Source organism: Vibrio sp. Isolate34, from assembly GCF_022397915.1.
Classification (GTDB): domain Bacteria; phylum Pseudomonadota; class Gammaproteobacteria; order Enterobacterales; family Vibrionaceae; genus Vibrio.
In genome coordinates this window covers 1-57671 of record NZ_JAKEUO010000024.1, presented here as the reverse complement: position 1 = coordinate 57671, position 57671 = coordinate 1, and the positions used below count along the sequence as shown (strand labels likewise).

The following is a 57671-nucleotide window of genomic DNA, read 5'->3' as shown; positions in this document are numbered from 1 at the left end:
CAAGCTTTCAAAAATTGGCTGCCAGCTCCAATCACGGGTATATTCACGGCGGAACCACTCCGCACCATACAGCACAAACGCACCACACCACTCGTTCGAAAATGTATTTTTAACCGCAAAGTGAGTGCTGCTTTTTAGCAGCGCCTTAAGCGATAAATACTCTTGCCCTGTCATGTGGTATTGGTACAAACCATCACTTGAGTTTAACTTGGCTAAACTGTTGATTCTCTGGGATTTAAAATCAGTGAGCCAACGGCCAATCGATGGCGCTCTTTTTAAAGAGAGCGTGCCTTTATTTGATGAAGGGCTTGATGAATGGCTTGATGAAAAACGGGCGTGGTCGGGTGCTGTCATAGTGCTACCTATAGAAACAAAGTTCATGCTAAAGGTACGCTACCTATAATCGGTCGTATTAATAACAATTCTTTGTATAAAAAATACCAAGTTAGTCCAAAATCCTACCTGATTTCGGCCTAACTAAACGGTTAGTAAGCTTACAAAAGCAGAGGTTGTTTGATTTGCATATAGAGAGTGTGACACTAGTATTGAAACAACTTAACGTCACTTCCCTATTTTTTGTTGAATCCTGTATTGAACTGAGTTGCAAAGTCCAAACATTCATTGCTGATATTTTGTTGATTGCGTGCCGATTGCTCCCAGCTTTCCACCTTGGCAGAGAAAAATTCAGAGTAGAGGAAGCGGCCATATTCTTGTTCGCCATGATCCAATAGCCCCTCGATCATAAACTCAGTCACGTATAGGCCTCTTTCTTCGCAAACGGAGGTTAAACCAATAAGAGCGGCCATAGCATTAATAGCGGAATTGTCTGCCCCAGTAATGCGCGACTCTGTTGGGTCTTCTGCAAAAACTAACGTGCTGAACAGAGCGATTAGGGCGGTGAGTAATACTTTTTTCATTCATTATTTCCGAATTCAATAAACGACAGAATTAAGTATAAATAATCGGTATCTAAGTTTTGGAATAATCGTTATTACAACCATATGCAGCATGGCTAAGGCAGTGAACCTGCCTTAGCCATTTTTCTAGCGGCTTAAGTAACGAAAAGTGACGTGACTAGGCTTTCTCTTCGGCCTTTTCAGCTTTCCTTCTTGCCGCGTCAGCTTTTTTAGCCGCCTTGGCTAAGGCTTCAGCCTCGGTACGAGCTACGGCGATGCGCTCTAACAGTTTGTCGGCGGGTTCGTCGGTTGGGTCTTGCGCCACCAGCTCACCACGGAAGGCTTTTGCCAAAATGCTTTGGGTTAAGTTATCTACCCTCGCCTGCGCTTTTTTCACTTGCGCTTCAATGGTGTCAGCGAACGCGAAATATTGGTCGACTAGGCGAACGATTTCTTTTTGTTCAGTAACATCAGGGACCGGAATTGGATACTCACGAATAACCTTCATGTTGACTCTTGGAGCTGTGCTGCCGATAGTTAACTCTCTAACTATTCGAAGAATATGGTCTGAGTTAAGAACGATTGTTAAAAATTTAGATGCAACTTTTTCGTTAGTTCTAATCACAACCATTCTTTGTCCAAGACAGAGTTCAACACCTTTAGGGATTTGGCATGCGATACCCACGGTGCCTTCCCTGCTATATAAAATATCTTCAGATTCAGGCTTCAAACGAGAAGTTCGTTGTGCAAACACCTCATCATTTACATAACCTTGTTCTGAAAGATCTAAGTAAAACGGGTTAAATGCCGTTGTGCGAACACAATAACGCCCTTCATCAGACCATTTAGGCGTTGAATGGGGGCAATCTACCACATGGCTTGTTACCTCATTTAAGTTAAGCGTTACCCATGGCTTCAGACTTTGCCCCCCACGCCACTCTTCCGTCAACTTACCCGACACCGCAGAAGCGAGTACCGATTGGCGGAAGCGTTTTAGCAAATCTGGGATGCCATCTAGGCGGGCTTTGATGGTGTCGACCTGTGCCAATACCTCATTGAGCTTTTCAACAATGCGTTTTTGTTCGGCTAGTGGGGCAAGTGGCATTTTTAATGTCTTGAGCTTAGTACCATTGACGTTTGGTTGCCCTATACCAGCTTTTTGTTCAGATATCTGTTGCCAGTACGAAGGTGTATGCAGAAACTTAGCCAAATATTTTGGCAAAGTGCCTTTGGTTAGTCTCAATCTAATTAAGTAAGATGCATAAACAGAATCTTCTACGGCGTGTTCTATTAGAAAAGATTTACCTACAGTAGCTCCCGTCCTAGCAACAACAATATCGTTATCTTTGAGACGAGATGACTCATATTTAGATTCATACTTACAGTACGGAACTGATGACCAGTCCACTCTGTTATCTTGAATGTCCGTAATTCTTAGTAGCTGTAAATCGCCCTCGAACGGATCTGATTTAGCAGTTACCCCATAGCTGACATCGGAGGTAATGTCATCAATAGAAACTTCAGCCCAACCTTTCGGTAACTCACCCATTACTCTGCCTCCGGCTTTTCTGCCAAGCCAAAGGCTTCTTCAAGTAATTGCTTTTGCCCTTCGGCTTCATCATTCGCGCCAAGTGCTTGCATCAGTTGGTAAATTTCAGACATAGCTTCGGTCAGCTCAGCCATAGCTTCACCAGCTAATACTTCTGGCTCTGGCAGGTTTTCTGCGCCAGTCGCTTCTAGGTCTTTTAACCAAGAGATATCTAGACTGTCGCCTTTTTGGTCACGAATGTAGTCACGACTGAATTTGCGGAAACGTGCGCTATCTACCTTGTGCGCTTGCTCGCTGACGTTCTCAACACTACCTTCACCTTCTGGGTAAATAGCACCCAACGTCTCGTAAACGCCCTCTTCACGAGTTGATTGACCATTTTTGTCTGTACCATAAGCATTGATAAAGGCTTCAAAGTGCTTTTCAGTCAGTGGACGGCGTTTACCAAAGGTGTTCATGTTGGTACGCATATCGAATACCCATGTCTCTTTGGTGCAGCCTTTGTCTTGGTTCTTGTTCTCTGGCGTGCCTTTTTGGAAGAAGAGGACATTAGTCTTGACGCCCTGTGCGTAGAAGATACCTGTTGGCAAACGCAAGATGGTGTGCAGGTTACACTTATCCATGAGATCTTGACGTATGCGTGTGCCTGCGCCTGACTCAAACAACACGTTATCAGGAATAACGACTGCGGCACGGCCACCTGGTTTTAAGTTGGTGTAAATATGCTGCATAAAAGCGAGCTGTTTATTTTGCGTCATATGAGTAAATTCACGGCTCACGCCTGCGCCTTTGGCACTGCCAAACGGAGGGTTGGTTAGAATAACATCCGCCGATGCTAAAGTTTCACCATCACCACTTAGGGTGTTACCTAGCATGATTGGCCCTTCGCTGTTTTCTGGCCCTTCAATGTCGTGCAATAAGCAGTTCATTAGTGCCAAACGGCGCGTACCAGAAACTAGCTCTATACCTTGGAACGCTTGGCGCTGTTGGAACTCGATTTGTGGTTGAGATAAATCGTCGAGATCATCTGTCTCTGCTTTAATAAAACGGTCAGCGGAGATCAAGAAACCCGCCGTACCTGACGCTGGATCTTGGATGACTTCGCCAAAAGTGGGTTGCAGTAGCGCGGTCATGGTGTCGATGAGCGGGCGTGGCGTAAAGTACTGGCCTGCGCCTGATTTAGTTTCACCCGCGTTCTTTTCTAACAAGCCTTCGTACATGTCACCAAAATCTTCACGGCTAGAGCCATACCAATCGAGCTTATCCATGCCTGCTATTAGTTCTTGCAGATGCTTTGGTTTGTCAATATTGGTATTCACGTTGGCGAAAATAGCGCGAACGATTGAGTGCTCATCTTCACCCAATTCCACCAACATGCGGCGATAAAATTGTAACTGATCTAAACCATTTTTGGCTTTCAGATCTTGCCAGCGAATGCCTTCTGGTAGTAACTCTTTTTTGTCGTCCAGTTCGTCACACATTTTAATGAATAACAGCGATGCCAGCTCGGTGACGTAGTCTTGATAGGTGATGCCATCATCACGCAGTACGTTACACAGATTCCACAGCTTGCCGACGATTTCATTGGTATTCATATTCTTGTTCCTAATGAATGGCTGCTGACTAATGAACAATAGACTTATTGAGTAATAAACTCATTGGGTCATGAACACTCAGTGCCAGTTGAAAAAATAGGATTGGCACATGGCCAATCCTTTAGTTAATGGTTTTATTATTCAAGCCTTCCGCTTGCTGTATACCAGCGATGCTTGGTTATTAATGGTCGCTATTCTACGCGGATTCACCCCATGTCGCATCCACCAGATCTTTCATAATGATGTCTAATTGACCATCTAGATCTTTGTCTGCTCGGCTTTTGCCACCTTTGGTTCGCAACGTACCCACTTTAAAAGAATCGTCGTTGAGAACTAAGTCTTCACGCATTTGATTCACTATACGCTTTAACCACTTTTGTTGGGGTTTCGTAAGCTTATAACGCGTTGTGATGGTGTCTTGTGCATGGATTAAGCGCTCTTCAAACGGGACTAACGGGCTACCAATAGCGGCTTGGCGAATTAGGCCGATAATACGCGCAGCCACATCTTCTTGTTTGGCGGCTTTACGTGCCTGTAGCAAGGTTTGCTCGTTAAACTGTTTCGTTTCCATTTTGCTTAGCAGTGAAACCAAATCCGCCTTCGTCAAATCGCGTGGGCGATTCACTACGGTGTCTAATGCGGTGACTTTATTTTGGTTTTCTTGTACAAAACGCTCAAACGCCGCTAAATACTCTTCTGGTTTTTCATAGCCACCCCAGTTTTGTGTGACCGTCACTTCACCCACATCCCCTGAGTAGATGAGCGGTGCTCTTTCACCAAAATTGATCGCTTGGCGCATGGCTGGCTCACGATTGAGTATCCACGGGTTGCTTTTTATTGCTTCTGCGGCCGCTTTTGGCCCAAGCTGATGCAGGTGCTTAGGCAGTTGCTTAGCGCTTTCTAACTCAGGGAAGTTGTCGCAGACCAGTATATCTAACTGGTTTAGCTCGGCGGCAACGCCCTCTTTTTCAAGTTTAAGCTTATCAGCCTTTTTCAGTGTTCGGCCCAATTTTACAGTGAACGCATCTAACGACTGCTGAGCAAAGCTGTTGCCGTCGCTTTGTGTATAATCGTTTGCATCTGGGCAAGCCATCTCTTCCACCAACTGCTCTAAGCTCAAGTTGGGCTTATTTACGACGGGCTTCATTAAGTTTTCAGCCCCAAGACGCTCAATGGTTTCAGTAAGATTCACCGCATCAAATATTCTGAACGTCTGCTTGTTTATTTCATCACAGGTACGCGTCGCGCGGCCTTTCATCTGCTCGTAAAGGATTCGGCTTTTCACTTGGCGCAAAAACACTAGGTTACTGATTGGACGTACATCAATACCTGTGGTTAACAAATCGACGGTAACCACAATATTGGGTAATCGTTCTTTACGATAACGAGTAATCAGTGATTCAATCTGCTTGCTATCGCCACTGGCTGATTTACCTGTGATTTTGATAATGGCATCATCAACCTCGTCACCCAATTTGTCTCGGTAGGTCTCACGTAGCATGTTTACCACTTCGTCAGCGTGAATGTCGTTAACACAAAAGACCAGTGTTTTGGCAGGCTGTGTTGGATCGATATATTCTGGTAGTGCGTTACACACTGCTCGATTAAATTCTGGAACCAGCACTTTTCGGTTAAAGCCTGATATATCAATATTAAGCTCTTCTGGGAGCACACCTTCAATGATCTCGCCATCCACTAGCTGATCTACGGTTGCCCCTTTATCAAACTGAACACCCTGCTGGGTCAGTTCTGTGTCGATAATGATTGGCGGCTCTTGATCCACTAGGCGTCCATCTAATACCGCTTGATTGAAGCGATATTCGTAAATAGGTTTACCAAAGATTTTCATGGTGTTGGTGGCAGGCGTTGCAGTTAAGCCGATCTTCAATGCGTCAAAGTAGTCGATCACTTGGCGGTATTTCGATTGGTATTCTGCTTGATCTCTAAACAGCATTTCACCTTCGGTTTGTTCGGTGTCTTCGTTGTAGCCTCGGTGTGCTTCATCAACAATAATACAATCGTACATGCCTGGAGTGAGCGGGTTGTTCTCACTTTGTAGCATTAGTGACAACGATTGTACGGTCGCTATTTGGATCCACGGCTTATCGCCTGCTTGGTCGGTTTTTTCACCTAACTCATAGAGGTTATAGTGATCGGCCAATGGCATTTGGCGAATACGATACTCTTTAAACGAGTTCACTGCTTGCGTGCCCAATGAACGTCTATCAACTAAGAACAAGGCGTTGCGGCATAAACCGGAGGTGAGCAAGCGGTACATGGTTGCCCCTGCGACACGGGTTTTACCTGTACCTGTTGCCATGGCGACGAGTAAGTTCTCTTGCCCTGCTTCGATGGCATCTTCAATGGCATCAACGGCAAGCTCTGACGGTTTGAATAGGTCGAGCTCTTTTTTGTCGTGAGTTTCCAGCCAATCCAACGATTTCTTGCGGTTTTTACATAGCTTAGCTTGTATGTCTTGCGGTGAATGGAAGGCACTTAATACGTGTTGTTTCGTACCATCTGCATTCGCACACCAAATCCCGCTTTGGCTTTTCACCTGTTGTAAGTATTCGCGGCCATTTGCTGCATAAAGAAACGCAATTGGCTTGAGTTTTTCGTCATCACGCAAAGTGCTGTTGGCAGCCGTCGTATATTTCGCTGCTTCCTCTGCGACGTTTTGTTCATAGTTTTGCTTTGACGGTAAACTTAGTGTTTTGCGTTTACTAGTTTGAGGGGGTTCATTAGCAACAGTCAACGTGAGGTCGTGATCTATCGCGTATTGTACATAATCAAACTGGTCTGCGTAGGTTTTCGCCTGTGGTAAGGCATCCTGCACGCTAAGCGCTTTCTTTTTCGCTTCAACAATCGCAACCGGCTGTAAGCCAATAAATAAAACGTAGTCAGCGCGTTGTTTGGTGTCGTTGAACACCCACTCTGCAATCGCTCGGTTCTTACCAGCTTCTGGGCGAGCGCCTTTTCGGTAGTCCAATAACTCACTGTCTGCTTCCCAGCCAGCTTGGTGTAATTGACCATCAATAATGAAGCGAGTTTCGGCTTCAGTAAGTTCAAATTTGTTCTTTTTAAGCCCTGACTCAAACTCAACAACTTGCGCTTTTTGTTGGTCTTGGCTGAGTGCTTCAAATTGCAGTTTCTGTTCTAGAAGCTTTGCTTCTAATGCGGCAATACGATCTTGGGCTTGTTGCTCCGTTTCGGTTTTTTGACTCTCTAAAATGGAGATATAGCCCTTTAGATCAACAATCTTGTCTTGTTTATGAGCTATCGCTTCTTCAGTATTCGCACTTTTCTCTTGGAAAGCCTTGAGCTGCTGCTTCAGCGTTACTAGCTCATTTAAAGCTGCATTGTCTTGCTGGGGCTGAGGTTGAATGAACGCTGGTGTTGCTTCATTGAAGTTGCCGCTTTTGAGTTTGTAGTACCAAAATGCGATATGGTGAGAGAGCGCTAGAATACGCACGGCATCATTTGGGTTGGCGTAGTTCTGATGTACAGCCTTATTACCGACAATTCGAAGCTGTTGAAATGGTTCAATAATGCTAGGAAGCTTATTAGTTTCTCTTAGCGCTTTAATAAGATCAATTTGCTGCTCTGGCAAAGCTATGTTCATACCGACCGCAATACTTCGAGCACACATTTCACCAAACATGCGGGTTTTGACCATAGTAATGTTTGGATCATTGTGAAGGTTTTGCTCTGCAGATAGCAGCGCATTAAACATGTCTGGGCTGATTGTACGGAGAAACTCAAAATTCGATGTTGTCATTGATGGCTCACTTGTCACATTACTGAACATTTCTTTGCTCTAATTTATTGACTAATAATACAATTATTTTTTTCTAACGTAATCCGATAACGCTGGTTATGAGCTTCTGATAACGACTTTATTTCGAGTTTATTTGCTATATCACTCGGTAAAGCGTTTTTAAGCTTACGATTTATCGTTGAGCATATCGGTTGTAAGAACTCGCGAGCCATGCCGACTAGCGAGCTAAAGTCTCCGTCTTTGAAATCTTCAGGCGTTGTTTTGAAAGTGTCAAAAACGCGTGGGTCTTTAGCTATCTCAAGATAGGTATTTAAAAACTCTTTGCTGTAGGTTCCATCTGAATCAAAATCTCTATCGACTAAAACTCCTGAACCTTCTTTTTCCAGTAACCATAGATAAAAGGCACACTCTTTTGCCGTGAGTTTAATGTCTACGCCAACAACAGAGATCAACTTAGCTTTCTTTCGAATGGTAACGCTTAAGTCTTCGTTATGGCTGGCATTGAGCATTCCAACGGTTTGGCTAAAAGAAAACTTTTCCATGGAAGAAATTAAGCTAGGGTCAACAGAGCTTCGCATACGTACAAATGGAATTTCAGCAAGTGTTATATTGGCTTTACTTACATCTACCTCACCCTGCCCATTCTTTCCTGTTACCCATTTAGGCTGCTTGGTTGGATACCAAAAATCACGTACGAATTCGTATTCATCGTCAACAAAAACGTGGCTTAAGGTGTCTTGCTCACGACCAAACAGCGACATGGCGTAGCCAAAGTAAAATGCCATGGTTTTACGTCCACCAGCGAGTGACGCATGAATGGCGACATTGTCATCTTGAGTCAGCTCATACACTTTGTGAGTGATGAAATCGGCCATGTAGGTTTGATCATCGATGGATTTGGCATCATCAATGCTGTTTCCGTTATCATCTTCAATGAGCCAGATATGGCTTTCATCAAACTTAACTGGTGGCATGTTGTATTCATCTAGTAGCGTTTGAAAGTGCCCATCTCGAAATAAGCCATTTTCTAATACGGGCTTACTACTACGTGTTGTGATTACGTAGATTTCATCTGGAAATGGTCGGCCACTTTGGTGAATAGCAAACAGCGTTTCTGTAAGAACTTGAGGGCTTGTGCCCGTTGTAGCGAGTAGGATGTTTTTCATTGGTAAGTACTATCTCAGCTTTACTTTATAACGAGTCAATATCAGTTCTAATTCTTTTAACTGCGTATCACTCGCGCTATCGATGTAGTTTGGTCCAAAAATAAATAGTGGTTCTTTCCATCTAGATTTTTCTTCGAAAAACATTTTGCCTGCTTGTAGTTCTACAAAAATCATTGTGCCATTTGATTCCGGTCTGTTTTCCTTTAAAGTTCTGTCCAACTCTACCCAACCTCTTTGCATATGGAAGCCAATCCATATTTTCTCAGAAGCATTGATTTTCTTTAAACTATCTTTTAATATTGGACGCATTTCAGCGTACTCAGAAATTCCAAACTTTTGAATAAAGTCTTCAGCAGACTTATGCCCTTTTTGAGCACTCTTAAGTATATTTCTTTCACCTTCTTTGCGCTCAGAGTTTGTTCCTTTAACCAGTGCAACCCCATAACGATACATAGCTTCCGTATTACCTTGCTTAGAAGCGACACTAAGTAATTCTTTGTATGATTCATCATCACCCAGTTGGTTTTGTACCTGGGCTTTTGCTAACGTTTGGGTACTCTCCTTTGAGGCAGGTGTAGTAGAGTACTTCGTAGTTTGGAACTCAAACGACCAGAATTTCTCTAGCCATTCCTCAAGCATTCTAGCTCGATCATTTAAGGCTAGCGTGTCCGGCTTGGGCAAACCTGTTTTCGTAGAGTACTGACCAAATTTCCTACTCATCCCTTTAAACGCACTCGTGTTTTCATTTGGCAGGACCTTAAACTTGGTACGTAGAAGTTTTTCACAGAAATACTGCCAAGCTAAGACATGGTCATGCACTTCAACCTGCGCAAGCTCTCTAATTTCTGCGATAGAATTGAAACTTCCGCTAAACAGTCGCTCTGCATTCCATTTGTTATTTTTGTAGAACCTCGTTTCGCCCAATTCACCTCTAAGCACTTCAACTACAATGAGCTTTCCAAGTGCGAAGATAAACACTTCAACATTCTGTGGGTCATTGCTTTTGTAAACATCAACCTGATTAGTAAGACGAGCACCTACTCCAGTTAATACATCATTACTCTCTTGAGGCAGTAAAACCCGAATACGATCGAATTGCTTGCTATAGTTAGACCAAAAATCAGTACGACCGCGCATCTGTTTTATCTGTTGCTCGGTAATATTTAACTGAGCCGAACACTCATCGCCACATAGCTGAGTCACTAAAGACTTTAGTTCATAGTAATCAGAAAGCTTAAAGAGTGTTTTCAGTCTATCTATGGAAGGCTGATCGAAGTAATACCAGAAAGAATGCTCGCTATTAGGTAGGCAGTGTTCTTCTATGAGTGACTTTACAATTCCCTTGCCTAGATTAGCGCTGTATTTAGCTAGTATTTGTTGGCAATACTCAATTCGCTGCTGAGTTGTTTTTAGTGAATAAAAACAACTTTCCAACCAGATTTGATCATCACTTGTGAGAATAGCAGGCGCACAATCAATTAAATACTTCCCTAAATTATCAACGTAATAATTTGCATTGGGCATCATCAGCTTTTTAACCCGAAGAACCGGAGACTGCTTGCTCACATAGCACTGCTTTGCAAGACCTAACCAGTTGGATTCTTTGATGGCTGTTATCCAGCCGATTTTTTGTTGGGTAACGACGTTTAGTCCAGGAACGCTACTAACTATATCCATTGAATCCAATAAAGGTTTCACCATCGTTGTTGGCTGCCCCTCAACGGCTAAACCTGCTTTAAAAAATGCTATATTACCTAATACACCATTGGTACAGATCGCTAGCCAAATTGCCCGGCTAGCGTCAAGTTCTTGGTCTTTGTCTAACCCTTGCCAATGATGATCATTTTCTATGATATCAAGCCACTCTAGTACCGATATTTCACTAGCTTTATCTTGGTCTACGAGCGCAACTAATTGTGCCATGGTTCTTGGTGGAAATTGAGGCAACGGCATATCAGCAATCGCCATTTCGTAGTACTCATCAAATGAGAGAACTTCAACGCTATTATTATTCGGTACGCGCGGTAAGTCGAAGGCAAATAAGTTACTGGCTGACACGTTTCACCTCTGAAAAGTAACCAAGGAACTCATCGTCTCTAAATTGGAATCGAAACTTCACTTTACGATCACTTGGTTCAGCTTTAGATTGATTCGCTTCAATAGGCCCACGGCCTGAAATAGCCACCTTTTCAAAAAATCCTGATTTGTTTTTGAATTCCATACTGCTAATGTACGTCGACACGCTATTCGCTCGAAGTACACTTAAAGACATATTTCTCTCAAATAGTCCTTCCGAGCTTGAGTGCCCTTCGATGACTATTCGCGATATTTCATCAGCAGTAGCTTCCGTTTGAAAAATCACATTAGTATAGATAGGTACAAACTCATTTAAAAACTGCTTACCCGAAGACTTTAATCGATAGTCATTCACATCAAACAAGATCGAATCCATGATTGATATGTCTCCCGTACTTGGGTCAGCATTAACTTCTATTCCCGCACTTTCTAATGCATCGTTAATATCTTTAATGATCACTATTCTAGTGTTCTGGCTCTCTTCATGAACCTCTGAAATTTGTACCAACGCACTGATTAACAACAATGCGAAAATCATCAAAAGTACAGACATTAGGTCACCAACAGAGAGCCAGACCCCAGACTCATCTGTTTCGCTGTTCGCCTGATTGCTACGCAATATAGACATTAAGCATTCACCTCATCTGCCTCAAACTCTTTACGTTGAACTTGAGAGTTAATTAGGTACCCTGCTGCTTGTGATAATTTGTTATGAATCTTACTTGCTGATTCATCGAAGTCTTTAAAGAACACTTCAAAGCTATCATTAGCTCGAGAGAAGTAGCTATCCATTGCTTTTGGCATATCATTAGCGACATTGCTAAATGCCTTAGAGGCGTTGACATATTCACGTTTTAACTTGGCAATTTCCGCACTCATGGTATAAGCGGCGTCTTGAAGCTCCGCCATTTTCGAGGTTGAATTAAGACCAACCGCTTCCGCTACTTTTTCGATTGTGTCAGCAGACTTTTGTAAGTGCTCATGTTGGGCTGTTAGCTCAGCAAGAAGGTTATGACGCGTTTTATATTCTTGCTCGAATACAGTACGGAAGTTATCGACCACGCTGTTTAAGCCATCTCGTTGTTTGCCTAAATTAGATTCTAACAAAGCATTTTGCTGTTCGAAGTAGGCATTCAAATTATCTTGATATTGCTGGCGGAACGCTTCCAACTCAGTTTGTACAGTGGTGGACATTGATTTTACTTTCGTATCAATATCGCCAAGCCCTGCTTCTAATTCTTGTTTCGCGGAAGTCATTAATGTTGTTGCCGCTTGTCCAACACTGTTAAGTACTTCTGTCTGACCATCGAACGCTTCTTTAGATCCATTGATCAAATGATCTATACGTTGCTCAACGCCATCGAATAGTGCTTTTTCTTTCTCTTGTCGTTCATCAAGCGCAGTCTCGATAGAAGACTTAATTCCTTCAAATGAGGTTGCTGCTTTTTGCGCACTCAACTCAAAAGCTTCTTTTTGCTGTGTTAAACCTGCATTTGCACCATCAAGCATGCTTTTCACTTCATCGGCAATCGTTGACATTGCACCTTGTGTATCATCTTTAAAGCTTGCAAGAATTTCTTTGAGTGACACAGCGAATGCCTGCAATTTAACCATTGTTTCTTCTTGGAAAGCGTTGATGGTTTTTACTGTCTCTGCAGTACTAGTAATCACTTTTCCAACGTTTTTATTTAACTCTTCCGAAACTTGATTACTTGCTGTCACAGCCTCGGACGTTTTCTCTAGCTCGACGACAACCGGTGTGATTAGTTCGGTCTTCATTTCAGAGATTATTTCTTGAAGTAGCTCTTTTTGGTTTTGTTCTTTTATATCTTTAAGCGAAGTTAGTTCATCTCTAACCTGGGTAAGTACGGGCGCTAGCTCTTTTTCAATAGAGTGGGTTACCGCCCCAGAAACTGCATCAGCGATATCCTTTGAGTTAAAGCCATTTGCTAACGACTCAAACTTTGACATCATCGTAGCCATGTTACTACCTAGCTGTTCCATTGCTAGAGCAGAGCGATGCTGTGCTTCAATTACGCCTTGCTGACCATCATTAGATAGGTTTTTTAGGTAATCAATCGCACTTACCTCAACGTAGTTGTGGGCTAAGTGTTGTGCGAAATACTCTTGGGTCGTGTTTAATGTATGAGACGAAATTTTCATCCAAATCATAAACATTGCTGAGCATAGTAGACCAACCAAAGAAGTATAGAACGCTGTATTCATGCCCTCGAGCAGCTGCATCGCTGTTGACAATAGCTCTTTTGAGCCGCCCCCCATCGAAAATTCGCTTAACCCTAGGGTAATACCGATAAACGTTCCTGTAATACCTATGCTCGTTAAGATTGCAGGGATCAACTTGTACTTACTTTGGTCTACATGAGGTAGCATCGCATTTAGTGAGGATTTGGAAACCAAGAGGTCACCTTTCATCTCAACGGAAATGGTTTCGCTGTGTTTTTCATTAATAAGTAGATGGGTCATTAACCAATCTTGTTGAGATTGAGTCAACTCGTCAATTTTAAAAAGGCCTCCTTGCTGTTTATCAGCAGTTTTAGATAGCTCATTAAGGAAAAACTTATTACTCCTTTGATCAAGAATGCTTCTATAGAAAGAGAACGCAAAAATTATCAAAATAGCAGAGACGATCATCTCTGTGCTAATGAACGCGATCGAGGATGTAATTATTGACAGTATTGGTGACATAGTGATCTCAACGAGCTAGTAATTGGGTAATTTCTTCTGGGGTAAAAATCTGTTCCGCGATAAATCCGGGAAGGTGCTCAGCATCGCTGCGAACGACACCATTGACCACGATTGGATCAACTAATCTGACGCTATACATCAACCCATCGTGACTATCATTGTCGCTAGCCACTTTCAGAGAAGTTTCACTCGGAAACTCTCGAAGCAACGTGGCTTGCAATGATGATTTAGTCCACCTGAACGATTTGGTTGCACAAAAAGATTGACCAAACTCCTCACGTGACAACTTCCATGCGTGGTTAACCGTGATTATTCTCTCTAATAATTTGTCTATGCGTACGTTCATCACCACCCCTTCCTAAGATGATTAGCATTAGTTTTGTATCCTTCAAGAAAGTCATTAACGCTCACGATATCCCATCCACACTCGTTCGCTTCTTCAATATCTAAATTGGATATTGCAACGCCAAATTTCACATCTGGCCACGCTAATTCAACCTTGGATATAAGATCATCAAATTCATCTCTTACGTAATATGCAACTTCGGGAAGCTTGAAGTTCTGCCTTTTACATGCATGCAATACACCATGAACACCAGGGTCAGCGAAGCCAAATAGTTCAGACCACCCATCAACATTTTCTAGTAAGCCTTGCTCTTTTCGAAGTTGGTTGATTAATTGACGTTCAGAGTGCCTTAATGCCATGTGCGAATGAAATGGCTGCTTACTATGACAATCGATACAAAGTGCTTTCAGGTTGTTAATGCTGTTGTCTGGTTTAACACCATTGATGTGATGTACGTGAAGCAACGCTCTGTTTGAGCGCATATTGACTTTACACTCTTCACATTGAAAGTCTTGCTCTACTCGGTAATGAGAAGAAACTTTCGCCCAGTCTTCGGTATAATCTGTTTCTGCATTATCAGACTTCCTCGATGGCATATGAGGAAAGAATGAGCTGTACGTTTGAAAAAACTCAGCCATATTAAAGTTTGATAAAATTTCGCCTCGGTTACCTCCAGTTGTCCAACTTTTATAATTTAGCTGGGTAAGGCAGTTTTGGCAGACTTTAAGCTTAGCCTTCCCTTCAACTGAACTCCCTAAATAACCTTTACTACCTGAGATTGTAAACTCGCCGGAAATGTCATTGGTTGCTACATACCTTTCAAATCTACCTTCTGCTCTCATTTTTTTGAGGGTACTACAGTCCGATACATGATAACGATTACCTGTTCCTGGTGTGTTTATCACTGACTGCGCATTACCACCATGATCCTTGATATATAAAAGAACCTGGCGACCCTTGTAGCTTAGTAAGCCTGAATCGACGTCTACGTCTTTTAATTCAACGTCTTTCCCTTCTGCAAGCTCTAGATCAATTTTATCAATCGAAGTCTCTTGAAATTCAAGGAGAAAGTCCCCTTTTTCATCAGGCTCCATTTGATCCACAGCTTTAATTAGGCTGCCAAAATTAACGGTTAATTTCATTCGGCACCTAAAATCTTAAGAATCTGTTCTTCTGCGTTTGTTACAATACGAAACGAGACTCGTCTAGAGCGCTGCTCGTCCTCTCTTCCTTTGCTTGTAAGGATTAGTTTTGAGGATGAATACCCTACTGCCGCAACGTTACTTTTCACCCAATCGTAATGCTGATTTTTAACGGCGTCTAATGCCATTGTATAGCTTAATACGGCCCTTGTTCTCGATTGAGATAAGCGCATATTATTGAAGTATGCTTCGTTATCGCTTGAATCATGATTCCAGCGACTTGATGTATGACCTTCAATCTTAATCTCTTGAATAATTGGCTTAAAGTTATCTAATGTATCAAGATAACGTGGAAAGAAGTCATCCAGTATCATTTGAAACTGACTCGTTAAGTTCGCACGGCCATTAGCGAATAAAACCTCAGGAGCTGTAAAGTTGACACTGAGTGTATCCCTATCAATCTCAGCTCCCCAAGTATCTAAATCTTTCGCAAACTCTTCAAGCAAAGCAATATAAATTGCTTGCTGGGTCTGCTGATAAGTTTCAGCTACTTCTTTAATTTTATCCCTTTCCTGCATTGCATCACGCATCAAGGCAACAGAAATAAAAAGGAAGACCATCATTAACCCAGCCATTAAGTCGGATACAGAGAGCCAGTGCTCTCCGCCATCACTTTTAGAGCTGCTTTTTCCTATTACTCTTTCCATTATTAGCTAGCCATTTTTGTGTTCACAACATTCGACATTTCATGCACAAGCTGACGGTAGTCTCGAGTAAACTGTTGAGTCACAGTAGCTAACGCTTCACCCATTTCACTCATTGTGCGGTTTATTTCTTGCTGCATTTGTAAGTCCAGAACTTCGACCTGTTTCTCAACAGCGCTTCCTGTACGCCCTACAGATTCGGTAATTTGATCTTCTAAACTATCAAAGGTTCGACGAACCGCTTGTGCCTGGACTTGGAAGACGTCTTCTAGAGTCGTCTCTAAACGGTCCTGAAGCTTGGTGAATGCCGCAGTTGTTTCAGATTGAATGTCACGAGTGCTGGATAGTAACTCTTGGTTTGCTTCTTTCAGTACCTTACCCGTCTCTCGCGAATCTTCTTTAATGTCCGCAACTAGAACGCGCAATTGGCCATTTAACTCTGTGATTGAATCTTCTAAGTGTTGGCGAATCTGTTCGGTAGTGTCGGTTAGATGACTAGTTACATTACTTAGACCACCCGTTGCTGTTCCTACTTGCTCTTGGATATCGGAAGAAGCTTCAACCAGTTTACCTCCAATATCATGTGCACTTTGAGTCAGTTGAGTAGAGATTTCCTGCGCACCAGACTCAAGGTTAGATCGCATCGCTGTCATACTGTCATCGGTTGTTTTTACAAACTGTTCTGATGCAGTCGCTAAAGCAGTAGAGATTTCAACGGTTTTGCTATCCAAGTTAGCCGTTAAATTATCAGCACCTTCACTGAAACGTTGATTCAAATTATCAACACCTGTTTCTATATTAGTGCGCATATTTTCAACACTATCTGTTGCTGTAGTGCTAAAGCTATCAATTATGCCCTGTGATTCTTTGAGCATTTTTTCATAATGATCGGATGCGGCTTTAACAGATGTATCAATTGTTGACATTGTAGAGTCAAGCTGTTGTTTGATTTCTGGCATTGCCTCTACAGCTTTGTCTTTAAGCTCAGAGAAGCCTTTCATCCGCTCTTCTAACTCTGTTACTTGACCATGACCAAGCTCCATTACTTCATGCAGCTTTTCCATAGTTGCTGGTATAGTTTCTGCACGTTCATTAATGCTAGCAACAGACTTCTCAGTAGAGCTAATCGCATCTACACCTAACTGATATTTTGTCGACATATCTTCTAGTTGTAATCGGTAATTCTCTTGCCATTCCACTAGCTTCTTAACTGATTCGTCAAGGCGCTTAAAGTTTTCACCGAATTGTTCAGTGAGCTTGTCATTAAACTCTACAATCACTTCTTTTAAAGCGTTGATCACTTGTTCAGTAGCAGACTTTGATAACAATTCTCCAAACTCATTCATCTTGTTCCATAGTTGATTAGCAAACTGTTCATCATTTACTTCTTTTTGCTTTAATTGCGCCATAACATTTCTATTTCCATCATTAATATCAGTTCGCAAATTTTTGATTTGAGAAGTTAACGACGAATCTTCTGTACCTTGAATTGAGCTAACCAGCAGCTTTGTTGATTCAAGTTGTGCATTCATCACATTGTAGATTTCACTTGGCCCAACATCTTCGATTACTTCGTCGTCAGTACGTGTTAAAAGACCATTTATCCCTTTAAACAAGATGGATAGAAACATACCAACTAAACTTGTTAAAAAAGCCGTCTTAAGACCAGCTAGCAACAAAGTTATTGAGTCATCAATATTCGCGGGATCAAACTCCATTAAGCCAACGACGATACCAGTAAACGTTCCTAGAATACCTAACGATGTCAATAAATTAGGACAGCTAGCTACAAACCCAGAATAGGCCGATTTATAACTAAAAAATAACCCCAAGCCGAATACTGCCATGATGATTAGTATGAATAGATCCGATATTGCGGGTGCGGTGTAAGCGGCGATCATAGAAGCGATGAAATCTGACATTATTTATTTTTACCAATGTTTGTAGTTAGTTAATGGGGTTCCGTTTCCCGCGTTTATACCCAGTTCTTCACAGCAGTACTTATAGTGCTTTGGAGCTATTCCGTTCACTGTAGCTCCATTCGCATGGGTGTTTTTCGATCTAAGTAAGTGAAAGTCGTTCCATTTATTTTTCTGTTCTATGTACTGGTTCACCTCATGTAACTGAGATGCTCCAATACGATGGAAAATATTTATATAATTACTTAATTGCTCTTCTTCACTGTCTGAATCTCTAGCTGCGCTAGTACTAATAATATGATTTTCGACACTCCCCTTACTTTGTAGGGAAGGTACATGGACATTTTCTTGACTTACATTGCGTCCTAAATACATCTCAAGAAAATTACAATCTATCGAAATATTTTTGGTCAGATACCCAGACAATGAAGTCGACAATATGGTTTTTACATGATTTGAGTACTCTATATCTATGTAAAAACCACCAAGGGGTCTCGAGATAACGTTGATTATCTTCCCTTTGCCCCATTGACGATGGAAAATTGATATCGAATGTTCAGGCCGAAATATGTCTGCTAAATTGAACATCGGATCTGACAGCAAAGCCATTAATTGCGTATCAACATTTTCCACGCCATCAATCTCCTAGCAACTCAGGCACATCTGTAATACCAGAATCACCGATTGTATTAACGCCATCTATTCTAGTGCCGTCACAATCTATAAAGATCTGCCCATTTCTTCGTATTTGAGTACACTCGTCAGGAATGATTTCAACTTCTTTCTCAACAATAGTTTCAACTTCGACTTCTTTTTCAATGATTTTTTCTACTTCAACTTCCGTTAATACTTCTTTAATTAACGGCTCTTCAGTAGCCCAGCGATAAGCTCGATATACCCCAATAGCTAAAAGTGCCGCAATAAGTAATAGGACAAATGCTTTCAGTAGTTGGTTTAGCCAAAATGCCGCTCGCTTTTGTTTTGTACGCCAACGGCGCTCTTTAGCTTTCGAGTTCAGCCTTTCTTCGGCTCTTTCTAAATCACGCAGTTTTGAATCAGCTTCATACTGCATTGCTTTAAGTTTCTCTTGCTCAATCGTTATACGCTGCTGAGCATGAAGCGCTGATATTGCTTCAGTATGTTCATCACTTAGCGTTGCAGTACTTTGGTCTGTTTTTGTATCTGCGATATCGCTAACTAATTTTTCACTTTCCAATAACTGCTTTAAACGCTCAGTTTCCTGTTCAATTTCTTCAAGTTCCGTCTCGTGTTGTTTACGCTGCTGAACTCGTTTCCATTTCAGTCTGTTCCACTCTTGAAGTTTCGTCAGATCCAGGCTTTGCATTTAGTAATTCCTCTAGCTCGTTTGCTGTAATATCTTCTGGGATAGGGACAATTCGTTCGTGAATAATGATCTGAGGCTCTTTAACTATCATCGGCTCACTAACTTTATGAATCTTGTCGATATACACAGGTACTTCTATCTCTACAGGAACTTCTACGAATTTCTCGACAATTTTTTCGACTTCTTTCTCTACTTCAACTATTTTCTCGACTTCTTTTACTACTTCAACTTCTACATTTATTATTTTTTCCACTTCAATTATTTTGTCTACTTCAACTTCAACAGGAACTTCTACAATTCGTTCTACTTCTTTTTCAACTTCGACTGGAACTTCAACAATTTTATCGACTTCAACAGTCTTCGTTCTACGATGTGCCCAGACTCTAAAATATTTAATCATGCGATTATAAAACGCTAGTCGATAGTCCTTTTGCTTTGCCTTTTTGTTCTTCTTCGTTTTTCTAATTTCTTTATGCTCTTCGGTATTAAGGCTTACCAGCAAATTCAGAATAAAATACACAGGGTAAATAATCATAGAAATAAACGATACAAATACACCAAACGGGTTACTAGGAGTTAAGCCAAACCAAGATGACACTTGTAATACAATACTCTCATACACTTCTTTCTTTTGGTTAAACGATGTTTCAGTACCAGCATAGCTATTTCGTGACTCTACAATTTCAAGCTCCATTCCTGATACTCTACTATCAATATCAATGAGTTCACTTTCGAGCCTACGTATCCGCTCACTGTTACCTTCTTTATCTTTTTGGTGAACCGCCATATTGTGTGAAAGCGTATCGATTTGCTGTTGATAGTTTTCTACCGAAACTCGACAATCTTCAACAGCGTTACAATCAAGTTGGGTTAAACGTCTGTCACTTGATTTAGTACTTAGCTCAGATATTTTTTGATTACTTTCTGATAGGGATATATCAATACGTTGATTTGAAGATCTTAAGTTTGAGAGCTCTCTAGATATATTTTCTCGTCGTATTTCTAAGCTATTTATTAGCTCATTACGGTTATCATTGATGACAATTTCACTCTCTACAGTGCTAATTTCACTTGTCGCTAGAGAATTAAGGTAACTGTTAATCCCTGAATAACATAAAAACCAAAATGCTGGCACCAAAATGAATATCATCATTTTTAGTAAACGGCTTGTTGTATACCAGTTTTTGATTACCTGAGAGGTCCAAACCAATACCGCAGCTTCAGTAAAAAACAGGAGTGCAGAGAAAGGGTTTATCGAGAAATCATCATTTGGAAACAAAATATCGTAACCAAGTATATTAAACCATACGATTAGAGCACCTAATATGAACAGCATTATTTGGATCAACATGTCGTCATTATGCCTATTTGCTTTTTCAATCATTTATAAATATCTACCATTAAGTAATCATTAGCATCTTCCGTAGTTAAGATTAACATGTCATCCCGACCGTAATTTTTCATAAACTTATTAAATAGTGTAGGGTCGCCATCGATCTCTATCCAAAATGGTATATATCTTTCATACATGGCTGAAATAATTTCAGGCGTGTCTTCTATTTGGGGAAGATAAGGTCGATGAAAGCCTACCTCAGCACCAGACTGCATTCTTTTAGTCGTGCCTGACGCAAAAATGAACCCACACGCAGAATAACAACGCATGTGCTTGTCACTATCTGAGCTCCAATTATTTTCTTGCATATAACGACCTACAAGCATTGCCTCATGCATCAGACCACCAGGGCTATGGATCATAATTCGATCTAGCTCAATATTGCGGAGTTTATAGTGGTCAACATAGCGTATAAACTTTTGAAAGGTGCCTTCTGCTATTTTACCTTCGCCGTATAAGTAGTAACCCTTCGAATCTTCACCGAGCAAAAACATAATACCCATACTTGCTGATAGTGGATGCTCTAAATGCTCAGGGGCTTGGATACTTGGCAACGTTTTGGGTAATTTAGCCTTTTCAACTTCTTTGAAGGGAGGGTGAAAGCCAGGTTCATTTATCTCTTCACCCTCCAAGGGGTTCTCTTCAGTAACAGTACTACTTGCGATATTTGTTTTCTTTTCATTCCCCTTCTCGCTTTCTGGCCCTAAAGGTGAATTAGATACATTACTTGTCTCAGGTTGTTTTTCAGTTGTTGAGCTTTGTTCATCTCCAAGGCTACGCTCATTTGGGCTCTCGTGCTCCAAAATCAGAGTATCAGTATCTGGTGTTTTATTTTGCACGTCTTGATTAGAAGCGATCTTACTTCGTTCCTGCACCTCGTCGCGACTTTCATTACCTGAGGATGCTAGGCCACTGTTAGTTGTAGTGAGCTCAGATGACTGAGTTACATGAGAATCTGACGTACAGCCAAACAACAGGCTTAAAGGCAATAGGCTAAACGTAATCGCGCGGTGAATTGACATTATATTATGCTTCAGTACTTTTAGTGTCATCTGTTGTATTCAAGGAGTCAGCTAATAAACGGTTAACTAACCAGTTGATACTTCTATCTTGCTCTTCTGCTAACTTTTGTATCTCTGCATATACTTCTTCATCAAAACGGATTGTTATACGTGGTTTACTCATTATGACCTTTCACTATTGTGGTGCGAACCGGTGCAGTATAGTGTTAACTTATTTCTATTTCTGGAATTTCACTTATTCCAAAGTTTGTTAAAACGTACTTAGATTTTGCCAAGACTTTGACGCTCAACAAGTGTATTCCCATGACCTAGAAAATGTTAATATCGTCACATTAATTGCTGATGTGGCTATGGGTGACTTGGATTGTGCCTTTGGTACCCCAAAATCGAATTTCATCACTTGGTACCCCACCTGATACCCCACCAGCCTAACCATAAAAACAAAAGGTAATAAATACATATGGTTGCAAGTAAAATTCAATGGTTTCCGGGTCACATGCATAAAGCCCGCAAAGAAATCGAAGAAGTTATCCCACAGGTTGATGTGATCATCGAAGTACTGGACGCTCGTATTCCGTTCAGTAGTGAAAACCCAATGATCTCTTCACTGCGCGGCGATAAGCCTTGTGTAAAAGTGTTGAACAAACGTGACCTTGCGGATCCTGAACTGACTCAGCGTTGGATTGAGCACTTCGAGAAAGAGCAAGGCGTTAAAGCGATTGCAATTACTACCAGCGTTAAAGAAGAAGTTAACCACGTCATGGAGTTGGTTCGCAAACTTGCACCGCACCGTGAACAGATGGGTAAAAACATTCGCACTATGATCATGGGTATTCCTAACGTAGGTAAATCAACCATCATCAACTGCTTAGCTGGACGTACAATCGCGGTAACAGGTAACCAACCTGCGGTAACTCGTCGCCAGCAACGTATCAACCTGCAGAACGGCGTGATCCTTTCAGATACTCCAGGAATCCTATGGCCTAAAGTGGAAAATCCACACAGTGGCTTCCGCCTAGCAGCAACGGGCGCTGTGAAAGACACGGCGATGGAATATGATGAAGTGGCATTCTACACAGTTGAGTACCTAGCAAAGCAATACCCTCACCTATTGCAAGAACGTTACCAAATCGAAGAGTTGCCAGAATCAGACATCGAGTTGATGGAAGCGATTGGCCGCAAGCGTGGTGCACTTCGTGCAGGTGGTCATATCGACCTTCACAAATGTTCTGAGATTCTACTTCACGAACTGCGTAACGGTACTTTAGGTAAAATTACTCTAGAGCTACCTGAAATGATCACTAAAGAATTGGTTGAAGTTGAAGAAGCGGCAGCACTAAAAGCTGAACAGCAAGCGAAGAAGAAAGAAGAGCGTCGTAAACGTTACTTGAAGAACAAGCGTTAATCGCGATTAGCTTTCTAAGTGTTTTTTATTAACCACTCTCGCACCTGCTACTAAGATATTCGCGTTCTATATACTTTAGAACGTGAATATTGTCCCCATGGTTTGTTGATCTAGCTAACATACTGACAAATCTATAGAAACTGCCGTTTACAATCACAAACACTGTGACATACTACGCAAATTATTGTGTATCAATTACGGCTAGCTTTTCAATGCGCTCCTATTCTGGGTTCAAAAATCAGAGATTTAAAACCTATTTCGATAATGAAATCTATTTGCCGTACATAAATTTCATCTACATCCCGATCTCAATATTCTGCGCTTTTATTGTCACCGACTACATCCATTTTGGTACAGAGTGCCTCGGCCCCGTCATTTCACGATTCATACTCTTTATATTAATGATGGTTGTCGCCAGATATTGCATTAAAAACAAAACCAACGTTTTAGAACTCGTCGAGAGCATATTCCTTGTTATTAGCTCACTGTTTTTGATCTATGTTGGTCGACTGGCTGTTGAGCTGAACAATTTCGATTACCAAGGTGGCATCATTCTCGTCATGATCTACATCGGCACCTTTTCAAGATTGTCTGCCAAGTACAGCATCACAACGCTTTCTTTTATCTTTTCCTCCTATCTTATTGGCCTCGCTCCATTGCTCTATGAAGCAGAACCTAAACATGAGATAGAGACCATTTCAGTCTACCTTTCTGCCTACATCCTAATCTCGGCTGCTTGTATTAGGCGTGACTTAGAAGTGCATAAGCGTTTCGCGCAATCAGAACAACTGCGCAAACAAGCGATACAGCTGCGTAAACAGTCTAATATGTTCGAAGCCCTTTCCTATCAAGATGCACTTACGGGTTGCTACAACCGCCTGTACCTTCATCAAGTGATAGAACCGAGTATCAATCGTCAGCTATCGATTACATCAATCATGATCGATATCGACCATTTCAAATCGATTAATGACACCTACGGGCACCAAATGGGCGATATGGTAATCAAAGAATTGGCGGAAGAGATTCAAAAGAGATTGCCAAACGGTAGCAACTGTTTTCGATATGGCGGTGAAGAGTTTCTCGTAATGGTGCAAGGCGAAACGGAAGCGTCAATAAAATCATTGGTTGACTCCCTTCTAGCGTCCCCATCTCGTCTGAGGTTAGAAGTCACCATTTCGATCGGAGTAAAGTATGCGCCGCTCGCTATTGGCTCTGTCGAGCAGCTCATCGACGATGCTGACCAAGCGCTCTACATATCGAAGAAAAACGGCAGGAACCAAGTTACTTGGTGTGATTAGCCGTTTTTATCAAGCTCTACTATTCCCTCTCATAATGATTACAGCGATTAAAAAGCCCCGAGCAATTAAATGCTCGGGGCTTTGACTTTTCGGTTTCAGTTTTAACGTGTCTTCAGTAAAAATCTGCATTAAAACAAAAAACTTATATTCAAAATAACTCTTATTCAGCCAACTCTTCGTCAGCAAGAAAATATTAAGAATACGCTGCGCTGGCTGTCTTCTGTTCCAGTTCGACCGGAGAACCCCACGAGATGACTTTTTCGTTCACTTGGCTGCCACACGGTGCGTTCCAAACCTGTTCCAGCTCTTCTTTACCACCAATCGCTTCATAGAATGCAATGGCTTGATGGTTTTCAGACATCACCTCTAGGTAAAGCCCTGAGTCAGAATAGTATTGCTGTAACCATTTCGACAGTTCAGACAATAAGCGCTTACCTACGCCGCGACCGCGATAATTATTATCTACATGTAATGCATCGATGAACGTGCCACGCTCAAAGTTGTGATTACCAAACGCACAGACAAAACCAACCAGTAAACCGCCTTCCTCAAGCAGTAAAACATGTTGGTTGAAAGGAGGATTTATCAAACGAGTCTGCCAAATAACAGATCTGTCCTCCAAAACATCATGTTCTAGGTAATCATCAGCAAGAATGCCACGGTAATATAGCTTCCAGCTATCCGCATGTAATTGGGCAATCCGCTCATAATCTTTATATTCAGCTACCTTAATTTCCATTTATTAGCCCTTAGTACTTCCATTTATGACTTGCTACTACATTTCACACTACCTTTATACAATATTTAAGCAAAACATACTAATACACGTTTACACTTTCAATATTGACTTACACGTGTACGCTGATATTCTAGCGCACAGATGTAAGCCCAATGGAAATTTGCTAATGAATAGTGCTGACAAACCATCAACAAAAAAGCCGCCGTTAATCTGGCTTAATATTTTTGTATTCTCTTTTAGTATGCTGCTTGCTGTTGTTGCGGCTCCCGTTTATGGCTACTTTTTTGGCTATGGAATGGAGCACTGGATATGGCTAGCGATCTGTTTTACGTTTTGTAATCTGTCGATCACGACGGGCTATCACCGTTTATGGTCTCACAAGGCATTTGAAGCACATTCAAGCCTAAGATTCCTATTTGCTTTGGGTGGTGCCTTTGCCCTGCAGAACAGCGCTCTCCATTGGTCTTCCGATCACCGAGTGCATCATAAGCATGTCGATAACAATGACAAAGACCCGTACTCTGCGAAACGCGGCTTTTGGTACTCGCACATTGGTTGGATGATTCGTAACTACAGCACTTCAATGTATGAAAACTATGAAAACTGTCGTGACCTGAAGAAAGACAAGATCGTAATGTGGCAGCACAAGCACTACGTTCTTCTAGCGTTGATCATGAACTTCGGTGTTCCTATCGCATTAGGCGTGATTTACGGTGACGTGATTGGCATGTTGTTAATCGTAGGTGCGGTTCGTTTGGTCCTTAACCACCACACAACATTCTTCATTAATTCTCTTGCTCACATCTGGGGTAGCCAACCTTTTACTGACAAAAACACAGCGCGTGATAACGGTGTGCTAGCAGTACTCACTTTCGGCGAAGGCTACCACAACTTCCACCACATCTTTGAGAATGACTACCGCAATGGCATTTACTGGTGGCAATACGATCCAACCAAATGGTTGATTAAGAGTGCTTCATTGATGGGCTTAGCAAGCAAACTAAAGAAAACACCTCAAGCCCGCATTGAAAAAGCTGAAGCGACCATGCTACTTAAGCGCACACAGCAAAAGATCATGCACCGTGCCGACAAGCAACAAATCGCAGACAAGCTTCAACAAGAGTTTGATGCTCTAGTGTCAAACATGAATGAGTACTACGAAGTTAAAAAGCAGTTACTTGAAAGCAAGCGTGAAGACGTGGTGAAAAAATACGAACACTCTGTACTTAAAGTTCGTTATCAGCAAATCAAGATGAACTTCGAACAGCAGAAGAAAAATTGGGCGATGACGGTTGAGCAGTATGCTTAAGCCAAAACAATACGTTTAACACACCAATAACAAAGCTGTTTGCTTATTGTTCGAAAGCCCCTGACAGATATGCCACTAGCTTTATGTTCTCAAACTCAAATTGTGGATGCCAAGAGCCATAGTTATTGGATTTCCGAGCTCTTTCTTCAATCTAAAATATGGCTATATTACTGGAACTTATCGAGTTTAAAGCCGAGGAATTGAAAATGAGCAAGCTGACTATTATAGCAACGATCGTCTCTAAAGAAGACAAAACTGAGTTAGTTAAATCAGAGATGATTAAACTGATCGATAAAACCCGTGTTGAAGACGGCTGTATTAACTACGATCTGCACCAAGATAACAGTAACCCTGCTCACTTTGTTTTTCATGAGAACTGGGAGTCTGAAGCTCATCTAGAGAAACACTTAGCGAGCCAACACATCGCTGACTACATGGCTGCGACTGAAGGTTGTATTGAAACCTTCATGCTTAACAAAATGACGCATATTGCTTAGCCAGTCACTCAATACTGATTCAATAAAAGCCCTGCTCTGATTGCAGGGTTTGTCTTTTCTACCAGCTTATATCTGCTCGTTCTAATAATGAAAAAACCCGCCAGAGTAGCGGGTATGGTCAATAATCATGACTGTCAAAGACAGATAGGTAACAACCATCAATCCAATACTGAGTACCACTTTACAGTGGCACTCTGACATTTCTTTTGCTGTTCGCTAGCACGGGGGCACTAGTTAAAAGCACGAGCCAAAATGCCATTCCCTTGATATTGGTAAACACTTGAATTACTACTTACAAAGACCGACTCTCCGGGCTTAAGAGAAACTGACCGTCCTTCTGAAGTCACGGTCGCCTCTCCTTCCACACAGAACAAGATCTCCGCGCTACGTAGATACTGTGACTTGCTCTCATCAGTCGCAGACAAGATATCAAAGCCAAAGTCATCCACTGGAATTGGATAGCTCATCTTGCCCTCTTTCAATACAGGCTTAAGGCGGATATCTTCTGGCTTAATCGGCTCAAAGATCGTGTTGTCGATAAGCTCAGGGACATCGATATATTTGGGAGTGAGACCGGCACGCAGCACATTGTCTGAGTTTGCCATAATCTCTAAACCCGTACCTTGAACATAAGCATGTGGGGTCTCTGCGAATAGGAACATGGCTTCACCGGGTGCGAGTTCGACCGTGTTAAGCATTAATGGCGCAAATAGGCCAATATCACCTGGATAATACTGCTTGAACTCAATGCTGTATTGAAGAGCTTCACGCCCCATGACCGTTTTGGCTGGTCGCGCATGTGCAGCATAAAGCTCATTAAGCGCAGACGCTTTGCGGTGACCTTCAAGAGACATAATGGCGCTAAAGAAAGACTTCAAAGAATCACTGTCGTCATTGGCTTTTAGTACATTAAGCTCAATCGCTAACGAAGGAATATCTGCTTCTTCGAACAAGGCTATGATATCGTTGATTGGACGAAAGCCATTCATCGCTTTGTAGAAGGTCAACGCATAAACTAGCTCAGGTTTGTGGTTTGGATCTTTGTAGTTACGATTTGACGCATTCAAAGGGATGCCGAGTGCGTTCTCACGCTCAAAACCTAATTCAGATTTACGCTTGTTCGGGTGAACCTGAATCGATAGCGGTGTTTCAGCGGCCAACACCTTAAACAAGAAAGGTAATCCACCGAAACGTGCTGCCGTATACCCGCCTAAGACGTCTATTTTGTTTTCATCAATCATGTGAGAAAGCGATTCACCGGTATCACCTACTTTTGAGCAACCATTTGGGTGAGCACCCATCCAGATCTCAGCTTGCGGTTCTTGATTTGGGTTCACAATACCAAACAGTTGGTTAATGGAGTCTTTGCTTCCCCATGCGTAGTTTTGAATAACGTTGTCGAGTTTAAATAGAGACATAATTACTTCTCATTAAAAATCTGGCCACCAAGCTTGAGCGTGGCGGCGATATTACGGGCAGTGCGAGTCAGGTTTTGATTCGCTTCTGATAAAACTTGGTCTAAAGACTGAGGTGAACGCACGGTTCCAAATAAACTAGACATTGAACCGTAAAGCTTTTCAACGTCTTTACCCAAAGAGCCAGCAATACCAATGGTTGGAATGTCCTGCTTAAGAGCACGCTGAGCGATACCAAATGGAGTCTTGCCTTGCAGGGTTTGGTTATCCATCTGCCCTTCACCTGTCACAACCAATGAAGCACCTTCAAGTACCTTATCCGCATCCAACGCATCCAGTACCATCTCGATACCCGCTTTAATTTGGATGTTAAACGCTAAGCTTAGTCCTAACGGCGTGCCACCAGCTGCACCAAAGCCCGTGCTGTCGCGATGATTAACACCGGTGTGGGCCAGAGCAATATCGGCAAAGTGCCCAATGGCAGCATCAAGTTGTTGAACTTGAATTTGTGATGCACCTTTTTGTGGACCAAACACGGCACTTGCTCCGCTTTCGCCACATAATGGGTTATTCACATCACACGCGACTACGAACGTCACTTCCTTACATCTAGGGTGCAGTCCATCAAGATCGATGCTTGCTAGCTGACTTAACTCTGCGCCGCCACCAGATAACTCGTTGCCTTGCTTGTCTAATAACTTGCCTCCCAACGCTTGTAAAATGCCAGCACCTGCATCGTTGGTTGCGCTACCGCCCAAGCCGATAGTGATTTGTTCAACGCCTTGATCTAAAGCATCTTTAATCAATAGCCCTGTGCCAAACGAAGATGCGGTTAAAGGTGATCTTTCTTCTACTCTTAATCGGTCTAATCCCGATGCTTGGGCAAACTCCACCAAAGCAGTATTTACACTTTTTCCATTAACCTGTTGCTCAAGTGAAGCCCAATAAGCCGTACATTCACGTCCAATTGGATCCGTCGTTTGCAGCCGTTTTTTCTTACCATTGAGAGCCTCTAGCAACACGTCTACTGTGCCTTCTCCGCCATCGGCGAGCGGCATTTTCACAAACTCTGCGTGAGGAAAAACGTCAGCAAATCCACGCTCAATGCAAGACGCAACTTGATGAGCGTCGAGTGATTCTTTAAATGAATCAGGGGCAATTACAATTTTCATTGTCGTTCACCATTCCCGCCCACCAAGGTGAGCGGGTTATCGAAATTAGAATTTGATTTGGAATGTTTTTGCTTGGCATGATGCCAATTCGCCAAAAGACAAGTCGCCAAAGGTTTCAGTTGCTATATCACCTTCACGAACGCGTTCGTCCATGCTTGTTTCTTTCCAGCTTGAAACCGCTTGAGTGAAAGAGATTGAATCCGATACTGAACCCGTTTCTGCTGGGTTGTAGACACGCATGATCAACGCATCTTCGTCTTCAGCTTTCTTAAGCACACTTAATACCGCACCTGCTTGTTGCTTCGATAGCAAGCTGAAGCTCATCGGTAGGTTTTGTTCGCCCACATTCAGCTTCATCGCGTTATAAGGGATCTTGTTGTAGCATTCGACTTGAGTGACATTGTCACGTGCTTGCGCCATGATATTCGCGTCAATGTGATTACCTGAGAAGCCACACAGTGTGAATTCACACACTAACTTGCCGCGCACTTGTGAATCTGGGGTCGGGATCTTGATACCAGAAGGACGACCCGGACGAAGCAATAGCTCTTCTTTACCCAACACGCCGATACCACGGAACAGTGTCAGTGCGAAGGTATCTCTGTTTTCATCACCTTGAGATGCAATCACCTCAAATTCACGCAGACCATTCGACATGATCGCCATTCCTGCTTTGCCGTTTTCTAGCGCTGCAAAGTTCATTAACTGATACACAGGAACTGGCGCTTCTTTCCATTTCTCTTCTTCCCAAACCGCCATTGCAGGGTCGTTGGTCGGGCGAGTGATACAACCGAACTGGTTATCTGCAACGACAGTTTCAGAAACGAATGGCGTTGGTACTAGCACACGTACACGGTGGTCGTCGGCTTGGTTGTCTAGCTCCATGCGAACTTCGATACGGCGAGAGCCTTGTTTTAGTACCACTTGGCATTGCGCTTCTACAAAACCGTTTTGACCCGTACGTTCTTCACGCTCTGCCAGGTTTGCAGGCACGTTCATACGGAAAGCGATGTTCGCTACCGATTGGAAGCCTTGGTGGTCAATCGATGTTTCTACCGGGAATTCATCTGAGTACAACAGCCACTCTTGACGAGATGGTGAGTAATCGTACTCATCGCCGTCATCAGAAGCGTCTTCTAAACGAAGTACTTGGTCGAATACTTGCTCTGTTTCTTTATCGAAAATAGTCAGAGTACCGTTGTCGTTTACATTGATTCGGTAGTATTCGTTCTCTAGCAAGTAGTCTTTCTGCTCAGCGACTTTTACAGCACCCTTCTCGTTGCCTTGGATGTGTAACGTGGTGAAGCCCATCGCTGGTACAGTGCGTTTGATTTGAATATCAAACTCCATGAACGGGTCGTAGTTTCCGTAGTGAACAATTTGACGGTCTACTTTACCTGGGTCGATTTGGCGCTTGTCTTGGATGAAGTACTCAACTGGGTTTTCGTTTTCATCAAAGATAGAAAATTCTTGAGCACGGTTAGTGATGGTTGTGTTCACCACTTCTTCACGCTCATACGGAGAAAGGTTAAACATCGCCAGTTTGTCGCAACCTTCGCGATCCGGCATATGGTCAACGATTTTACGTTTGTAAAAGTGGATTAGGTTTGTCGCCATGTCGTCCGCAAGGATGTAACGGTTTAAGATTTCAGCGTGTACCTTGTCTGAACAACAGCAACCAATAGAGTCATGAGCGTGGTTCTTCATGCTCTCTTTCCACATTTTCTCAATCAAACCGTGGTGGTATTCAAAGCCTAATGTCCAAGCGATAGACGCTAGAGGTTCTAAGATGTTTACAATCTTGTTTTCGATTTCCGCGTGGATCAGTTTGATGTCCATACGTGTTGACGAAATCGTGCGGTGAACACGCATGTATTTACCGTCGTTGAATTCGCCTTTGATTGTGTCGAGTTGGTCGCGTGCTGCTTCTACTTTCTCAAACACTTCTTCGTAACGACTCATTGAGAACTCGCGATCTGGGTAGATTTCGCGAAGCTTGTCCATGACTTCAAAGATGTCTTTTTGAATTGGCATTTGGTCGTGACCATTCGGCAACAAGATGTCTTTGGTTACCGATGGTTTCTCTAGCACTGGGAAGTACTTATCTAGACGAGCACGCAGGCCTTCTTCATCTTGTGGAAGGTATTTACCAATCGCGTAACCCAGCGGAAGCACTTGTGCCGTTACTTCACTGCCGTCGTTTGACTGCCATAAGAATTCTGTTTTGTTGGTGCCGTGACGCTCTGAACAACCACGCCAGAACATTGCACGCGTGATATCGAAGCCGTTGTAGATCATCGGCAGCTGAGAGCTCATGCTGAATGAATCTGGTAGGTAACCAATCTTCATTGCATCACCAAACTTCATACAGTCGCGAATGCCATACATCATGTTACGTACAATCGACTCACCAGAAACTTGCATTGTGTCGGTTTGAGAATACCAAGGGCCAATAATTAGCTTGCCCGCTTCAACCAATGCTTTTACGCGTTCTGTGTTCTCTGGTTTGATCGCGAAGTAATCTTCTAGCACGGCAGTTTGACCATCTAGAACGTAGTATTTGTATTCTGGATCGCTCTCCAGACGGTTCATGATTTCTTCCATGTTGTTCACTAGAAGAATACGAGACTCTTCTGTTGTGAAATACCATTCACGATCCCAGTGCATGTGTGGAGTAATATGTACGCGTGATGTAGTCATAATCATTTACCTAAATGTGTCGCTTCGAGTAAATCCTAAATTCGAACTCAAATACGACTAAATTAAATTTTTTCAAGGGGTTAAAATTGGCTGCCACTAAATTTAGGGTGCAGAAAACCACGCCCAGAATCTGTGTGAATAAAACCGTTAGGAGCACAGGTATTTAGGACAGCCAAGTTGTTCGTTATTTTTTATATGGTGTTTTTAATGACGAGCTATAAGTGAGCTCAAAATTCAGTTAGTTCTGTGTTGCAGCACTTGCTTCAAACTTACCCTTTTTTACAGCGTGACCACGCCACATCAGAAGAGTAATGGTTGAAATCACTGTGCCGACAATCGCAGCACCGAACCAGATTGCAGCAGCAGAGAATGCGCCCAAACCTGAATCGTGTAACAAGAAGATAGAGAAGATACCTGCGCCCGGAGTTGATAGACCAATACCTGCCGCACCAACCATTGCACCAGTTACTACAGAGCCTAGTAAGAATGAGCCGATTACACGGATTGGATCTTCAATCGCCATTGGGATTGCACCTTCAGTAATACCCGCAAGGCCAAGTAGCCATGTAGATTTACCGGTTTCAATCTCAAAGTCTTTGAATAGACGTGGAGCAATCATGGTTGAAGCCGTTACGGTGAATGCCGATACCATTTTTACTGAGCCAAAGATTGCATAAGGACCATAAACACCGTTCGCCATTGCACCTAAACAGAATGCGTAAGCAGCTTTGTTTACCGGGCCACCTAAATCGAATGATACAAACAGACCTAGAATCGCACCCAATAACAACGCATTGGTGCCTGACATACCGTTCAACCAGTCCGTTAGACCTTGGTTTAAGAACGCAACAGGTTTACCAATCACAAACAGCATCAAGCTACCCGCTACCAAAGTACCAATCACAGGGTAAAGGTAGAAAGTAAGGAAACCGTTAAACGCAGGACCCAAGCGAACATGCTCTTTTACCCAACGCATTACGTAACCAGCAATCAAACCACCAACAACACCGCCTAGGAAACCTGAACCAATGATGTTTGCAGCAATACCCGCAGCAAAACCAGGACCAAGTGCCGGTTTGTCGGCTAATGAGTAAGCTGTGTAAGCTGCCAGTACTGGCACCATTAATGTACCTAATAGGCCGCCACCTAGTTTACGATACATCCACAACCAAGAATCTTTTGTTGCGTAAAGCTCTTGCAGGTCAAAAATTTGCGCGATAAGAACAGCAACCGCAAGAACAGTACCACCAGCAACGATAAGAGGAACTGCGTAAGAAATACCAGAAAGCAGCGCTTGTTTAAGCTCTGTTTTCAGTGGCACTTTCTTAGGTTTGTCATCAGTAGCCACTGTGCGTTCTGCACCGTTGCCTTTTTTAGCCTCTTCGATCGCGTCGTTTAGAATGCGCTCACCGTGTTTAATCGGTTCTGCAACTGGCGTTTCAACACGAGGGATTCCATTAAAACGATCCGCTTCTTTAATCGCGACTTCAGCAGCAAAAACACACGCCACGGCATTGTTTAATTGCTCAGCCGTCAAACGATCTTCAATGCCATTTGCACCCTGCTTTTCAACATGAACCTTGTAGCCAAGCTTTTTACCTGCCTTTTCAAGGTATTCTGCAGCCATATAGGTATGAGCAATGCCTGCAGGGCACGCAGTCACACATACAATTGTCGGCGCATTTGTATCTAAGTTGTCTTGTTTCTCTTCTTGCTGATTATCGCCATCAAGAAGTGCGAAGATTTCATCAGCGGTTGTTGCTTTTAATACCGCTTCACGAACATCGTCATCAACCAATGTGGTTGTCAGTTCGGTCAGCAGGTGCATATGGGTAGAACCCGCTTCTGCATTTGGAATGGCAATTAGGAAGATAAGATTCACATCTTCGTCTTCATCCAAGCCTTTCCATTTCATGTCTTCTTTCAATGTTGCAACAGCGAAACCAGCTTCTTTAACCGCGTCAGTCTTGCCGTGCGGTACTGCTAGGCCTTCGCCAAGCGCTGTCGGGCCTTGCTCTTCACGAGCAAATACTGCATCAAGATACTCTTGCTTGTTGTGCAGTTTGCCTTGCTGATTCAGTTGGTCAGCAAGTGCGTAAATCGCTTCTTCTCGACTGCTAAAAGTAGTTTGCAGATTTACGAGCGACTTATTCGTTAGAGTAGTAAGTTTCATAACCTTTGTCCCATAGTCACGGATTAGTACGACAGTCGTCCCTGTCGACGAGATGAATAATACAACTTCAAGACATTTAATCCGTGATCACGATCTCACCAATACATATTTGTATTTAATTTGTATTTAAACTGTATTGGTAAATCCTTTAAGAAAGCTTGTTATGTATCGTTTAATTTGTATTATATGTACTACAAAACGCCGATACGATGCTCACACTAACCTTTAAAGCAAGGCTTATATAGAGCAAAATTACGTATTTAAGGTACAGGTTGTTAATCAAAGTCTAGTTGTCCTAGCGCACAAATGAGGCAAAAATGGCAAGACTCCCTATGTATCGCCAAATCGCCGATGCAATAAGAGAAAAGATCAGTTCTGGAGAATATAAAGTTGGAGAAGCACTCCCAACGGAAGCGCAATTGCGTGAAGTATTCTCGGTAAGCCGCGTAACGGTTAGGCAAGCACTGAAACTACTGATCGAAAACGATGAGCTTGAAAGCGTTCAAGGCAGCGGAACTTACGTCAAAGAGAACAAGATCAATTACGACATCTACAAACAGTCGAGCTTTCAAGAAAAGTGGGCGCATTTGGATGTCGTTACCCACAGTGAGGTTTTGGCTTTTGAAATGAAGCCCTGTTCTCTAGCGATGTCTGAACACTTAGATATCAAAGAAGGTGAATTGGTTTTCTACGTAAAGCGTGTCCGTTTCATCGACAACAACCCAATCACGGTTGAAGAAACCTGGTTGCCTGTTGCTCTGTTCCCAGACCTTACGTATCAAGTGATGCAAACATCAAAATACGACTTTATTGAAAACACCAAAGGCATGGTGATTGATCGAAGTGAGCAAGAACTGGTGCCGATCCTTCCACCAGAAGATGTAGCTCATCAGTTAGGAATCGACCCTGCTCAACCGATTATTGAAAAACGTACTCGTGGTTATCTCGCCAATAACACCGTATTTGAATACAGTCGCAACTACTTCACATCTAACGATTACCGATTCACTTTAGTCGCCAGACGCCAAAGATAAGACTTAATCTAGCGCTGCACCTAACCAACACAGAGGACGCCTGTTCTCTGTGTAAATGCGCACTTCCTGCTCGTAACACCAGTTTCATCCTCCCCAAATATTCCTAAACCGATATCAAACAACCTCACGAAAGATCATTCACCTTCATTCAAATACCGTTCGCACGCTTTGACCATAAAATGAACACCCAATGACAAGAGCAACCGTCGACAGGAATGTAGATGAATACCAAACAACTTGAGGACGCGGTCAATGAAGTGACCTTGTTCAATCAACACCTGCACTTAATCCAATCCGTCCATACCATTCCTACACCAAAAGTGAATTGGGAGTCGATTTCAATGGAACCGGCACCTGTAATGCCAACGGTTCGCTTCGACCATAAAGTCAAAGCCATGGAAGCGCTCGACGAGTACAAACCCAACTGGCTCGACATGCTGTTGGGCAACAAATCCAAATTGTATTCTCTCACTGCCAATATTGAGAGAGCGGCTGAGAAAGACATCGAACAATACAAAACTGAATTTGTACATTGGGTGCAGAACTACAGCTACTGGGCCAAAGGCAATCGATTGTCGAAAGGTGTTTTGAATAACGATAGCCAAGCGAAGCTGTCTGCCCTTTCTGAAGCGCAACAGAACCCTATCAACGCCGCAGTGGTCGACACTAAATTGATCAACCATAACTTTAATACCTACAAGAATGGTCACCTGCTAGAAATCAACATTCAGGTTAATAAGCACAACGTCATCCCTAAAGAGAAAAAGGTATTGTGCCAAGGTGAGGTAAAGCTAGAGACCTTCTCCCTATCTGAAAGTAATGCCTTGTATCGAGAGTATGTGTGTAGCTGTGTTCTTAAATGTGCTCAGGACTCTTTCAATGTCTTACCCGAGACAAGCGTGGTAATCAATGTTGAGCAGGTTTCTCCTAGTCATTCCAACGAAACCATTCTTTCGTGCCATATCGAGAAAGGCTTGCTGGAGTTCTTATTGATTGAAGACGACAAACCTTCTGAGTTCCTTGAGTTCTTTGTGCACATTGAAGATTTCAACCCTCATCGTGGCAACGGGTTCTCTGAGATTAAAACTATCTTCTCCCCTTTGCCTATCGCGTCGTAACTCGGTTCACCTTTCGACTCGCTCACTGACTACTCATCACGACTAACTCTTGGTTGGTCGTGTTCAATCATTTATATACCTAACCATTATGTCGACCTACGCTATCTCAAGAACAACACGTCCAATAACAAACACAGCTTTAAGCAAGCTCTATTTCAGCCCGCTGCCTTTGGTCGCAATGGTCTTATCCATGCCACTTTTCGCTGAAGAAACGGTACCGACCGAAGAGCCCGTACTTACGGAACCACTTGAGCTTACAGAGCAACTTGACCTTACAGAAGAACAAACCTTACAAGATGAAGCCATATTGGAAGAAAAGTCGGAATTAGAAGACGAATCACCGTTTACGACGTTAACCAAATTGGGTTTTATCTACTCTCAAAACACCAGTTCATCTTTGTCTATCAATTCTGGAATATCCGTAGGCTACAAAAAAGAAAACTGGGGGCAACGAGTCCAGTTCGACACCTATTATACGGATGCTGAAAATGATGAAGATGGAACGAATCGCTATACCACCAACTATGGCATTAGTTATGACTTGAACGAGGTGACTTACTTAGTCGCGACAACCCGTTTTGAACACGATCACTATGGCACCTATCGTAAACAATTCATTACCGCGACCGGGTTGGGTCGTCACTTTTACGATACCGAAAGAATCAAGCTTCAAGGCTCTGCGGGTCCGGGTTACCGAATCAGTAAACGACAATCCTCCGATGAAGAATTTCCGAACAAAGAGAACTATGAACTGATCGTTAATGCCAGTGTTGATGGCTCGCTAACACTCACAGAAACGTTGTCTATGGGTGCAACCGCAAACATGGCCTACGGTGAAGAGAACACAAACTACAACCTCAAGGGCCATCTAAAGAACATTCTGATGTGCAATTTAGCACTGACGTTTGATACCGAATACATTTACAACACCACTGTTGCCTCAGACCAAAGTAACAGCGAGATCTACAGCTCAATGAATCTAAACTACGACTTTTAAGAAAAGTTTCCCCCATCGAGCATGCAAAAGGATTTGCGTGATCGTCCAGCAAATCATTACTAGGTTCTATAAAAAACCTCGTTTCATTGACCCAACACCTACTTCCATTACTTAGAAAAATTGTATTGAGATGTGTTTTTGGAATCGATCGCTCAAAGCTCTGTCAGATAAATGTAAAACCACTCTTGGACCAATGAAAATCCCGTAATTTATCGCTAAAGTCCACCCACCTTTTGTATTACAAATTACTTTTTATGTTCAAATCTCAACAAACTTTAAAATACTTCAAGATTGCTGCACTTATTTCTAGCGGTTTATTACTCGCGGGCTGTGAAGCTAACGCAAAAAGCGATCAAGCAGACCTTACAACATGTACCGACTGTAACTGGAACATAGAGCAATGGAAAATCACCCTTCCTGTCAGTGGCGACGATCACTACAACAATGGTCGTAGCAGCGCAGCCGAGCTCATCCCCCAAGAATGTAATGGTAAAGAGTACTTAACCAACGGCACCAATCTCCCTTGGTTCTCTCGTGAATCAGTTAACGGGAAAGAGCGTCTCAAATTTACAGTAGATCTTGGCGGCCAAGTTTCTACTACACCAAACACAAAATACGTTCGCTCAGAACTTCGTGAGCTCTACAACTATGATTCCAAAAATCGTTGCAGCACTAAAGAGCAAAACTGGGCAGTAACAGGAACACATGAATTAAAAGCAACACTGAGCGTTGATCAATTTCCGGATAAAGAAGTAACGGGTAGTGACCCAAAAGTGGTTCTTGGCCAAATCCATGGTAAAGACATTAAGCAAGCACTCGTGAAATTGCAGTGGGATGGTGAAAACAAACCAGTACGTGTCGTTCTAAATGATTCCTTTCTGTCAGGAAACAAAGTTTGTAGTGACTGTAAGCCTTTTAGTGTCAACCTAGGCTATGCACCTGCGAACCTCGATTGGGATTACACAATTCGTCTCAACGACCAGGGTATTTACCTTTCAACACTCATTAATGATGAATTAACAGAGCAGTTCTTACCTTGGGGTATCGAAACAGAAGACCGCGATGGCAACAAAGTGACCCTTTCAAAGGCATGGTTAGAGGAAGAGTATTACTTTAAAGCTGGCCTTTACGCTCAAATAAAACCTTCAAGAGAGTTTGCAGGGCAAGTGTTCTCGGTCAGTTTCGCGAAGATCAATATTGATCATAACTAATCACGGTTAACTAAGTCTTAGATACAACGAACAGCAGGGTCTAACCCGATAAGCTCCCGCTCTCATAAAACAGCGCATTGATTCCTTCAGTCATGCGCTGTTTTTGTTTTTAGTCACCAATATAGAACCTTCTTGTTCTTGTTATCGAAAACTGCTCAACAGTTACATGCGTCCAATTGCGCGTTTGTTGTTCCCAGAAATCATGGGGTATGATACGCAAACATTTGGATTCTCTATTCATTATCAAGCGAACAAAGACACATCTTTGCGCCTTCATACTGATGCGTCTTCTGTTACGCTCAACATAAATCTGAATTTACCCGATGAAGCGTTTTCAGGCTCTGCACTCAACTTTTATGACCCTGCAACGGGCAAAATGAATGAGGCGACATTTACACCCGGCATGGCAATGATCCACCGAGGAAACGTAGCACACGCCGCGTTGCCAATTACCAGTGGTGAGCGATCTAACTTCGTATTGTGGTTGTATGGCGACCGCGGACAGATCCCACAGCACAACTCAGGATTGGAATCGGTAGACGCTCATCAGCGTTGGACTGTCCCTACGGTTGTGCCTGACAGCTTCGCGCCATTTTAGATAGGTTCCACCATTCTAGATAGCTTCGCTTCGTTTTAATCTGTTCGGTTCGGATTAGCTTGTTCAGGCGACTAGCAGTCGTAAATAACAAAGCGCCCACCATAATATTGGTGGGCGCTTTTTTGTATCTTCAATTACGTTAATCGTAATCGATTAGCTAGATTAGGCTGGTTTGGTTCTCAATCGAGTCAATACGTCCATTTGCTTTAGGTTCGCCATACCAACATACGCGACTGGCACTAAGAACAATGAGAAGAAAGTTCCGACAGACAAGCCACCTACCAGTACCAAACCAATATTAATTCGACCCAATGAACCAGGACCATCAGCCAGTGCTAACGGCAATGAGCCTAGGATCATCGTGAGTGACGTCATCAAGATAGGACGCAACCTTGAACGAGCACTGCTGATCGCCGCTTCTTGCGCACTGGCGCCAGACTTACGTTTCTCATTCGCAAACTCCACTAGCAAGATACCGTGCTTAGTCACTAGGCCAACCAATGTCAGCAACCCTATCTTGGAGTAAATATTCAGACTTTGACCAAATACCGACAGCGTCAAAATCGCGCCCACAATACATAATGGAACCGTTAACAAGATGATCATAGGGTCGACAAAGCTTTCAAATTGCGCCGCTAGAATCAGGAAGATGAAAATCAACGCCAATACGAACAGCACTTGTGCGCCCGCGGTTGAATCAACTAGATCTTTAACGATGCCATTGAATTCGTAGCTCTGCGCCGGTTTCAATAAGCTTGGAACCGTATCATCAATATAGGCTTTAACATAACTTGCCGTGTATCCGGGCATTAAGTCTGCCGTAATTTCAGCGCTGTCTTTACCCATGAACGTCTTGAAGTTCGATTCCGATGTGACTTGTTTAATCGATACAAACTGAGACAAAGGAAGCCTTTGTCCCGATTGTGAATCCACATACAGCTTATCCAGTACCTTGAAATCACCAAGATCGCTCAGGTTTACTTGAACTTGAATTGGGTATGTATAGCCATCGTCCGCTTGTAGATCTGCTGCTTTCACTGAACCAAGGAATGTCGATAAGGCATTGGTGACATTGCCGTAATCCACGCCAGATAGCACAATCGCATTGCGGTCTATCGACAAGTCATAGCGTAACTGGTCACGCAACATCGAGTTTTTAATGTTGGTCACACCCTCGTAATTCTCTAGTGCCTCTACCACTTTGCTCGCCGTTTCAGACAAGACTGTCGTATCACGGTTCACGGTCGTGAGTTCGAGAATCATGTTAGTCGCAATGTTCAAGTTATCCGCAGAGCGAACCTTGAAAGACATACCATACGCAGATACTGAACTTTGCGCTTTGGCAATAAACTCATTCACCAGTTCATCTGCAGATTGGTCACGCTCTCCCCATGGTTTTAGCAACACGTGATTAGTCGGTGTACCTTCAATGTAAGATAAGTTCGCTTCTACTGAACTATTACCCTTGAACACACTGTTAAGCTGCTCGTTGTTATCTAAATGGTACTGACGGCCAACACCAGTTGGTGGCGTAGAAGTCACCTCAACAAAACCGGTATCTTCCGTTGGAAGTAATACTTGAGGCATTTTCCAAACCGCTAAGGCAGATAAAGCGATCAGTACCAAAGCAATACCACTCATCAGAGCCTTACGATCAAACCATTTGCCCAGTTCTTTGGTGTATAAATCCGATAACACATTCAGTTTCGCATCAACCTTTTGATACCACTTAGCCGGAGTTGATACAGGCTTCATTAAATAAGCACTCATCATTGGCGAAAGCGTTAACGCCACAAACCCAGAAATAATGACCGCTGCTGCTAACGTGAAAGCAAATTGTCTAAACAGGTCAGCGGTTAAGCCCGCCATCAAGCCAATTGGTAAGTAAACAGCCGCCAATGTTAACGTCATAGCAATCACTGGGAAGACGATCTCTCGACACCCTTTAATTGCCGCATTAAACGGTGTCCCACCCTCTTCGATATGACGGTAGCAGTTCTCAGCAACAACAATCGCATCGTCGACCACTAAACCAATTGCAAGGATGATCGCCAAAATCGTCAGTACATTGATGCTAAAACCAAGTACATGCATCACGGCAAACACCCCAATCACACACACGGGAATGGTGATGATCGGAATCGAAGCCACACGAACAGAGCCTAAGAACAAGACAACAACAGCAGAAACGAGAACAATCGCTTCAACCAAAGTCATGAAGCCTTCATCAATCGCCGTTTTAATGAAGTCCGCTTGGTTATAGACCATTTTCATCTCAATGCCTTCTGGCAACTGAGGTTGAATCAGATCAATTTGCTTCTTAACTTTATTAGCAACCGTTACTGGGTTTTCGCTTTTGAGAGGCAAGACCTGAATCGACATTGCTAAGTTGTCGTCTACACGTAGAATACTTGGTGTAAGGCTCTCTTCACCCATTTTGACTTCAGCGATATCACCTATACGAATGATCTTGCCATTATCGACACGAACCACCAAATCTCGCACGTCATCAACGCTGGTGACTTGGTTTACTGGATTGATAGAGAAATCTCGCACTTGCCCCTTGATGGTACCCGCGGTAAACGTTGCGTTGTATGAACTTAAAGTGCCGACAACGTCAGAAGCACTCATGTTGAGCGCCATCATACGATCCGGTTGCAACCAAACACGCACCGCTTTCTCACTACCGCCGTACGGCCCCCAAATACCACCAACACCTTGAATATGTTTAAACTGAGGTACAACTTGTTGGCTAATGTAGTCGTACATATCTTGTTTAGACATTTTGCCAGTGTTCACAAATGTGATGATATTACTTGGCATACTGGTGTCTGATGAGTCGTCGGTGACCGTTGGTTTATCGGTCATGCTCGGCGGGAAGTCACCAATAGCCTCAACACTACTGCGAAGATTGTTCATCAGGCTAGTGTATTCGACGTCATTAATGTCATCTTCAAAGATGATTTTTAGATTACACGTGCCTTCCTGACAATCCGTGGTCATGGTCTTAACACTATCAAGACCCGTTGCCGCGGTGATCAGTTTATCTGCCACATTGCGTGACATAAACTCCGCACTCGCACCATTGATCGCAGCCGTTACCGTTGCTGACGGTGTTTTATGTTCTGGAAAGTACTGGATTGAGAGCTTTTGAAACGACAAAAGCCCAAGCAAAACAATGGTGATACTCAGAACTGACGCAAACACAGGGTGCTTAATACAAATCTCAGGAAGCTTCATTCGTGCTCTCCTTCGATATCGCTTCCTTGCTGTTTGATTGACTACTTTGCTCAGCAGTCACCTTAGTTTTGCTGGCTGCATTTGGCTCTTCTTCTGAATCTTTTGAGTCGTTAGTCCAATCAACCGTCGGCTCTACAGGGTATTGTTCATCAAGTAGTGTTTCAGTGGTTTGTTCAACCGGTTCAGTTACCTTTTGAGGCATCAACTCTACTGTTTTTTGCTCAACATTCGGGTTCATAACCTTAACTAAAGAGGCTTTCTTTAGGTTTTGCTGGCCCGTAACTACTACGTTATCACCTAGCTGTAACCCTTCTTCGACAACGACATATCCATCATTAGTATTTACACCGAGCTCAACGATTCGTTGTTCAATGTTGTTTCCATTTACTACCCAAACGAAACGCTCTGCATCTTTGGCTTGGACCGCGTTTTGAGAAACGACCATTTTCGTTGAGTCTTCACTGGTCATCTGACTCACCTTGGCAAACATGCCCGGAACCAAGCGGTGTTCTGGGTTGGTCACGTGCGCGTGAACCTCTACTCGGCCTGAGCTTTCGTCAACAGCTGGAGCAATGTAGTCTACGACGCCAGAGAAAGCCTCATCAGTAAATGCATCAACTTGGATCGATACATTCTGTCCTAGCTTCGCATTACCTAGGTCCGATTGCCCAATTGAATACTGAACTTCGACAGGATCGAGTTTGATCAAACTGACCAACGCGGTTGCACTATCAATCTTACTGCCCACTGAGTGAGTGAAGTTCGTTAGCTGGCCATCAAAAGGCGCCACCAATAAATAATCATTCATTAGCGCCTCTTTCTGACGGAAGTCAGCGGCTGCAAGGTTCGCTTGTTCTTTTAGCTCTTCAACATCTTGTTGAGACATTGAATCAGGCTGCTTTTTCAGTAGCTCTTGTACTCGCTTTAATTTCGATTTCGCCAGTGCTAACGAGCTTCTCGCTTTATCTAAATCGGCTTTCGCTTTGGTATTATCTAGTTGAGCAATCAGCTCACCTTTCTTAACTGAATCTCCATCTTTGAAATGGATTTCGAGAATTTTGTCGGAAGCGCTAAAGGTCAATGCAGCAGAATCTGTTGCTCTAATTTTGCCGACTTCGTTGATTGAAGAAGTGAATGCTTGTTTGTGAGCCTTTTCAATGGTCACTGGAATCAGGGGCGAGTCTTCGGCAAATGTGGGAGTGATATGTAAGGCAAACAGAGCCAAACAGATTGTTTTACTTAATGAGCTTCCAGCTATTTAAATAATGCTAAAACAGCTAATAATGAGGATTGGGCTCAACTCACTGTCGAGCCCAGCAATGTTTATATGATTCCTAAAGTTCTCGTTCTAAACTCCAAAGTAAAAGTTAAAAACGATGTTGATATTGAACACCAAGTAAAACAGCATCAGCGCTAACATCTGCAGTAATATTGGAACTCGTTCCTGGAATCGTCGTCAGGCTTTCGTCAATATTTTGTGATTCTCCGATAATAAAGCCGATACCTACATCCACCGAGTTGTCATCAGTGAAGTGGTAAGTTCCGCCAACAGTCACCCAGTGACGGTTCACATCAGGTATCGATAAAGAGGTCAGCTCATCGGTTGGAGACATGTCATACATGTAACCAGCACGCAGCACGACGTCTTTCGACATTGTGTAAGTCCCCCCCCACCGATACATGCCCTGCGTCTTTCCATCGATACTCTTTAATTGAATCGTCATAAGAGCCTGAAGTCAGTGAATCAAACTCAGACCAATTCACCCATTGCAGGCTGTAATGAAATGCCCATTGCTCGTTAAGTTGATGCCAACCAGAAAACTCCAATGTATCTGGCAGTGGTACATTCATCTTGTCGGCAGCAACTCCGCCTTTTGTGATGTCACCTTCCACTTCAATATCCGGGCTATACCGGTAGGTAATACCAAATTTATTGCGCTCATTTACCTGATACGTTGCACCAACATTGGCACCTAAACCAAAACCGTCGGCATCAACATCAAGTAGGTTCTTACGGTGAATTTCACCTTCACCGTAGATAACATCAATACCTGCGCCCAAGTTGATCTTTTCAGATAATTCATAAGCGACAGCAAAGCCAACGTTGATGCTTGAGAGTGCCGTTTTTCCTCCAAACTCATCTGCTGAAAATGAGTCATCAAACTCAACATCAGTGCCGAAATTGGAATGCACGGTAGCACCCAAAGTGAACTTTGAGTCTTGAATTGGATGGACGTAATGGATGTTCGGCACTAACGTACCTGCGCTAAGTTCTTGGTCATCCAATGATGTGGTATCACCCATTAAAGGTGTGTAACTGACATTCGACACATCAATTCCGCTATCGATATAGACAGCACCTACCGATAACATAGGTTGTTCGATATATGCCATTACAGCATCACCGGCGAATGCACGGCCTAAGCTTGTTGCAGACCGCGCGTTAAGTTGAAATCCAGCCGCATTAGTCAGGTAAGGGACAAGAGCGGCGGCAGTGCCCAATAAAAGTTTATTCTTCATCTTCAGGCACCTCTGTTTCGATGTGATCTTCGTTATTAATGACAACTACTGCACCGTCACTCATTACCATTGAAGCAACGGCGATTTGTTGAGTTGTCACCGCTTCACGCACGTCAGACATGTTTTCTCCCGGCATACCTGGTAGCCCGTCTTCATCAACAGGACCTTCATACGGGAACAAATATGTACCGTGCCCACCCGTGGTAGTTCTAACAGCGCCACGTTTTTCATTTTTATTGTCTGATGTGCCTGTTATTGGATCTAACCCAAGTGCAGTAATAAGTGGCTCGGTACCAGTGCGAATGTTATCTGGTGCCGTGTTTGGAATTACGCTGTCTGGCACGTAATCGACACCTACATCACAGGTTTCACCACAATCTCCGACGGCTGCTAACAAAAGCGTTGGTTGCTCAGCCTCAACTTGACGAGAGATGAAGCTAGCAGGATCAGCGCTATCAATCGTTGCTTGAACCCCTTGTTTAAGGTCAGTTACAACCAGATCAAAGATGTCATTCTCCAACTAACTCACAAGCAGCGCGTTATCTGTTGAAAGTGCGACAAACTCACGAAGTGCTTCAATGCACTGCTGGTTTGTTGCCTCTGCGGTACAGATATCAGGAATGACAGTCTCAGCAATACCACGCTGAACATCAGGAGACTTCTTAACACCTTCGGACATTTCTGGGCCTAAGGTTTGCGAAGACAAAACCAGATTAGTTAGCCCTTGCCCAGGTACAACAAAGTTCACCGTGTTAAATGCAAAGTCTGAGTTATCACCCAAATTACGAGTAGGTTGGCTGAATTCACTCACCATCACTGACATGATTCACCCTAGTGATTGTCCTATTAAATGAATATCATCCTTTTTTACCCAAGATTCTTGGCTTAACGCGTAGCGAAGACCTAAAAAGTCGGAGACAGATTGTTGAAGGTTAGAACGAAGCGCTAAAGTAGAATCAATATTGATGAAGAACGCCTTGTTTGCTCGAGCACTGATTTCTACTCCTGTTTTTTCGCCATCGTTGGGGTCAGTATCAGTGTTGTCATAACGCATTCGTTCCCCATGATATGGCATATCAATCGCAACAACGGCATAACCTTTTTTTGTATATTCCGCAGCCATCAACGATGCTGTACCGAGCTCCGCAGTAACACCGTGGATGAATATCGCAGTCGGAAATCCGGTCGACGTTTCTATCGGCCTTGGAGTGTCTTCGTAATTTGGCAAATAAATATCAACCGTGATATTGAGGAATTCAATTACATTAGGGGATGACATCTCAGCAGTAGGGAAGCCACCATCAGCATTAGTAATCCATTCATAGAGTGGTGGGCAGTTTTCTTTCGGGTCAAACTCATCAATGGTGCATTCAGACTCTCGATCTTCAGTAAAAGGAGACTCAACACGAGCAGATCATCCCAGATAGAGATCTCTCGTTTTATGAGAAAGTCATGATCAGTGAAGGTGCGGTGCTTTCTTCCGATGCGATGACCTACATTCCACTGAACGACAAAGAACTGTTGTTGGTGACTCAACGCGGGATGATTCATTTCTGCAAGAAGGTCGCTTGTGCTGACTTGCCCGCTTATTCTATTTCGGATCCGGACGTAAATATCAACTAACCTTTCCTCACCAAAAGGCCGAACTCTGTAACTTTTGTGTGACTTAACTCTGGCGTCTGCTATTTCCCAAATAAAGTAGGCGTCAGATTCTAATCTTCTAATCTTCAGATTCAAAAAATACCTTCCTGAATGTAAGAAATGACCCTTTCCTTTTGATTTCTACCACTAAGCTAGAAAAATCATAATTTTATAAACCAAAACCTTCATATGCAACCTCGCACAACAAAAATGATCCAAGCTATATTCTAGCGAGCGATATAATTTGTTTATTAACATCTAAACAACAGTAGTTATGTATGATTTACAACCACAATTAACATCGCAAAAAATGTTTGTCTTAGATCATATCAACCTCAACTATGCCTCGTGCCACAGTGCAGTTTTCTGTACATTCATTGTCATATTCTGAAACACTTTCTTATATTTTTTAAACTTTGTGGAGATTTCTATGTTAGAGCTCTTGATCGGATTAGTGATTACCATCGCTGTTGGTTACTTTATTGTAAAAGGCTATAAGGCAGCGGGCGTATTATTAACTGCTGGCCTTGCCCTACTTCTTATTACTGGCCTTATTGGTCACACAGTTTTACCAGCTAAGGTAGCTTCAACAGGTAACATGGTTACCGACTCACTAGAATTCGTTAAGTACATGCTTCAGTACCGTGGCGGCGGCCTAGGCATGCAAATCATGCTTCTTTGTGGTTTCGCTTCTTATATGACTCACATCGGCGCAAACAACGTGGTAGTTAAACAGTTCTCTAAGCCACTGTCTGTAATCAAATCTCCATACGCACTGCTTGTTGCTGCGTACATAGTAGCGTGTCTAATGTCTCTTGCAGTAAGTTCTGCAACAGGCCTTGGCGTACTATTGATGGCAACACTATTCCCGATGATGACAGCAATGGGTATCTCTCGCCCTGCTGCGGTTGCGGTATGTGCTTCACCAGCAGCAATCATTCTTTCTCCTACATCAGGTGACGTAGTTATCGCTGCAGAAAAATCAGGCTTAGACCTAGATGTGTTTGCGGTTCAAACGGTACTGCCAGTGTCTATCTGTGCAATCATCGTGATGGCTGCGGCTGCTTTCTTCTGGAACAAATACCTAGATAAGAAAGAAAACACACCAATGGAAAAAGTAGACGTTTCTGAAATTGAAACAACGGCACCCGCTTTCTACGCTGCTCTACCATTCCTACCAATCATCGGTGTTTTCCTATTCAACGGCCGTACTATCCCAGGCCTTAAGCTTGATATCTACACTATCGTTGTTGGTTCTATCTTCGTTGGCGCGATCATCGACTACGTTGTGAAGAAGTTCGACGGTGAGAAAACGCTAGAAGACCTAGATTCTTGTTACCAAGGCATGGCAGAAGCATTTAAAGGCGTGGTAATGCTGTTGGTTGCGGCGGGTGTATTTGCTCAAGGGCTAATGTCTATCGGCGCGATTGATAACCTAATTGGCCTTGCTGAAGCAGCAGGCGCTGGCGGTATCGCACTAATGCTTATCCTGACAGGTCTTACGGTTGCTGCCGCTATCGCGACAGGCTCTGGTAACGCACCTTTCTATGCTTTCGTAGAACTTGCACCATCATTAGCAGCGAAAATGGGACTAAACCCTGCGTTCCTAATTATCCCAATGCTTCAAGCATCAAACCTAGGTCGTACTATCTCTCCAGTATCTGGCGTAGTAGTAGCAACATCAGGTATGGGTAAAATCAGCCCATTCGAAGTTGTTAAGCGTACATCGGTACCAGTAATCTGTGGTCTTATCACGGTTATCTTCGGTACGCTGGTATTGGTTCCAATGACGGCTTAAGCCTCAAGTTCCTGTGTTCCATTAACGAAGCACAGAACACGAAGAACACCAATACAGATATAAAATGCTTAAACAAAAAGGCGCTGAACTTAATAAGTTCAGCGCCTTTTTAATATCACTTTCTCAACATCGTTAAAGCTGTGGAGATACGAATAAGCAGCACGGCTTGAAATAGTTTAATTTCAAAGGAACAAGCCCTACTTCATTTCTCCGTAGCGTTCTAGGTAAAGAACGGTTGCAGCGGTACGTGAAGGCACTTGTAGCTTTTTCAGCAGACTCTTCATATGTACCTTAACTGTCGATTCAGAAATGAACAAATGGTCAGCGATCTGCTTGTTACGGTAACCTTTCGCGACTTCTTGAAGGATCTGCATTTCACGTTCAGTCAGTTGATCGAAGATGTCATTGCGGCTGCCAGCGTCGTTTAGGTAACGAGCAACCACACTGCTGTAAGCTTTGTCGCCACTGTGTGCTTGCTTAAGCAGTTCGATCAGTTCATCAGGCTCAGTGTCTTTCAACAGGTAGCCATCAGCGCCCGCTTTTACAATCGCTTCAATGTCTGCAGGGCTGTCAGAGACTGTCAGGATTACAATGTTTGCGCTTGAACCGTCAGTACGAAGTGCTTTCAAGGTATCTAACCCAGACATGCCCTTCATATTGAGATCCAAAAGGATCAAATCAGGTTCTTCTTCATGAGCGAGAGCAACTGCTTCAGTACCGTTACTTGCTTCTGCAATCACTTCGAATTCGTCTTCAAAGCTCAGTAATTGGCTTATACCTCTGCGCATCAATGGATGATCATCAACCAGCATTACTTTACAAATCGTCAACTTTAACTTCCTTCAAACTTTTATATTTCAATATGACTGTACAGCCTTCACCTTGAGCCGTTTCAATCGTTAAGTCGCCATTCAGTCTTGCCGCACGCTCCTGCATAATGCTCATCCCATAGTGGTTCATTTTAGAACTACTTGAGTCAAAGCCGTCTCCATTATCTTTAATCACGACTAACACTTCACCGTCCTCATCGATACAGCATACATCTATCAAGTCGGCATTGGCGTGTTTTATTGCGTTTATTGTTGCTTCACGAATCAATTGAAGCAAGTGAACCTGACTGTGTGCATCAAGTTCAATCGATGAAAGATTATTGGTGAGGTTAATCTTCGCATCGGTTCTTTCACTGAGTTCCTCAAGCATGGTGCTCAAGGCATCTCCAAAGTTGCCCTCTTTTATGGTCAACCTGAATGTGGTGAGTAGCTCTCTTAACTGAGTATAGGCGTCTGCTAAACCATTACCGATTTCCGACGCTATTTGCTCTGACTGCTCTCTGTGTTGCTGCTCTGGTAGTTTACCAATCACACGCTTTAATAATGTAACTTGGATTTTCAAGTATGACAGTGATTGAGCTAGTGAATCGTGTAACTCACGTGCGATCGTCGCACGTTCTTCCATAATAATAAGCTGTTCGGCTTTCTTTTGAGCGCGATTATAATAAATAGCTCGAGATAACAGTTGAATAAAGCTCTCGATCAGCGCCTTGGTAGAATGCCCGTGGTGATAAGAACAGTACAAGTAGCCAAGAATAAGTTCGTTATCATCCAACTTCATCTCGAACTTTTCGTAATCTAAATTCGAATCGTAACCTTCATCCATAATCAATGAACGGCCTGAGTTATCTACGATCTCTAGCCTCAATGATTCAATCCCTTCCAAGCTTACGAGATGCTGCAAGATAGCTCGGAAGTTTTCAGGCGCGATACGCGTCACCGTGAGCTCTTGTGACGAGTTATAAAGTGCCTGCAATGACTGGTTAGCATTTTGTAGTTCTACCGTCTTAGCATCTACTACATCTTCAAGATTGCGATAAAGCACGCCGAGATCTTTCGCCATCGAGTTGAAGGTTTTCGTCAGAATACCCATTTCGTTGTTACTGTTCACTTTGAGTTCTACCTCAAAATCACTGTTCTTGATTCGCTGGCTAGCTCCAACTAAGGCATGCAGAGGTTTAACAACCTGTTTACGTACAAAGTGAACAACAAAAAGAGATATGACGAGAATTCCGCCTAAACCAATACCACCAGCCCACGCCAATTTAATCAGCTTATCTTCAGAGAACTCTTGCAGCTTAAAAACGAAGCCATCGATTTCAGTCACGAAGTTTTCAACTAATACGAGATAGTGCTTTCGATCTTCACTGTTCAATACTCGCTTCAATTCATGCCAACGACCAATGATCAAGTAATAATCTTCTGTGATGTCCGTCGGAACATTCCAACTGACCAACTTGGTCATGGATCGAGAGTAAAGCGATCGCTCAAACTCGTGAATATGAGAATCATAATCAACTGATTCTATTTGAATATCATGGGCTAGACGGTAGCTCTGCATTCGCATTGAACCTGCGACGTTCACCGCTTCTGCATCATTCAAGCTTGAAGCCAATGTAAAGATAGCAAAGCCAGTCGTAGCAACCGACAACAGCAGTATAGACAGCAGTGATTTGGCTATCGTACTCGTTACAGATGAAACCGGTTTTATAAGCAAAAGAGCCTTCCTATTGATAAATGACTTGCCAGCAAGATCGTATTGTCACACATCAAAAATCATAGCTCCATTCAATATGTGATCACTCGCTTCGTAATTTATTGATCTGAGACAATATATGCCCTCAATTAGCCCTAAGGGGGTATTTATACAATTGTTTCTAAAACTACACTACTTGTGAGGACAAATTACAAGATATTAATGGAATAATGACCTACAATTACAACATCTTAGCAACATCTATGGGTATCTAGTGGTAGATCTATCAAAACGCCGTCTATTTTCTAGACGAAAAGTTGATTCAAGCCAGATTCGTTTGCCTTGGATTAAAAACCTAGAAAGCTTTGCAGATGACTGCACTCGCTGCGGTAAATGCATCGAGAGTTGTGAGACTGAGATAATCATTGTAGGCGATGGTGGGTTTCCTACTGTCGATTTCTCAATTGATGAATGTACGTTCTGCTATCAGTGTGCAGACGTTTGTCCTGAACCCATTTTTACGCCAAAGCAAGGAGAGCCTTGGCAAGCAAAAGCACGTATTTCTGATAAGTGTTTAGCGCAACAAAATGTTGAATGCCGAAGCTGTGGTGACATGTGTGAACCTATGGCCATTCAATTTCAACTTAGAGCAGGCAGTGTTGCTCTACCAAAAATCGAGTTAAATGAGTGTAACGGTTGTGGAGCCTGCGTAGCAGTTTGCCCTACTTCAGCTATTCTTGTGAGTAATGCATAAATAAAAATAACGAGAGCAATTTATGGCACTAAATGAAGTGCATATATCAAGTTTAGTCGTGCATGTGAGCCCAGAGCATCTCAATGAGATAAAAGCAGAGATCGAGCAATTCGATAACGCTGAGATCTACGGAGATAGCCCTGAAGGCAAAATCATCGTGGTCCTAGAAACCGAAAACCAAGGTTTTGTAACGGACACCATCGAAGCAATAAACAACATTAAGAACGTTTTAGGGACAGCTTTGGTTTATCACCAAATCGAAACTGGACTAGAAGAAACGGATTTAGAAACTGGAAGCAACAATTCTCAACTTGAGGGTGAAGTATGAAAATGACAAGACGTGCGTTTGTGAAAGCAAACGCAGCTGCATCAGCGGCAGCCGTTGCAGGTGTAACACTACCGGCAACAGCAACCAACCTGATTGCTAGCTCTGATCAAACAAAAATCACGTGGGATAAAGCGCCTTGTCGTTTTTGTGGTACGGGTTGTTCGGTACTAGTAGGTACTCAAAACGGCAAAGTGGTTGCAACTCAAGGCGACCCAGAAGCACCGGTAAACAAAGGCCTTAACTGTATCAAAGGCTACTTCCTTTCAAAAATCATGTACGGCAAAGACCGTCTAGAGCAGCCTCTTCTTCGTATGAAAGATGGCGAGTTCCATAAAGATGGTGATTTCGCACCAGTATCTTGGGACAAAGCGTTCGACGTGATGGCTGAGAAATGGAAAGCATCGCTTAAGAAGAACGGCCCAACAGGTGTTGGTATGTTCGGTTCTGGTCAGTGGACAGTAATGGAAGGCTACGCAGCCGTTAAGATGATGAAAGCGGGTTTCCGTTCAAACAACATCGATCCAAACGCTCGTCACTGTATGGCTTCTGCGGTAGGTGCATTCATGCGTACCTTCGGTATCGATGAGCCAATGGGTTGTTACGATGACTTTGAACACGCAGACGCATTTGTACTGTGGGGTTCAAACATGGCAGAAATGCACCCAGTACTATGGACTCGTATTACAGACCGTCGTCTAAGCCACCCACACGTTCAAGTAAACGTACTATCTACGTACTACCACCGTTCTTTTGAGCTTGCAGACACTGGTTACATCTTCAACCCTCAGTCTGACCTTGCGATTGCAAACTTCATCGCAAACTACATCATCCAAAACGATGCAGTTAACTGGGACTTCGTGAACAAACACACGAACTTCAAGCAAGCAACAACAGACATCGGTTACGGCCTTCGTGACGATGATCCACTACAGAAAGCAGCAGCAAACCCTAACTCAGGTGAAATGACTGCTATCTCTTTCGAAGACTACAAAGCGTCTGTTGCTGAGTACACAGTAGAAAAAGCATCTGAAATGTCAGGCGTATCTGAAGAGAACCTGATCAAGCTTGCTAAGCAATACGCGGATCCAAACATCAAAGTAATGTCTCTATGGACAATGGGTATGAACCAACATACTCGTGGTGTATGGATGAACAGCCTTGTGTACAACATCCACCTTCTAACAGGTAAGATTTCTACTCCAGGTAACAGCCCATTCTCACTAACTGGCCAACCATCTGCGTGTGGTACAGCTCGTGAAGTAGGTACGTTCTCTCACCGTCTACCTGCAGATATGGTGGTTGCTAACCCTAAACACCGTAAAATTGCAGAAGACATCTGGAAACTTCCAGAAGGCACTATCCCAGCAAAACCTGGTAAACACGCTGTTGCTCAAGACCGTGCATTAAAAGACGGTACGATCAACGCTTACTGGGTAATGTGTAACAACAACATGCAAGCTGGTCCAAACATCAACACTGAGCGTCTGCCTGGTTACCGTAACCCAGATAACTTCATTGTTTGTTCAGACCCGTACCCAACAGCAACAGCTCAAGCGGCTGACCTTATCCTTCCTACAGCAATGTGGATTGAGAAAGAAGGTGCTTACGGTAACGCAGAGCGTCGTACACAAGCATGGTACCAACAAGTGAAAACGGTAGGTGAAGCTAAGTCTGACCTATGGCAAATCATGGAATTCTCTAAGCGCTTTACTATTGAAGAAGTTTGGGGTGAAGAACTGGTTGCGAAAATGCCTGAGTACCGTGGCAAAACCATGTACGACGTGCTTTACAAAAACGGCAATGTTGATGCTTTCCCTCTGTCTGAAGCTCAAGAGCTTAACGACGATGCACAAGCACAAGGTTTCTACGTTCAAAAAGGTCTATTCGAAGAGTACGCAGCCTTTGGTCGCGACCACGGCCACGATCTAGCACCATACGATACTTACCACAAAGTACGCGGCCTACGTTGGCCAGTTGTTGACGGTAAAGAAACACTATGGCGCTTTAAAGAAGGTTCAGATCCATACGCTAAGAAAGGTTCTGGTTGGGACTTCTACGGCAAACCAGATGGTAAAGCACTGATCATCAATGCTCCATACGAAGCGCCACCTGAAGTACCAAACGATGAATACGATATGTGGCTATGTACAGGTCGTGTTCTTGAGCACTGGCACACAGGTACTATGACTCGTCGTGTACCAGAACTTTACAAAGCAGTACCGGATGCACTTTGTTACATGCACCCTGCTGACGCTAAAGCTCGTGGTCTACGCCGTGGTGATGAAGTTCTTATCGAAAACAAACGTGGTGAAGTTCGTGTGCGTGTTGAAACTCGCGGCCGTAACCGTCCACCACAAGGCTTGGTATTCGTACCATTCTTTGATGCAAGAATTCTGATCAACAAGTTGATCTTGGATGCAACGGATCCTCTGTCTAAACAGACGGACTACAAGAAGTGTCCAGTTAAGATCACTAAAGTTGCTTAAGCCCTAGGCTTAGAGAAACGATCTTAAGTGTTTAATATTGTGGCTACTTTTTCACCATTTAGAAAAAGTAGCCCTCTCAAAGAATTAGCCTTTAGGCGGAGAAATTAACATGAAAAAACTGATTACTGCCCTACTATCAGCTGGTCTTTTGCTAGCTGGCGTGGCTCAAGCTGAGCTGGATAACCCTGGCGGCATTGGTGGCGTAGAGTCTTTACGTGGTGTAAGTGAACTTGAAGCAACGCGCGCAGCAGACGACTTCAAAAAGTACCCTCGCGACCAAGTGCTTGAAAGCGATTACGTATACCAGCCACCATTGGTACCTCACAATATCCGTAGCTACGAAGTCTCTCTGAACGCAAACAAATGTCTGTCTTGCCACAGCTGGAAAAATGCGAAAGAGATGGGTGCAACAAAAATTAGTGTTACTCACTACATGAACCGTGAAGATGCAGTACTTGCTGACGTTTCACCTCGTCGTTACTTCTGTCTGCAGTGTCACGTTCCTCAAGCTAATGCGAAACCATTGGTAGAGAACGAGTTCAAACCTGTTGACTCACTACGCTAATCTTAGCCGTATTGTAGAGAGGCTATTATATGAAATTATTGAAAGCGTTTTGGAAAAGACTGACAACTCCAAGTAAAGCAGCCGTAGGCCTTGTACTTTTCTTGGGGTTCTCTGGTGGTCTTTTATTCTGGGGGGCATTTAACACGGGTATGGAAGCAACCAATACAGAAGAGTTCTGTTCTGGCTGTCACGCACCTATCGTTGAAGAGATCCAAGAGACGATTCACTACTCTAACCGTTCAGGCGTTCGTGCAATCTGTTCAGACTGTCACGTACCGCATGAGTGGACGGATAAGATTGTTCGTAAAGTTCAAGCATCAAAAGAGCTATATGCTCACTTTATTTCAAAGACGATTGATACGCCTGAGAAATTCAAAGAGCGTCGTCATCACTTAGCTGAGCGCGAATGGGCTCGATTGAAGAAGAACGATTCACTTGAGTGTCGTAACTGTCACCAGTTCGATTACATGGACTTCTCCGAACAGAGTCCCCGTAGTGCGAAACAACACTCAACAGCGCTGGCTTCTGGTGAGAAGACATGTGTAGACTGCCACAAAGGCATCGCACATAAACTACCAGACATGCACGGCGTTGAAGGCTGGCAATAAGGAGCAATTGAATGAGTACTTTAGAGAGCGTAATTTGGCATATCCTAGGTTACAGTGCTATGCCAGTTATCATTCTTGGTGGCTTCGTAGGTGTTGCAGCCGTGTCTCTTTGGATTTTATCTATGGGTAAAGACAAAGAAATCGATTAAGAATCGAGATTGCGTTAACTTTTTCCAGTTATGCTTGAGATAAGTTGACACTAAAAAGCCACTGAATTCAGTGGCTTTTTTATTGTTTGACGTTCTGTACTTTCAAATACGTATACGTACTTTAGGCCTCACTTTCCGGTACGTCTTTCTCTGCGACTTCTGTATCAACGTTCTCTTTATCGACGATAGGAAGTACCTGTTTTACGTAGTTACCCGGCGCCTTGCCAATTACAGGGTGCAGCTCAGAACCTTGATTAAACGGTTCGATTTTCTCATCTGCTTCAAAGCCCTGCAGCCATTGATTCCAGTGAGTCCACCATGAGCCTTCATTGTGAGTCGCATTCGATAGCCACTCGTCTGCAGAATCATCCAAGTTATCGTTTAGCCAGAATCCGTACTTTTTCTTGTCTGGGTGATTAACAATGCCTGCAATATGACCAGACTCTCCAAGCACAAACGTTTTATTACCACCGGTATTCAGTGCGCCACGGTAAGTCCCCTGCCATAAGGCAATATGGTCTTCTTTAGCCGAGATGAAGTAGCTTGGTATTTTGATCTTATTCAGGTCAATCCAAACACCGCCTACTTTCACGCCTTTGTCTTGAACAAGTTTATTCTCAAGGTAAAGCTCACGCAGCAAGAAATTATGGCATTTAGCGGCAACGTTAGTGCTGTCACTGTTCCAGTACAACAGATCAAACTCCATTGGGCTGCTGCCTTTTAGGTAGTTATCAATGTAGTAGTTCCAGTACAAACTGTTTTCACGAAGTAAACTGAACGTCACGCTCAGCGAGCGACCATCCATATAGCCTTTGGCGTCGTTCTGTTTCTCAATCGCGTTAATGATCGTTTCATTGATATACGCACCAACCTCACCCGGCTGAGAAAAATCTAACAGGGTGGTAAAGAAGGTCGCGGTTTTAATGCGCTTCTTCATGCGTTTCGCCGCATAGTAAGCAACCGTAGAAGCCAATACCGTGCCACCGATACAGTAACCTGCTGCGTTGATTTGTTCTTTACCGGTAATGTCTTCAATCGCCGCGACCGCTTTCACTGCGCCTTCCGTGACATAGTCACCGAATTCTTGGTCTTTCTGTGCCTCACCCGGATTACGCCAAGACATCATGAACACGCTGTGCCCTTGCTCAAGCAACCAACGTACCATCGAGGCTTTGTTGCGTAATTCGATGGAACTAAATCTAGAAGCTACGATCTGATCGGCTACACCCATCAATCGTCGTAGCCTCATGCCTAAACCTCGTTACAAAACAACTAACTGGAAGCAGTACAACAAAGCCTTAATCAACCGTGCTTCTCTGACCTTTTGGATTGATGAGGAAACGATAGCTGAGTGGAAACAAAACAAACAAGGCAAGCGTGGTAGACCTCGCCGATTCAGCGACTTAGCCATTACTACCGCACTGATAGTGAAACGCATTTTCTCTATGCCATTGAGAGCGCTACAAGGTTTTCTAGACTCTGTATTTAAGCTGGCTAACATCCCGCTTGTTTGCCCGCACTACACCTGTATAAGCCGTCGAGCTAAGGAAGTTGAGGTTTCATTTAAAACCAAAACCAGAGGAGCAATACAACACCTGGCAATTGATGCCACTGGCCTCAAGGTTTATGGCGAGGGTGAATGGAAGGTCAAGAAGCATGGTATGGTTCTGATGGGAAGCGCAGAGTCTGGCTTAAACTGCATATTGCAGTAGCTACAAGCTCTCACGAAATAGTCGCAGCAGAGCTGAGT

At 43.2% G+C, this 57671-nt stretch carries 41 protein-coding genes and 7 pseudogenes (1 of these 48 running past the window's edge); 18 read left to right on the top strand and 30 right to left on the bottom strand.

The genetic code is table 11. The annotated features are described in order from the left end of the window. The 18 genes from L1D22_RS19845 to L1D22_RS19760 form a co-directional block, all read right to left on the bottom strand. A protein-coding gene (locus L1D22_RS19845) for an STY4851/ECs_5259 family protein (RefSeq protein WP_239830961.1) crosses the window boundary here: on the bottom strand, positions 1-354 show its 5' end (the start). The gene continues 3147 nt to the left of window position 1, outside the view; the window shows 354 of its 3501 coding nt (coding positions 1-354); it begins with the start codon at positions 352-354; its stop codon lies off the left edge, out of view. 215 nt (positions 355-569) lie between these two features. Continuing rightward, positions 570-917, bottom strand: coding sequence for a hypothetical protein (locus tag L1D22_RS19840; protein ID WP_239830960.1), 348 nt, complete (start codon positions 915-917; stop codon positions 570-572). A 157-nt stretch (positions 918-1074) separates the two neighbouring features. Next, entirely contained in the window at positions 1075-2445 is a 1371-nt protein-coding gene (locus tag L1D22_RS19835; protein WP_239830959.1) for a restriction endonuclease subunit S, read from the bottom strand. Beyond that, entirely contained in the window at positions 2445-4040 is a 1596-nt protein-coding gene (locus L1D22_RS19830; protein WP_239830958.1) for an N-6 DNA methylase, read from the bottom strand. Before L1D22_RS19830 ends, L1D22_RS19835 begins: the two co-directional genes overlap by 1 nt. A 196-nt stretch (positions 4041-4236) precedes the next feature. After that, positions 4237-7818 carry a type I restriction-modification system endonuclease gene (hsdR, locus tag L1D22_RS19825; protein ID WP_239830957.1) on the bottom strand — a complete coding sequence of 1194 codons (3582 nt, stop codon included), beginning with the start codon at positions 7816-7818 and terminating at the stop codon, positions 4237-4239. Positions 7819-7862: 44 nt separating this feature from the next. After that, complete coding sequence (csm6, locus tag L1D22_RS19820) at positions 7863-8984, bottom strand: CRISPR-associated ring nuclease Csm6 (protein WP_239830956.1); 1122 nt, start codon at positions 8982-8984, stop codon at positions 7863-7865. A gap of 9 nt (positions 8985-8993) precedes the next feature. Further along, entirely contained in the window at positions 8994-11042 is a 2049-nt protein-coding gene (locus L1D22_RS19815; protein ID WP_239830955.1) for an EH signature domain-containing protein, read from the bottom strand. Next, positions 11029-11688 carry an OmpA family protein gene (locus L1D22_RS19810; RefSeq protein WP_017034431.1) on the bottom strand — a complete coding sequence of 220 codons (660 nt, stop codon included), beginning with the start codon at positions 11686-11688 and terminating at the stop codon, positions 11029-11031. Before L1D22_RS19810 ends, L1D22_RS19815 begins: the two co-directional genes overlap by 14 nt. Then, complete coding sequence (locus L1D22_RS19805) at positions 11688-13544, bottom strand: hypothetical protein (RefSeq protein WP_345772818.1); 1857 nt, start codon at positions 13542-13544, stop codon at positions 11688-11690. Before L1D22_RS19805 ends, L1D22_RS19810 begins: the two co-directional genes overlap by 1 nt. 229 nt (positions 13545-13773) lie before the next feature. Continuing rightward, on the bottom strand, positions 13774-14112 hold the full coding sequence (locus L1D22_RS19800; protein WP_239830965.1) for a hypothetical protein: 339 nt from the start codon (positions 14110-14112) through the stop codon (positions 13774-13776). Continuing rightward, a complete protein-coding gene (locus L1D22_RS19795; RefSeq protein ID WP_239830954.1) occupies positions 14112-15254 on the bottom strand; it encodes an HNH endonuclease signature motif containing protein in 1143 nt (380 codons plus the stop codon). The genes L1D22_RS19800 and L1D22_RS19795 overlap by 1 nt, the downstream gene beginning before the upstream one ends. After that, complete coding sequence (locus L1D22_RS19790; RefSeq protein WP_239830953.1) at positions 15251-15961, bottom strand: OmpA family protein; 711 nt, start codon at positions 15959-15961, stop codon at positions 15251-15253. The genes L1D22_RS19795 and L1D22_RS19790 overlap by 4 nt, the downstream gene beginning before the upstream one ends. A 2-nt stretch (positions 15962-15963) precedes the next feature. Then, positions 15964-17880, bottom strand: coding sequence for a MotA/TolQ/ExbB proton channel family protein (locus L1D22_RS19785; RefSeq protein ID WP_239830952.1), 1917 nt, complete (start codon positions 17878-17880; stop codon positions 15964-15966). Between the two features lie 9 nt (positions 17881-17889). Beyond that, positions 17890-18510 (bottom strand): hypothetical protein, encoded by a 621-nt coding sequence (locus L1D22_RS19780; RefSeq protein ID WP_239830951.1) that lies wholly within the window; start codon positions 18508-18510, stop codon positions 17890-17892. 4 nt (positions 18511-18514) lie between these two features. Then, a complete protein-coding gene (locus tag L1D22_RS19775; RefSeq protein ID WP_239830950.1) occupies positions 18515-19222 on the bottom strand; it encodes a hypothetical protein in 708 nt (235 codons plus the stop codon). Further along, entirely contained in the window at positions 19152-20606 is a 1455-nt protein-coding gene (locus L1D22_RS19770) for a hypothetical protein (RefSeq protein WP_239830949.1), read from the bottom strand. Before L1D22_RS19770 ends, L1D22_RS19775 begins: the two co-directional genes overlap by 71 nt. Next, positions 20603-21637 carry a hypothetical protein gene (locus tag L1D22_RS19765; protein WP_239830948.1) on the bottom strand — a complete coding sequence of 345 codons (1035 nt, stop codon included), beginning with the start codon at positions 21635-21637 and terminating at the stop codon, positions 20603-20605. Before L1D22_RS19765 ends, L1D22_RS19770 begins: the two co-directional genes overlap by 4 nt. A gap of 4 nt (positions 21638-21641) precedes the next feature. Continuing rightward, positions 21642-21800 carry a ribbon-helix-helix protein, CopG family gene (locus L1D22_RS19760; protein ID WP_239830947.1) on the bottom strand — a complete coding sequence of 53 codons (159 nt, stop codon included), beginning with the start codon at positions 21798-21800 and terminating at the stop codon, positions 21642-21644. 297 nt (positions 21801-22097) lie between these two features. Between L1D22_RS19760 and ylqF the strand changes: the two genes are divergently transcribed. Continuing rightward, positions 22098-23042, top strand: coding sequence for a ribosome biogenesis GTPase YlqF (gene ylqF / locus L1D22_RS19755; protein WP_239830946.1), 945 nt, complete (start codon positions 22098-22100; stop codon positions 23040-23042). Between the two features lie 275 nt (positions 23043-23317). After that, complete coding sequence (locus L1D22_RS19750; protein ID WP_239830945.1) at positions 23318-24343, top strand: GGDEF domain-containing protein; 1026 nt, start codon at positions 23318-23320, stop codon at positions 24341-24343. Between the two features lie 193 nt (positions 24344-24536). On the opposite strand, the gene L1D22_RS19745 is transcribed toward L1D22_RS19750, so the two are convergent. Continuing rightward, positions 24537-25082: a GNAT family N-acetyltransferase gene (locus L1D22_RS19745; protein WP_017633065.1), complete on the bottom strand. Its 546-nt coding sequence runs from the start codon at positions 25080-25082 to the stop codon at positions 24537-24539. Between the two features lie 166 nt (positions 25083-25248). On the opposite strand from L1D22_RS19745, the gene L1D22_RS19740 reads away from it, so the two are divergent. Together L1D22_RS19740 and L1D22_RS19735 are read left to right on the top strand one after the other, a co-directional pair. Further along, positions 25249-26391, top strand: a complete 1143-nt coding sequence (locus L1D22_RS19740) for a fatty acid desaturase (protein ID WP_017633064.1) — start codon at positions 25249-25251, stop codon at positions 26389-26391. A gap of 206 nt (positions 26392-26597) precedes the next feature. Beyond that, on the top strand, positions 26598-26888 hold the full coding sequence (locus tag L1D22_RS19735) for a putative quinol monooxygenase (RefSeq protein WP_123300793.1): 291 nt from the start codon (positions 26598-26600) through the stop codon (positions 26886-26888). 230 nt (positions 26889-27118) lie between these two features. On the opposite strand, the gene manA is transcribed toward L1D22_RS19735, so the two are convergent. The 4 genes from manA to mngA all read right to left on the bottom strand — a co-directional run bounded on the left by manA (position 27119) and on the right by mngA (position 34348). Continuing rightward, positions 27119-28306, bottom strand: coding sequence for a mannose-6-phosphate isomerase, class I (gene manA / locus L1D22_RS19730; RefSeq protein WP_239830944.1), 1188 nt, complete (start codon positions 28304-28306; stop codon positions 27119-27121). A 2-nt stretch (positions 28307-28308) separates the two neighbouring features. Beyond that, positions 28309-29475, bottom strand: coding sequence for a glycerate kinase (locus L1D22_RS19725; protein WP_239830943.1), 1167 nt, complete (start codon positions 29473-29475; stop codon positions 28309-28311). A gap of 45 nt (positions 29476-29520) precedes the next feature. Then, positions 29521-32175: a mannosylglycerate hydrolase gene (mngB, locus tag L1D22_RS19720; protein WP_239830942.1), complete on the bottom strand. Its 2655-nt coding sequence runs from the start codon at positions 32173-32175 to the stop codon at positions 29521-29523. 238 nt (positions 32176-32413) lie between these two features. Then, positions 32414-34348, bottom strand: a complete 1935-nt coding sequence (gene mngA, locus L1D22_RS19715) for a PTS 2-O-a-mannosyl-D-glycerate transporter subunit IIABC (RefSeq protein WP_239830941.1) — start codon at positions 34346-34348, stop codon at positions 32414-32416. A gap of 317 nt (positions 34349-34665) precedes the next feature. Between mngA and L1D22_RS19710 the strand changes: the two genes are divergently transcribed. The 5 genes and pseudogenes from L1D22_RS19710 to L1D22_RS19690 all read left to right on the top strand — a co-directional run. Further along, positions 34666-35382, top strand: a complete 717-nt coding sequence (locus L1D22_RS19710) for a GntR family transcriptional regulator (protein WP_123285640.1) — start codon at positions 34666-34668, stop codon at positions 35380-35382. A gap of 221 nt (positions 35383-35603) precedes the next feature. Then, a complete protein-coding gene (locus L1D22_RS19705; protein WP_239830940.1) occupies positions 35604-36500 on the top strand; it encodes a hypothetical protein in 897 nt (298 codons plus the stop codon). Positions 36501-36678: 178 nt separating this feature from the next. After that, positions 36679-37497, top strand: a complete 819-nt coding sequence (locus tag L1D22_RS19700; RefSeq protein ID WP_239830964.1) for a DUF481 domain-containing protein — start codon at positions 36679-36681, stop codon at positions 37495-37497. Between the two features lie 211 nt (positions 37498-37708). Beyond that, a pseudogene (locus tag L1D22_RS19695) lies at positions 37709-38708 on the top strand (polysaccharide lyase family 7 protein). A 142-nt stretch (positions 38709-38850) separates the two neighbouring features. Further along, a pseudogene (locus L1D22_RS19690) lies at positions 38851-39306 on the top strand (2OG-Fe(II) oxygenase); the annotation flags it as partial. A 162-nt stretch (positions 39307-39468) separates the two neighbouring features. On the opposite strand, the gene L1D22_RS19685 reads toward L1D22_RS19690, so the two are convergent. The 4 genes and pseudogenes from L1D22_RS19685 to L1D22_RS19670 all read right to left on the bottom strand — a co-directional run. After that, a complete protein-coding gene (locus tag L1D22_RS19685) occupies positions 39469-42546 on the bottom strand; it encodes an efflux RND transporter permease subunit (protein WP_239830938.1) in 3078 nt (1025 codons plus the stop codon). Beyond that, the gene (locus L1D22_RS19680) at positions 42533-43804 is read right to left on the bottom strand and encodes an efflux RND transporter periplasmic adaptor subunit (protein WP_239830963.1); all 1272 of its coding nucleotides are present in this window, start codon (positions 43802-43804) and stop codon (positions 42533-42535) included. Before L1D22_RS19680 ends, L1D22_RS19685 begins: the two co-directional genes overlap by 14 nt. Before the next feature lie 109 nt (positions 43805-43913). After that, positions 43914-45066: pseudogene (locus tag L1D22_RS19675) on the bottom strand (outer membrane protein transport protein). Continuing rightward, a pseudogene (locus L1D22_RS19670) lies at positions 45056-46474 on the bottom strand (lipase); the annotation flags it as partial. The pseudogenes L1D22_RS19670 and L1D22_RS19675, both read right to left, overlap by 11 nt. On the opposite strand from L1D22_RS19670, the pseudogene L1D22_RS19665 reads away from it, so the two are divergent. Both L1D22_RS19665 and dcuC read left to right on the top strand, forming a co-directional pair. Then, positions 46462-46689: pseudogene (locus L1D22_RS19665) on the top strand (hypothetical protein); the annotation flags it as partial. The pseudogenes L1D22_RS19670 and L1D22_RS19665 sit on opposite strands and share 13 nt — an antisense overlap. A 448-nt stretch (positions 46690-47137) precedes the next feature. Further along, positions 47138-48505 carry an anaerobic C4-dicarboxylate transporter DcuC gene (gene dcuC, locus L1D22_RS19660; protein ID WP_123285646.1) on the top strand — a complete coding sequence of 456 codons (1368 nt, stop codon included), beginning with the start codon at positions 47138-47140 and terminating at the stop codon, positions 48503-48505. 197 nt (positions 48506-48702) lie between these two features. Here the strand turns inward: dcuC and L1D22_RS19655 are convergent, their stop codons facing one another. Together L1D22_RS19655 and narQ are read right to left on the bottom strand one after the other, a co-directional pair. Further along, positions 48703-49335: a response regulator gene (locus L1D22_RS19655; protein ID WP_008219279.1), complete on the bottom strand. Its 633-nt coding sequence runs from the start codon at positions 49333-49335 to the stop codon at positions 48703-48705. After that, positions 49322-51052, bottom strand: a complete 1731-nt coding sequence (narQ, locus tag L1D22_RS19650; RefSeq protein ID WP_239830937.1) for a nitrate/nitrite two-component system sensor histidine kinase NarQ — start codon at positions 51050-51052, stop codon at positions 49322-49324. The genes L1D22_RS19655 and narQ overlap by 14 nt, the downstream gene beginning before the upstream one ends. Positions 51053-51305: 253 nt before the next feature. On the opposite strand from narQ, the gene napF reads away from it, so the two are divergent. The 6 genes from napF (at position 51306) to L1D22_RS19620 (ending at position 55921) form a co-directional block, all read left to right on the top strand. Beyond that, entirely contained in the window at positions 51306-51785 is a 480-nt protein-coding gene (gene napF, locus L1D22_RS19645) for a ferredoxin-type protein NapF (RefSeq protein ID WP_123285648.1), read from the top strand. A gap of 22 nt (positions 51786-51807) precedes the next feature. Continuing rightward, positions 51808-52113, top strand: coding sequence for a chaperone NapD (locus L1D22_RS19640; RefSeq protein WP_017058194.1), 306 nt, complete (start codon positions 51808-51810; stop codon positions 52111-52113). Next, complete coding sequence (napA, locus tag L1D22_RS19635; protein ID WP_239830936.1) at positions 52110-54599, top strand: periplasmic nitrate reductase subunit alpha; 2490 nt, start codon at positions 52110-52112, stop codon at positions 54597-54599. Before L1D22_RS19640 ends, napA begins: the two co-directional genes overlap by 4 nt. Before the next feature lie 109 nt (positions 54600-54708). Beyond that, the gene (locus tag L1D22_RS19630; RefSeq protein WP_008219291.1) at positions 54709-55164 is read left to right on the top strand and encodes a nitrate reductase cytochrome c-type subunit; all 456 of its coding nucleotides are present in this window, start codon (positions 54709-54711) and stop codon (positions 55162-55164) included. 29 nt (positions 55165-55193) lie between these two features. After that, the gene (locus L1D22_RS19625; RefSeq protein WP_008219293.1) at positions 55194-55772 is read left to right on the top strand and encodes a NapC/NirT family cytochrome c; all 579 of its coding nucleotides are present in this window, start codon (positions 55194-55196) and stop codon (positions 55770-55772) included. An 11-nt stretch (positions 55773-55783) separates the two neighbouring features. Continuing rightward, entirely contained in the window at positions 55784-55921 is a 138-nt protein-coding gene (locus tag L1D22_RS19620) for a TIGR02808 family protein (RefSeq protein WP_008219295.1), read from the top strand. A 121-nt stretch (positions 55922-56042) separates the two neighbouring features. On the opposite strand, the pseudogene L1D22_RS19615 reads toward L1D22_RS19620, so the two are convergent. Continuing rightward, positions 56043-57125 (bottom strand): annotated as a pseudogene (locus tag L1D22_RS19615) (alpha/beta fold hydrolase); the annotation flags it as partial. 43 nt (positions 57126-57168) lie between these two features. Here L1D22_RS19615 and L1D22_RS19610 point away from each other — a divergent pair. Further along, positions 57169-57671 (top strand): annotated as a pseudogene (locus tag L1D22_RS19610) (IS5 family transposase); the annotation flags it as partial.

Coding starts and splice junctions, on each gene's coding strand:
- L1D22_RS19840 (WP_239830960.1), bottom strand. CDS start 917: ATGAAAAAAGTATTACTCACCGCCCTAATCGCTCTGTTCAGCACGTTA.
- L1D22_RS19835 (WP_239830959.1), bottom strand. CDS start 2,445: ATGGGTGAGTTACCGAAAGGTTGGGCTGAAGTTTCTATTGATGACATT.
- L1D22_RS19830 (WP_239830958.1), bottom strand. CDS start 4,040: ATGAATACCAATGAAATCGTCGGCAAGCTGTGGAATCTGTGTAACGTA.
- hsdR (WP_239830957.1), bottom strand. CDS start 7,818: ATGACAACATCGAATTTTGAGTTTCTCCGTACAATCAGCCCAGACATG.
- csm6 (WP_239830956.1), bottom strand. CDS start 8,984: ATGAAAAACATCCTACTCGCTACAACGGGCACAAGCCCTCAAGTTCTT.
- L1D22_RS19810 (WP_017034431.1), bottom strand. CDS start 11,688: ATGTCTATATTGCGTAGCAATCAGGCGAACAGCGAAACAGATGAGTCT.
- L1D22_RS19805 (WP_345772818.1), bottom strand. CDS start 13,544: ATGACCCATCTACTTATTAATGAAAAACACAGCGAAACCATTTCCGTT.
- L1D22_RS19800 (WP_239830965.1), bottom strand. CDS start 14,112: ATGAACGTACGCATAGACAAATTATTAGAGAGAATAATCACGGTTAAC.
- L1D22_RS19795 (WP_239830954.1), bottom strand. CDS start 15,254: ATGAAATTAACCGTTAATTTTGGCAGCCTAATTAAAGCTGTGGATCAA.
- L1D22_RS19790 (WP_239830953.1), bottom strand. CDS start 15,961: ATGGAAAGAGTAATAGGAAAAAGCAGCTCTAAAAGTGATGGCGGAGAG.
- L1D22_RS19785 (WP_239830952.1), bottom strand. CDS start 17,880: ATGTCAGATTTCATCGCTTCTATGATCGCCGCTTACACCGCACCCGCA.
- L1D22_RS19775 (WP_239830950.1), bottom strand. CDS start 19,222: ATGCAAAGCCTGGATCTGACGAAACTTCAAGAGTGGAACAGACTGAAA.
- L1D22_RS19770 (WP_239830949.1), bottom strand. CDS start 20,606: ATGATTGAAAAAGCAAATAGGCATAATGACGACATGTTGATCCAAATA.
- L1D22_RS19765 (WP_239830948.1), bottom strand. CDS start 21,637: ATGTCAATTCACCGCGCGATTACGTTTAGCCTATTGCCTTTAAGCCTG.
- L1D22_RS19760 (WP_239830947.1), bottom strand. CDS start 21,800: ATGAGTAAACCACGTATAACAATCCGTTTTGATGAAGAAGTATATGCA.
- ylqF (WP_239830946.1), top strand. CDS start 22,098: ATGGTTGCAAGTAAAATTCAATGGTTTCCGGGTCACATGCATAAAGCC.
- L1D22_RS19745 (WP_017633065.1), bottom strand. CDS start 25,082: ATGGAAATTAAGGTAGCTGAATATAAAGATTATGAGCGGATTGCCCAA.
- L1D22_RS19740 (WP_017633064.1), top strand. CDS start 25,249: ATGAATAGTGCTGACAAACCATCAACAAAAAAGCCGCCGTTAATCTGG.
- L1D22_RS19735 (WP_123300793.1), top strand. CDS start 26,598: ATGAGCAAGCTGACTATTATAGCAACGATCGTCTCTAAAGAAGACAAA.
- manA (WP_239830944.1), bottom strand. CDS start 28,306: ATGTCTCTATTTAAACTCGACAACGTTATTCAAAACTACGCATGGGGA.
- L1D22_RS19725 (WP_239830943.1), bottom strand. CDS start 29,475: ATGAAAATTGTAATTGCCCCTGATTCATTTAAAGAATCACTCGACGCT.
- mngB (WP_239830942.1), bottom strand. CDS start 32,175: ATGACTACATCACGCGTACATATTACTCCACACATGCACTGGGATCGT.
- mngA (WP_239830941.1), bottom strand. CDS start 34,348: ATGAAACTTACTACTCTAACGAATAAGTCGCTCGTAAATCTGCAAACT.
- L1D22_RS19710 (WP_123285640.1), top strand. CDS start 34,666: ATGGCAAGACTCCCTATGTATCGCCAAATCGCCGATGCAATAAGAGAA.
- L1D22_RS19705 (WP_239830940.1), top strand. CDS start 35,604: ATGAATACCAAACAACTTGAGGACGCGGTCAATGAAGTGACCTTGTTC.
- L1D22_RS19700 (WP_239830964.1), top strand. CDS start 36,679: ATGGTCTTATCCATGCCACTTTTCGCTGAAGAAACGGTACCGACCGAA.
- L1D22_RS19685 (WP_239830938.1), bottom strand. CDS start 42,546: ATGAAGCTTCCTGAGATTTGTATTAAGCACCCTGTGTTTGCGTCAGTT.
- dcuC (WP_123285646.1), top strand. CDS start 47,138: ATGTTAGAGCTCTTGATCGGATTAGTGATTACCATCGCTGTTGGTTAC.
- L1D22_RS19640 (WP_017058194.1), top strand. CDS start 51,808: ATGGCACTAAATGAAGTGCATATATCAAGTTTAGTCGTGCATGTGAGC.
- napA (WP_239830936.1), top strand. CDS start 52,110: ATGAAAATGACAAGACGTGCGTTTGTGAAAGCAAACGCAGCTGCATCA.
- L1D22_RS19630 (WP_008219291.1), top strand. CDS start 54,709: ATGAAAAAACTGATTACTGCCCTACTATCAGCTGGTCTTTTGCTAGCT.
- L1D22_RS19625 (WP_008219293.1), top strand. CDS start 55,194: ATGAAATTATTGAAAGCGTTTTGGAAAAGACTGACAACTCCAAGTAAA.
- L1D22_RS19620 (WP_008219295.1), top strand. CDS start 55,784: ATGAGTACTTTAGAGAGCGTAATTTGGCATATCCTAGGTTACAGTGCT.